This window comes from Streptomyces sp. NPDC002698, assembly GCF_042888945.1.
GTDB lineage: Bacteria > Actinomycetota > Actinomycetes > Streptomycetales > Streptomycetaceae > Streptomyces.
The window spans coordinates 1-57671 of record NZ_JBIAQM010000030.1; the positions used below are offsets into that span (position 1 = coordinate 1).

38 protein-coding genes, 6 tRNA genes and 1 riboswitch are annotated in these 57671 nt (G+C 71.5%); of the genes, 21 read left to right on the forward strand and 23 right to left on the reverse strand.

The genetic code is table 11. From position 1 onward, the window contains the following. Positions 1 to 383: 383 nt before the first annotated feature. Positions 384 to 932, reverse strand: a complete 549-nt coding sequence (locus ACFYW9_RS30895) for a MarR family transcriptional regulator (protein WP_326786919.1) — start codon at positions 930 to 932, stop codon at positions 384 to 386. Positions 933 to 1113: 181 nt separating this feature from the next. Between ACFYW9_RS30895 and ACFYW9_RS30900 the strand changes: the two genes are divergently transcribed. Beyond that, positions 1114 to 2388, forward strand: a complete 1275-nt coding sequence (locus ACFYW9_RS30900; protein ID WP_389157241.1) for an MFS transporter — start codon at positions 1114 to 1116, stop codon at positions 2386 to 2388. Between the two features lie 88 nt (positions 2389 to 2476). On the opposite strand, the gene ACFYW9_RS30905 is transcribed toward ACFYW9_RS30900, so the two are convergent. The 3 genes from ACFYW9_RS30905 to ACFYW9_RS30915 form a co-directional block, all read right to left on the reverse strand. Further along, complete coding sequence (locus ACFYW9_RS30905) at positions 2477 to 3292, reverse strand: methyltransferase domain-containing protein (RefSeq protein WP_351876022.1); 816 nt, start codon at positions 3290 to 3292, stop codon at positions 2477 to 2479. A gap of 153 nt (positions 3293 to 3445) precedes the next feature. Continuing rightward, positions 3446 to 5125, reverse strand: a complete 1680-nt coding sequence (locus ACFYW9_RS30910) for a SpoIIE family protein phosphatase (protein ID WP_351876018.1) — start codon at positions 5123 to 5125, stop codon at positions 3446 to 3448. Positions 5126 to 5255: 130 nt separating this feature from the next. Continuing rightward, positions 5256 to 6620, reverse strand: coding sequence for an NAD(P)/FAD-dependent oxidoreductase (locus ACFYW9_RS30915; protein WP_351876015.1), 1365 nt, complete (start codon positions 6618 to 6620; stop codon positions 5256 to 5258). A 374-nt stretch (positions 6621 to 6994) separates the two neighbouring features. On the opposite strand from ACFYW9_RS30915, the gene ACFYW9_RS30920 reads away from it, so the two are divergent. Together ACFYW9_RS30920 and ACFYW9_RS30925 are read left to right on the forward strand one after the other, a co-directional pair. Continuing rightward, positions 6995 to 7774: a helix-turn-helix domain-containing protein gene (locus ACFYW9_RS30920; RefSeq protein WP_328450820.1), complete on the forward strand. Its 780-nt coding sequence runs from the start codon at positions 6995 to 6997 to the stop codon at positions 7772 to 7774. Positions 7775 to 8191: 417 nt separating this feature from the next. Further along, the gene (locus tag ACFYW9_RS30925) at positions 8192 to 10306 is read left to right on the forward strand and encodes a sigma-70 family RNA polymerase sigma factor (protein WP_389157248.1); all 2115 of its coding nucleotides are present in this window, start codon (positions 8192 to 8194) and stop codon (positions 10304 to 10306) included. A 34-nt stretch (positions 10307 to 10340) separates the two neighbouring features. On the opposite strand, the gene ACFYW9_RS30930 is transcribed toward ACFYW9_RS30925, so the two are convergent. Next, positions 10341 to 13775 (reverse strand): BTAD domain-containing putative transcriptional regulator, encoded by a 3435-nt coding sequence (locus ACFYW9_RS30930; RefSeq protein ID WP_389157251.1) that lies wholly within the window; start codon positions 13773 to 13775, stop codon positions 10341 to 10343. A gap of 374 nt (positions 13776 to 14149) precedes the next feature. Then, positions 14150 to 16243 (reverse strand): asparagine synthase-related protein, encoded by a 2094-nt coding sequence (locus ACFYW9_RS30935; RefSeq protein WP_351872598.1) that lies wholly within the window; start codon positions 16241 to 16243, stop codon positions 14150 to 14152. Between the two features lie 852 nt (positions 16244 to 17095). On the opposite strand from ACFYW9_RS30935, the gene ACFYW9_RS30940 reads away from it, so the two are divergent. The 4 genes from ACFYW9_RS30940 to ACFYW9_RS30955 all read left to right on the forward strand — a co-directional run bounded on the left by ACFYW9_RS30940 (position 17096) and on the right by ACFYW9_RS30955 (position 22376). Further along, positions 17096 to 18517, forward strand: coding sequence for an MFS transporter (locus tag ACFYW9_RS30940; protein ID WP_329300501.1), 1422 nt, complete (start codon positions 17096 to 17098; stop codon positions 18515 to 18517). A gap of 145 nt (positions 18518 to 18662) precedes the next feature. Next, entirely contained in the window at positions 18663 to 19868 is a 1206-nt protein-coding gene (gene lhgO / locus ACFYW9_RS30945) for an L-2-hydroxyglutarate oxidase (protein WP_351872601.1), read from the forward strand. Between the two features lie 235 nt (positions 19869 to 20103). Further along, positions 20104 to 20940 carry a tRNA (guanosine(46)-N7)-methyltransferase TrmB gene (gene trmB, locus ACFYW9_RS30950; RefSeq protein WP_389157257.1) on the forward strand — a complete coding sequence of 279 codons (837 nt, stop codon included), beginning with the start codon at positions 20104 to 20106 and terminating at the stop codon, positions 20938 to 20940. A gap of 89 nt (positions 20941 to 21029) precedes the next feature. Further along, positions 21030 to 22376 (forward strand): PrsW family intramembrane metalloprotease, encoded by a 1347-nt coding sequence (locus ACFYW9_RS30955; protein WP_389157260.1) that lies wholly within the window; start codon positions 21030 to 21032, stop codon positions 22374 to 22376. A gap of 189 nt (positions 22377 to 22565) precedes the next feature. Here ACFYW9_RS30955 and ACFYW9_RS30960 read toward each other — a convergent pair whose 3' ends face one another. The 5 genes from ACFYW9_RS30960 to ACFYW9_RS30980 all read right to left on the reverse strand — a co-directional run bounded on the left by ACFYW9_RS30960 (position 22566) and on the right by ACFYW9_RS30980 (position 27927). After that, on the reverse strand, positions 22566 to 23510 hold the full coding sequence (locus ACFYW9_RS30960; protein WP_389157263.1) for an aldo/keto reductase: 945 nt from the start codon (positions 23508 to 23510) through the stop codon (positions 22566 to 22568). Positions 23511 to 23634: 124 nt separating this feature from the next. Continuing rightward, positions 23635 to 24672 carry a M23 family metallopeptidase gene (locus ACFYW9_RS30965; protein WP_389157266.1) on the reverse strand — a complete coding sequence of 346 codons (1038 nt, stop codon included), beginning with the start codon at positions 24670 to 24672 and terminating at the stop codon, positions 23635 to 23637. A gap of 11 nt (positions 24673 to 24683) precedes the next feature. Further along, a riboswitch (cyclic di-AMP (ydaO/yuaA leader) is annotated at positions 24684 to 24840 on the reverse strand. 303 nt (positions 24841 to 25143) lie between these two features. Then, positions 25144 to 26205, reverse strand: coding sequence for a PP2C family protein-serine/threonine phosphatase (locus ACFYW9_RS30970; RefSeq protein WP_389157269.1), 1062 nt, complete (start codon positions 26203 to 26205; stop codon positions 25144 to 25146). 410 nt (positions 26206 to 26615) lie between these two features. After that, a tRNA-Met gene (locus ACFYW9_RS30975) sits at positions 26616 to 26689 on the reverse strand. Between the two features lie 95 nt (positions 26690 to 26784). Beyond that, a complete protein-coding gene (locus ACFYW9_RS30980; protein WP_389157272.1) occupies positions 26785 to 27927 on the reverse strand; it encodes a dihydrofolate reductase family protein in 1143 nt (380 codons plus the stop codon). 82 nt (positions 27928 to 28009) lie between these two features. Between ACFYW9_RS30980 and ACFYW9_RS30985 the strand changes: the two genes are divergently transcribed. Together ACFYW9_RS30985 and ribA are read left to right on the forward strand one after the other, a co-directional pair. Beyond that, the gene (locus ACFYW9_RS30985) at positions 28010 to 28519 is read left to right on the forward strand and encodes a MarR family winged helix-turn-helix transcriptional regulator (RefSeq protein WP_389157276.1); all 510 of its coding nucleotides are present in this window, start codon (positions 28010 to 28012) and stop codon (positions 28517 to 28519) included. Positions 28520 to 28642: 123 nt separating this feature from the next. After that, entirely contained in the window at positions 28643 to 29296 is a 654-nt protein-coding gene (ribA, locus tag ACFYW9_RS30990; protein ID WP_389157279.1) for a GTP cyclohydrolase II, read from the forward strand. A 58-nt stretch (positions 29297 to 29354) separates the two neighbouring features. Here the strand turns inward: ribA and ACFYW9_RS30995 are convergent. The 6 genes from ACFYW9_RS30995 to ACFYW9_RS31020 all read right to left on the reverse strand — a co-directional run bounded on the left by ACFYW9_RS30995 (position 29355) and on the right by ACFYW9_RS31020 (position 39056). Beyond that, positions 29355 to 29427 (reverse strand) — tRNA-Lys (locus ACFYW9_RS30995). Positions 29428 to 29549: 122 nt separating this feature from the next. Then, positions 29550 to 31085, reverse strand: coding sequence for an amino acid permease (locus ACFYW9_RS31000; protein WP_351872671.1), 1536 nt, complete (start codon positions 31083 to 31085; stop codon positions 29550 to 29552). 58 nt (positions 31086 to 31143) lie between these two features. Continuing rightward, complete coding sequence (locus tag ACFYW9_RS31005) at positions 31144 to 34236, reverse strand: FG-GAP repeat domain-containing protein (protein WP_389157282.1); 3093 nt, start codon at positions 34234 to 34236, stop codon at positions 31144 to 31146. 236 nt (positions 34237 to 34472) lie between these two features. Beyond that, complete coding sequence (locus ACFYW9_RS31010; protein ID WP_389157285.1) at positions 34473 to 36698, reverse strand: DEAD/DEAH box helicase; 2226 nt, start codon at positions 36696 to 36698, stop codon at positions 34473 to 34475. Positions 36699 to 37085: 387 nt separating this feature from the next. Further along, complete coding sequence (locus ACFYW9_RS31015) at positions 37086 to 37604, reverse strand: hypothetical protein (RefSeq protein ID WP_389157288.1); 519 nt, start codon at positions 37602 to 37604, stop codon at positions 37086 to 37088. Positions 37605 to 37808: 204 nt separating this feature from the next. Then, positions 37809 to 39056 (reverse strand): serine hydrolase domain-containing protein, encoded by a 1248-nt coding sequence (locus ACFYW9_RS31020; protein ID WP_389157291.1) that lies wholly within the window; start codon positions 39054 to 39056, stop codon positions 37809 to 37811. Positions 39057 to 39218: 162 nt separating this feature from the next. Here ACFYW9_RS31020 and ACFYW9_RS31025 point away from each other — a divergent pair, with 162 nt between their 5' ends. The 10 genes from ACFYW9_RS31025 (at position 39219) to ACFYW9_RS31070 (ending at position 48709) form a co-directional block, all read left to right on the forward strand. Beyond that, positions 39219 to 39569 (forward strand): metallopeptidase family protein, encoded by a 351-nt coding sequence (locus tag ACFYW9_RS31025; RefSeq protein WP_326790896.1) that lies wholly within the window; start codon positions 39219 to 39221, stop codon positions 39567 to 39569. A 143-nt stretch (positions 39570 to 39712) separates the two neighbouring features. Next, positions 39713 to 41245 carry a metallophosphoesterase gene (locus ACFYW9_RS31030; protein WP_389157295.1) on the forward strand — a complete coding sequence of 511 codons (1533 nt, stop codon included), beginning with the start codon at positions 39713 to 39715 and terminating at the stop codon, positions 41243 to 41245. A gap of 200 nt (positions 41246 to 41445) precedes the next feature. Next, positions 41446 to 41518 (forward strand) — tRNA-Glu (locus ACFYW9_RS31035). Positions 41519 to 41566: 48 nt separating this feature from the next. Further along, a tRNA-Asp gene (locus ACFYW9_RS31040) sits at positions 41567 to 41641 on the forward strand. 24 nt (positions 41642 to 41665) lie between these two features. Next, positions 41666 to 41739 (forward strand) — tRNA-Phe (locus ACFYW9_RS31045). A 71-nt stretch (positions 41740 to 41810) separates the two neighbouring features. Continuing rightward, positions 41811 to 43439 carry a hypothetical protein gene (locus ACFYW9_RS31050; RefSeq protein WP_389157298.1) on the forward strand — a complete coding sequence of 543 codons (1629 nt, stop codon included), beginning with the start codon at positions 41811 to 41813 and terminating at the stop codon, positions 43437 to 43439. A 156-nt stretch (positions 43440 to 43595) separates the two neighbouring features. Next, positions 43596 to 43952 carry a hypothetical protein gene (locus tag ACFYW9_RS31055; protein ID WP_389157301.1) on the forward strand — a complete coding sequence of 119 codons (357 nt, stop codon included), beginning with the start codon at positions 43596 to 43598 and terminating at the stop codon, positions 43950 to 43952. Positions 43953 to 44023: 71 nt separating this feature from the next. After that, positions 44024 to 48001 (forward strand): ATP-dependent RNA helicase HrpA, encoded by a 3978-nt coding sequence (gene hrpA / locus ACFYW9_RS31060; RefSeq protein ID WP_389157304.1) that lies wholly within the window; start codon positions 44024 to 44026, stop codon positions 47999 to 48001. Between the two features lie 95 nt (positions 48002 to 48096). After that, positions 48097 to 48171 (forward strand) — tRNA-Asp (locus tag ACFYW9_RS31065). Positions 48172 to 48517: 346 nt separating this feature from the next. Then, positions 48518 to 48709: a DUF6274 family protein gene (locus ACFYW9_RS31070; protein WP_351872697.1), complete on the forward strand. Its 192-nt coding sequence runs from the start codon at positions 48518 to 48520 to the stop codon at positions 48707 to 48709. Between the two features lie 467 nt (positions 48710 to 49176). Here the strand turns inward: ACFYW9_RS31070 and bldC are convergent, their stop codons facing one another. Continuing rightward, entirely contained in the window at positions 49177 to 49383 is a 207-nt protein-coding gene (gene bldC, locus ACFYW9_RS31075; protein ID WP_003949541.1) for a developmental transcriptional regulator BldC, read from the reverse strand. 622 nt (positions 49384 to 50005) lie between these two features. Further along, positions 50006 to 50854 carry a hypothetical protein gene (locus tag ACFYW9_RS31080; RefSeq protein WP_351872699.1) on the reverse strand — a complete coding sequence of 283 codons (849 nt, stop codon included), beginning with the start codon at positions 50852 to 50854 and terminating at the stop codon, positions 50006 to 50008. 222 nt (positions 50855 to 51076) lie between these two features. Between ACFYW9_RS31080 and ACFYW9_RS31085 the strand changes: the two genes are divergently transcribed. Together ACFYW9_RS31085 and ACFYW9_RS31090 are read left to right on the forward strand one after the other, a co-directional pair. Next, a complete protein-coding gene (locus tag ACFYW9_RS31085; RefSeq protein WP_389157309.1) occupies positions 51077 to 52171 on the forward strand; it encodes a Leu/Phe/Val dehydrogenase in 1095 nt (364 codons plus the stop codon). Between the two features lie 301 nt (positions 52172 to 52472). Next, positions 52473 to 52727, forward strand: a complete 255-nt coding sequence (locus ACFYW9_RS31090; RefSeq protein WP_328450774.1) for a DUF3073 domain-containing protein — start codon at positions 52473 to 52475, stop codon at positions 52725 to 52727. A gap of 200 nt (positions 52728 to 52927) precedes the next feature. On the opposite strand, the gene purM is transcribed toward ACFYW9_RS31090, so the two are convergent. From purM to ACFYW9_RS31110, 4 genes are all read right to left on the reverse strand, one after another. Then, positions 52928 to 54028 carry a phosphoribosylformylglycinamidine cyclo-ligase gene (gene purM, locus ACFYW9_RS31095; protein ID WP_389157314.1) on the reverse strand — a complete coding sequence of 367 codons (1101 nt, stop codon included), beginning with the start codon at positions 54026 to 54028 and terminating at the stop codon, positions 52928 to 52930. A gap of 41 nt (positions 54029 to 54069) precedes the next feature. Next, entirely contained in the window at positions 54070 to 55596 is a 1527-nt protein-coding gene (gene purF, locus ACFYW9_RS31100; protein WP_389157317.1) for an amidophosphoribosyltransferase, read from the reverse strand. 61 nt (positions 55597 to 55657) lie between these two features. Next, positions 55658 to 56449 (reverse strand): META domain-containing protein, encoded by a 792-nt coding sequence (locus tag ACFYW9_RS31105; RefSeq protein WP_389157320.1) that lies wholly within the window; start codon positions 56447 to 56449, stop codon positions 55658 to 55660. A gap of 133 nt (positions 56450 to 56582) precedes the next feature. Beyond that, positions 56583 to 57377: a sterol carrier family protein gene (locus ACFYW9_RS31110; protein WP_389157323.1), complete on the reverse strand. Its 795-nt coding sequence runs from the start codon at positions 57375 to 57377 to the stop codon at positions 56583 to 56585. Positions 57378 to 57671 lie beyond the last annotated feature (294 nt).

Below are 57671 nucleotides of genomic sequence, written 5' to 3' on the forward strand. Positions count from 1 at the left end.
TGAGTTCTCAAGGAACGGACGCTTCCTTTGTACTCACCCTCTCGGGCTTTCCTCCGGGCGCTTCCCTTCGGTCTTGCGTTTCCGACTCTATCAGATTCTTTCGGGCCTGATTCCCAGTCAGCGGGGTTTGTCCTCCCGGCCGTTGGGCCGTTCCGACGTCTCAAACTTTAGCGGATCTTCCCGGCAGTTCCTAATCGGGCCGCCGGGCCCCAATCGAATTGAATTCGGACACGCCGAATTCACCCCGGCTGGGAGATCGTGCTGGTGGTTTGATTGCCGCATCAGCGGCGGAGGCGCCGTCGCGGAACCGTTCCGGCTCCGTGACAACTCGGAGAACTTTACGGATCCGCCGGGACGGTGTCAACCTCCCCTGTCAAGATCTTTTAATCGAGGTCGCTGAGCCGGCCGCCCGCGTCCGGCTGGGCGTCCTCCACCCGTCGCAGCAGGCGCGTCAGGACCTCGCCCAGGACGCCCCGGTCCTCGGTGGAGAGGTCCTGGAGCAGGTCCTCCTCGAAGACCGTGGCGAGGCGCATGGCCTCCAGCCACTTCTCGCGGCCCTCGTCGGTCAGCTCGACGATGACCCGCACACGGTTCGACTCGTCGCGCTCCCGGGTGACCAGCCCCTCCGCGACCATGCGGTCGATGCGGTGGGTCATGGCGGCCGGAGTGAGACCGAGACGCTTGGCGAGCTCGCTCGGGCCCAGGCGGTACGGGGCACCGGCGAGGACGAGCGCCTTCAGGACCTCCCACTCGGCGTTGCTGATGCCGAGCGCGGCGGTCTGGCGGCCGTAGGCGACGTTCATCCGCCGGTTGAGGCGGGACAGCGCCGAGACGATCTTCTCGACCTGGGGGTCGAGGTCCTGGAACTCGCGCTGGTAGGCGGCGATCTGTTCTTCGAGTGTCGGCTCGCTGACGCCGGGGGTGTCACCCATGGCCCGAGTATCGCACGAAGCCGCTTGGTGTCGAAGTCCTTCAACGTGTAGAGTTCAAGTTCAAACTTTAGCTTCGAAGTCTTCAGGCTTGCATCCATGCGTAGGGAACGTGTCACCGGCACGGTGCCCGGCGGGGGCCGGTACGGCTTCACTACCAAGGCAGGTGAAAGTGACCAGGGCGATGGGCGCAGCGATGCGCCGGATCCACGTGGGCAACGCGCTCAGCGCGTTCGGGCTCGGCTTTACCGTCCCCTTCCTCTACGTCTATGTGGCGCAGGTGCGGGGACTCGGCTCCATGACGGCGGGCGTCGTGCTCGCCGTCTTCGCCGTGGCCGCTCTCGTCGTGCTGCCGTTCGCCGGGCGGGCGATCGTCCGGCGCGGTCCCCTGCCGGTGCTCCTCGTCGCCCTGGTCACCGCCGCCCTGGGTGCGCTGAGCCTCGGACTGGCGAACAGCGCGACGACCGTGGTGCTGTCGGCCGCGGCGCTCGGTGCCGGGCAGGCCGTGATGCAGCCGTCGCTCGCGACGATGATCGTGGACTGCTCCACGGCGGACACCCGGTCGCGTGCCTTCGCGACGCAGTTCTTCCTGCAGAACCTGGGTCTCGGTGTCGGAGGTCTCATCGGCGGGCACATCGTCGATCCGGACCGCGCGAGCTCGTTCACGCTGCTGTTCGCGATCGAGGCGGCGATGTTCCTGGTGCTGGTCGTGCTGATGGCGACCGTGCGGATGCCGCACGCGCCGCACATCAAGGGGGACAGGCCGCAGGCCAGGGGCGGCAGCTGGAAGCAGCTGCTCGGCAACCGGGCCATGGTGCAGCTGTCCGTGCTGGGCTTCGTGCTGTTCTTCGCCTGCTACGGACAGTTCGAGTCGGGGCTTTCGGCGTACGGCGTGGAGGCGGCCGGGATCTCCACGTCCGCGCTCGGTACGGCGATGGCGGCGAACACGGCGATGATCGTGGTCGCGCAGTTCGCGGTGCTGAAGTTCGTCGAGCGCCGCAAGCGGTCCCGGGTGATCGCCGCGGTCGGGCTCATCTGGGCCGTCGCCTGGCTGGCGGCCGGATACGCGGGTCTCGGGCACGGCAGCCGGACCATGGCGACGGCGGCCTTCGTCTCGACGTACGCGCTCTTCGGGCTCGGTGAGGCGATGCTGTCGCCGACGATCGCTCCGCTGGTCGCCGATCTGGCGCCGGCGGGCATGGCGGGTCAGTACAACTCCGCCTTCGCCCTGGTGAAGCAGCTCGCGCTGGCGATCGGCCCCGCGGTGGGCGGCCCGATGGGGGCCTCGCTGCACGGCCCGTACGTCGTGACGTTCCTGCTCTTCTCGCTCGGGATCACCTTCCTGGCCGTACGGCTCGGGCGGCGGCTCACGCCCGTACAGGATCAGCCGTCGCTCGCGCGGAGCCGGGTGGTCGCGCAGGGCGGGGCTCCGGCCGAGCCGGTGCCCGTGAGCGCCTGACCGCCGGGGCTGCGGGACGGGCGCGGACCACGACGGCCGCCATCACGAAGGGACGTGATGGCGGCCGTTTCGTGTGTGCGGGGCCGGTCTAGCGGATGCCGGTCAGCAGGTTGGCGGTGAAGGGGAGGGTGGCGGTGCCGTCGGGGGCGGTGTGGCCGGCGAGCCGGGTGTGGACGGTCCGCCCCGCGCGCAGGAGTGCTTCCTCGCCCGCGGTGTCGACGATCGCCTGTCCCCAGGATGTGGACGAGAGCTGGCCGGGGGCGTACGCGTCGAGGGGCGGGAAGGGGATGCCGAAGGTGACCTGGCGGACGGCGACGTCGTGGAAGCCGGCGCCTCGCAGGGCGGCGGAGAGCCGTTCGGGGGTGCCGGAGAACGCGCCCTCGTAGTCCGCCGCGAGTTCCTTGCCCCCGTGTTCCTCGACCGCCTCGTACTGGGCGACGAAGTACGGGATGAGTTCTCTGGCGGCCCACGCGGTGGCGGCGAAGCGGCCGTCGGGGCGCGTCACGCGGGCCGTCTCCGCGAAGGCCGCGTCCAGGTCGGGGAAGAACTGGACGCCCTGCTGGCACACGACCGCGTCGAAGGCCGCGTCCTCGTAGGGGAGTCTTTCGGCGGGGGCGACGGTGAAGTCGATGTCCGGGTACATGCGGGGCGCGTGCTCCGCTGCCACGCCGATCATGCCCGTGTTGATGTCCGCCCCCGAGACCCGGCCGGCGGGGCCGACCCGGGCCGCCGCCGCGCGGGCCGCGAAGCCGGTGCCGCAGGCCAGGTCGAGCACCTTGGCTCCGGGGTAGAGGTCGACCGCGTCCAGGATCGCTTCCACGAAGGGCGCCATGAACGGCGCCGCGTACCGCTCGTAGCGCTCGGGGCCGCTTCCTTTGAGCTGAAAGCCCGATTCGTCTGCCATGGGGAGCTCTTAGCACCGCGCGTCCCTCGCGGCCAGGGGACGCGCGGAACGTGTCCGAGTGGCCGCCCCCGGGTGTCCGGGAGGACGCACGGGTCCGGCCCGAACGGGCGGTTTCAGCTCCCGGGCGCGTTCATCGGTCTCCGGCGCGCGGTTTCACTTCGCTGCGCGCGGGAGTGCGAACTCGCACCACACCGCCTTGCCGCCGCCCGGTGTGCGGCGGGACCCCCAGTTCGAGGCGATCGTGGCCACGATCGCGATGCCGCGGCCCGCTTCGTCGCCGGGTTCCGCGCGGCGGCGGCGCGGGAGGTGGTCGTCTCCGTCGGTGACCTCGATGATCAGGCGGCGGTCGGTACGGCGCAGCCGCAGCCGCATCGGCGGGGTGCCGTGCTGGAGCGAGTTGGCGACGAGTTCGCTGGCGGCCAAGACGCCGAGGTCGTGCAGATCTCCGGGGAAGCGCCAGCTGGCCAGCACGCCGGAGGCGAAGGCACGCGCGCGTGGGGCCGCTTCCATGCCCCCGAGGAGTTCCAGGGCGGCGTTGCGGAAGAGCTCGCCGTCGGAGCCCGTGCGGGAAGGGTGCTGGATGACCAGGACGGCGACGTCGTCGTCGTGGTCGGCGGTGACGCCGGCCGCGCGGACCAGGCGGTCGCAGACCACCTGGGGGCTGCCGGTGGCGCCGGCCAGGGCGCGTTCCAGGGAGGCGATGCCCTCGTCGAGGTCCTCGTCGCGGCGCTCGACCAGGCCGTCCGTGTACAGGACGGCGGTGGATCCGGGGCCCAGCGGCACCGAGCCTGAGGCGTGCAGCCAGCCGCCGGTGCCGAGCGGCGGTCCGGTCGGCTCGTCGGCGCGGTGGATGGTGCCGTTCTCGTCGCGGACCAGGATGGGCAGGTGGCCGGCGGAGGCGTACACCAGGCGGCCCTCGTTCGGGTCGTGGATGGCGTACACGCAGGTGGCGATCTGGTTGGCGTCGATCTCGGTGGCGAGGCCGTCGAGGAGCTGCAGGACCTCGTGCGGCGGCAGGTCGAGACGGGCGTACGCGCGCACGGCCGTGCGCAGCTGGCCCATGACGGCGGCCGCGCGGACGCCGCGGCCCATGACGTCGCCGATGACGAGCGCGGTGCGCCCGCCGCCGAGGGTGATGACGTCGTACCAGTCCCCGCCGACCGCGGCCTCCGTGCCACCGGGCAGGTAGGTGGCGGCGATGCGCAGGTCGTCGGGCTCCTCCAGTTCCTGCGGGAGCAGGGAGCGCTGGAGGGTGACGGCGGTCTCGCGCTGACGGCGTTCGCTGGCGCGCAGCCGCTCGGCCGCCTCGGCGTGATCGGTGACGTCGGTGGCGAAGACGAGGACGCCGCGGCCGTCGGCCTCCGGGGAGGTGTCGACGGGGGTGCAGGTGAACGTGTAGGAGCGGCCGGTCGGCACCTTGCGGGACTTGACCGTGCGGGGTTTGGCGCTGCGCAGGACCTGGTCCAGGAGGGGCAGCAGGCCGAGTTCGTCCAGTTCGGGCAGGGCCTCGCGCGCGGGTGCGCCGGCGGGGCGGGCGCCGAAGGCCGCCGTGTAGGCGTCGTTGACGTACGAGACGCGGTGTTCGGGACCGTGCACGAGGGCGACGAGGGCGGGGACGCGGTCGAGGACCGCGCGCACCGGGAGTTCGTCGACGGCGAGACCGGGAGGGGCGTCGTCGGTGAGCTGTTCGACGCGGGCCGCCGGCACGGAGCCTTCCCCGCGCCGGTCCGGGGCGGCCGTGTGCGCGGTCGTGTGCTCGGCCGTGTGCTCGGTCCGCGCTGCGGCGCGGCGCTGCGTTCCGGGGAGCCGGGCGCTCCAGCGCGTGAAGTTCACAGTGGGGAAAGCCTCGTGTTAGAAGGGCGAGCGGTTCACCCGCCCAAAGTCGTGGACCTGTCTGGCAGTCTGACCGACCGGGTCTGCTTCCGTCAGACGCCGTCCCTGCCGGTGGAGTTCCTCGGTCCGGTCAGGACGACCCCTTCGGGTCGGTCGGAGGCTTTCCCCCGGCCGCCAGTTCGAACTCCGCACGGGGGTGTTCGAGGGAACCGAGGGACACGATCTCCCGCTTGAAGAGACCCGCCAGGGTCCATTCGGCGAGTACACGGGCCTTGCGGTTGAAGGTGGGCACCCTGCTGAGGTGGTAGACGCGGTGCATGAACCAGGCAGGATAGCCCCTCAGCTTGCGCCCGTAGACGTACGCGACTCCCTTGTGCAGTCCGAGGGACGCGACCGAGCCGACGTACTTGTGGGAGTACGTCTCCAGGGGTTCGCCGCGCAGGGTGTGCGCGAGGTTGTCGCCGAGGACCTTCGCCTGGCGCACGGCGTGCTGGGCGTTGGGCGCGGTCTCCTTGCCGGGCTCGGCGGTCACGTCGGGGACGGCGGCGGCGTCTCCGGCGGCCCAGGCGTGGGAGGCGCCGTCGACGGTGAGCTGGGGGGTGCACTTGAGCCGGCCGCGCTCGTTCAGGGGGAGGTCGGTCGCGGCGAGGACGGGGTGCGGTTTCACGCCGGCCGTCCACACGACGGTGCGCGTCGGGAAGCGCGCGCCGTCACTGAGGACGGCGACCCGGTCCGCGCAGCTGTTGAGGCGGGTCTCCAGGCGTACCTCGATGTTGCGCCGCCGCAGCTGGCTGACCGTGTACCTGCCCATCTCCTCGCCGACCTCGGGCAGGATGCGGTCGGAGGCCTCTACGAGGATCCACTTCATGTCCTCGGGCTTGAGGTTGTGGTAGTACCGCGCGGTGTAGCGGGCCATGTCCTCCAGCTCGCCGAGCGCTTCGACGCCCGCGTAACCGCCCCCTACGAAGACGAAGGTCAGGGCCGCGTCACGGATCGCGGGGTCGCGGGTGGAGGAGGCGATGTCCATCTGCTCGATGACGTGGTTGCGCAGGCCGATGGCCTCTTCGACCGTCTTGAAGCCGATGGCGTAGTCGGCGAGTCCGGGGATCGGCAGGGTGCGCGAGACCGAGCCCGGGGCGAGCACGAGTTCGTCGTACGCGATCTGCTCGGCGCCCGCGCCCTCCTCCTCGGTGGCGAGCGTGGTGAGCGTGGCGGTGCGTTTGGCGTGGTCGATCGACCGGACCTCACCGATGACGATCCGGCACCGGTCGAGGACCCGGCGCAGCGGAACGACCACGTGACGCGGCGAGATGGAACCCGCGGCGGCTTCGGGAAGGAACGGCTGATAGGTCATGTACGGGTCGGGCGACACGACGGTGATCTCGACCTCGCCCCGCTTCAGTTCGGGCTTGAGCTGCCGCTGGAGGCGCAGGGCGGTGTACATCCCGACGTAGCCGCCGCCGACGATGAGAATGCGCGCACGTTCCTTCACCATCCCATGACGCACCCCTCTTCGGAGTTTGTCCACAGCCCCGACAATTTGTGTGACCGGTCGCCGACAACGTACGGAGTTGGCCGATTTGCCGGAGTCTAGGGAAAACCCGCAGCTCAAGGTGGGTGAGGGGGGTATTCGGACGGGGTGTAATCGGGACGTAGGGGGGCCGTACTCCGATCGGGGGGCGCTCCGTGCGGAACCTGCCCCTTCTGAATTGACCCCCTCTCAACTATGTTCGTGTGTCGACGGGGTGTAGGGGGATGCGCTCGGCGATTCCGCACGACGGACTCGCGCACCAGCTTGTTCCACACGCTCCGGTCTGTCGATGGCGGGGAGAGTCTCCGGGGGGAGACGTCATTACCGGGGGAACGCTTATGCATATTCAGGACTCTCATTGGTCTTCCGCGTCAGCCATCGCACCTGGTGGTGCGATGGGCGCGGCGACGAGCGGCAACGGCCGCGGTCCGACGGACGGACCGCGCACGACGCCGCTGCGTGTGGACGCACAGCGCAATCTGGAACATGTACTGCGGGCGGCGCGCGAGGTCTTCGGCGAGCTGGGGTACGGCGCGCCGATGGAGGACGTCGCCCGACGGGCGAGGGTCGGTGTCGGCACGGTGTACCGGCGCTTCCCGAGCAAGGACGTCCTGGTGCGCCGGATAGCCGAGGAGGAGACCTCCCGGCTGACGGACCAGGCCCGTTCCGCGCTCGGTCAGGAGGACGAGCCGTGGTCGGCGCTCTCGCGCTTCCTGCGGACGTCGGTGGCCTCGGGCGCCGGACGGCTGCTGCCGCCGCAGGTGCTGCGGGTCGGCGTGGCCGAGGACGGTCCCGAGCACGACGAGGCACGGGTGCCGCAGCAGCGGTCGCAGCCCGCGCCCGAGTTGCGGCTCGTCGAGCAGCGGACCGCCCCCGAGGACGAGCAGGTGATCGCCGCGGTGGACGACGCCGGGGCGGCGGCGCTCCTCGAGGTGGTCGGGCGGCTCGTCGACCGGGCGCGTGCGGCGGGCGAGTTGCGCGCCGACGTCACCGTGGCGGACGTCCTGCTGGTCATCGCGACGGCGGCGCCCTCGCTGCCGGACGCGGCCCAGCAGGCGGCGGCCTCGGCCCGGCTCCTGGACATCCTGCTGGAGGGCCTGCGCTCGCGTCCCGCGTGAGCCGGACCGAAGACACCCGCGGTGTGGGCGAGTTCCGGACGCGGAGGCGTACCGGAGCACGTGGACACGGCGGGGCACGAAGGCGTCCCGCGTGCGTGGGCGCCGTCGTACGCGGCCGCCGCCGAGCACACGGTCGCGCCTGAACACCCCGATGCTCCCGGGGCGAGTGACATCACTCGCCCCGGGAGCATCGCGCTTCCCGGCCGTGCCTCCCGGCCGCGCCTCCGGTACGGAACGACCGCTTCCGCGCGCACGGCGGCTGTTGAACATTCCCCGAACGGGTGACAGTTAGTACTCCAGAGCGACAAGTCCCCTCGGACGAGTGGTTGGGCCGTACGAGCACGTTCCGCTCGGGGAGCCTGTGGCACTCTGGCCCGGTATTCGGGTCCGAGAGTGTGCAGGCGGGGGCTTTCCGCGATGAGCGTTGACGGGCGGGACGAGTCACCCGGTGACGGTGGCGCCGACGGCGGCACGGAAACCGGCGGCTCACCGTCACGGCGGGTGCCGAGCCAGGGCGGCCCGCACGGCGGGTCCCCGCACGGCGAGAACCGGGACCGCGGAAGCCGGGACAGCGGCAGCCAGGACCGCGGAGGCCAGGACGGCGACGACTCGGACGGCCGAAGCCGGCACGGCGAGGACCGGCACCATGTCGGCACGGACGCCGGGACGGACGCCGGGACGGCCGACCTCGGCATGCCTTCGCAGCGCGACCGCTGGGACGCGCACGACGACGGCGTTCTGCCGCCCCCGCGCGAGCCGGGAACCCCGGTGGACGCGCCGCCCCCCGACGCCGGTCTGATCGAGCGGATGCGCGCGGGCGACGACACGGCGTACGAGGAGCTGTACCGCCGGCACGCCGAAGCCGTCCGTCGCTACGCCCGCACCTGCTGTCGCGACACGCACACCGCCGACGACCTCACGGCCGAGGTGTTCGCCCGCATGCTCCAGGCCGTACGCGGCGGCAGCGGCCCCGAGCACGCCGTGCGCGCGTATCTCCTCACCACCGTCCGCCGGGTCGCCGCGAACTGGACGAGGACGGCCAGGCGGGAACGGCTGGTCGACGATTTCGCCGTGTTCGCCGCACAGGCCGCCCGCGGATCCGAGGTCTCCGACGACGCCACGCTCGACCTCGGCGCGGACGTCCGCGCGATGCACGAGGCCGAACAGTCCATGGCCATGCGGGCCTTCCGCTCGCTGCCGGAGCGCTGGCAGGCGGTGCTGTGGCACACCGAGGTCGAGGACGAGTCCCCGAGCGAGGTCGCCACGCTCTTCGGTCTCGACGCGAACGGCACCCGTGTGCTCGCCAGTCGCGCCCGCGAGGGACTCCGGCAGGCCTACCTCCAGGCGCACGTGAGCACCACGCTCACCATGGACGAGGAGTGCGCGCGCCACGCCGACCGGCTCGGCGCCTACGCCCGCGGCGGCCTGCGCACCCGTGCCGAACGGGGCCTGCGCAAGCACCTGGAGGAGTGCGCCAGGTGCCGGCTGGCCGCGGGCCAGATCAAGGAAGTGGCCGGCGGGATCCCCGCGGTCGTGCCGGTCGCGGTCATCGGCTGGTTCGGTGCCGCCGGGTACGCGAAGGCCCTCGCGCTCATCGCCGGTGGCGCCGGTGCGGCCGGAGCCGCGGGCGCGGCAACCGTGGCGGGCGGCGGCTCGGGAGGCGCCGGCGCCGGGAGCGGCGCCGGCGCCGCGGTCTCCGAGGGACTGGGCGCGCCGGTCAAGGCCGGTATCGCGGCGGGTGTCGTCGCGGTGGCCGCGGCGGCGGTGGCACTGTCCCTGGTCGGCAACGACAGCCCCGCCCGGCGGCCGGAGGCGGGACCGGCCGCGTCGCCCGCGGTCGAAGCGCCGGTGGCGTCGCCCGCACCGCCCAGGAAGTCCCCCGCGCCGAAGCCGGCGCCGGTGGTACGCGGGCCGGCGCCCGCCCCGCCCCCCTCGGCCGAGCCGAAGCCCGCCCCGAGGCCGACGCCGAAAGCCGCCCCGGGCCCTGGCCCGAGTCCGCGCCCCACGCCGACCCCGGCCCCCACCCCGGCCCCGCTGCCGAAGCCACCCCCGCCGAAGCCCGACCCGGAGCCCACGCCGACGCCTCCCCCACCCGCCTCCGTCGTCTACCGGTGGAGCGACCTGGACTACGACGTCATCGGCGACCACACCGGGCCGGAGATGCGGATCGGGGAGAGCAGTTGGGTGTGGCAGCGCCACAGGATGAGCATCGGGGACACTCGGTACGCATACGGCGTGACCGTCCACGGCCGGTCCTCGGTCACCGTCGATCTCAACCGGGACTGCAGCGCGTACGACGCTCTGGCCGGTGTCGACGATCTGATGCTGGGACTGGGCAAGGTGCGCTTCTCCGTCTACGCGGACGGGTCGCGGTTGTGGCGGTCACCGCTGATCGAGGGCGGCGACCCGGCGATCCCCGTCCATGTGAACCTCACCGGCCACCGGACGGTCCGCTTCGTGGTCGAACCCCACAGCCCGTTCGACGCGACGACGCTGGGCGACTGGGCGGAGTCGGAGTTCGTGTGCCGGTGAGCGCCTGCCGCACGGGGTGCGTGCCGGTGAGCACCTAGGTGAACGCCTGTCCCCCGGGATGCTCCTCGACTGCCCGGGCCAGCTCACCGAGGGCCTCTTCCTGGCTGTAGCCGGAGCCCTGGGCGCGCTCGGACGCGTAGCGTTCCGGACCGAGGGCGGCGAGGGCCGCGGCCTCGGTGCTCCGCACGTCGGCGCTCTCACGGACGGGACGCAGATCCTCGCCGCGCCAGCCGGTGCCCGCGGCCACCAGCCGCACCGCCACCGCGTGGGCGCCCAGCTCGCCGAAGAGCCGCGCGGCGCCCTCGACGACAGCGGACGCCACCGCGTCCGCGCACCGCGTGTCGATCGCGTGCCGGAGTGTGGCGCTCAGCTTCCGCAGACCCGCGAGGGGGCCGGACTCGGCGGCCGTGACCATGGCGTCGATGCCGTTGATCCCGACGGTGAACTGCGGGGGCGGGGTGCCGCGGAGGCTCTCCGCCCGCGCCTTCTCGCACAGTTCGCGCGCGAGGGCGACCTCCCCGTCGTCGAGGACCACCTGGGCGCGCAGCAGATGGACGAACGCCCGGGAGTCCGTCACCCCGTACCGGTCGGCGGCGGCGCTCGCCTCGTCCAGCTTCGCCAGGGCCACGGATCGCTCGCCCGCGCGGTAGGCGATCTCGGCCAGCCGCGCCATGAGGAACGGCACCTCCGCGTACGCCCCCACCTCGTAGGCGAGCCGCAGCGCCTCCGCGTACTCGCCCTTCGCGTCGTCGTACAGGCCGCGCGCCATGGCCGCCTCGCCGGCCGCGCTGCACACCTGGGCGCGCATCCAGCGGTCCCCGACCCGTCGGCTGAGCACGCGCAGTTCCGCCAGGTCCTCGTCCACTCCCGGCATACCGCCCGGGGCGTCGACAGTCATGTGCGTACGAAACATGAGGGCGACGCCGATCTCCCATTCACCGCCGAACTCGCGGCAGTTGGCGACCGCCGCGTCCATCGCGGGTCCCACGTCGTCCGGGTCGCCCAGGAAGTGCGCGGCCATCGGCCAGATGATCCCCGGCATGCGCGCGGCGTCCGGACCGCCCCGCTCGAAGGCGCCCCGCACCCGCTCCACGTACTCCCGCAGCCTCTTCTCCCCCCACTCGTCCCGGGGGACGACGTCCACCTTCATGAACAGATGGAGCATGCGCACCCGCATCCGCATGGCGCGCAACGGGTGCCGCTCCTCCCGCTCGGGACGGTCGAGGAAGACGGCCACCGGATCGACGCCTTCGAGTTCGGCGAAGAGGGTGTCACCGCAGGCCGACACGGCACCGACGGCCCCCGCCGGACGGTCGCCCGACGGCGTGTCGAGCAACGTGCCCAGTTTCAGGACGAGTTCCGTCCACTCGATGGCTTCGTACCGGAAGTTGCGCAGCCACCAGAACCAGCCCATGTCGAGGACGAGAGCACCGGCCTCTTCCTCGTCCCGCGCGGCGAGCGCGCGCTGGAGGGCGGCCCGGATGTTGTCGTGTTCGTTCTCCAGGCGCCGGATCCAGGGGAGTTGGGCGCCCGAGCGCAACCGGGGCTCGGCCTCCTCGGTCAGGGCGCGCACCCAAGCCCGGTGGCGCCGCTCGGCCGCGGCGCGCAGCCCGGGAACCTCGGCGGCGCGTTCGGTGGCGTACTCGTGGATGGTCTCCAGCATGCGATAGCGCATGCCGCCGCCCGCGTCGCCGCCATCGCTCCAGTCGTCTCGAAGACCGTCGCCCTGTCCGTACGGAGGACTGTCGCCGCCCGTGCCGGCCGGGGTGGCGACGAGGAGGGACTTGTCCACGAGCGCCCCGATGAGGTCGGCGGCGGGGCCGGTGCAGACGGCCTCCGCGGCGGCCAGGTCCCAGCCGCCCGCGAACACGGAGGCCTCGCGCAGCACGGTCCGCTCCCGTTCGTCGAGCAGATCCCAGGACCAGTCGACGACGGCGCGCAGGGTCTGCTGGCGGGGCAGCACCGTACGGCTGCCGGAGGTGAGCAGCCGGAAGCGGTCGTCGAGCCGGTCGGCGATCTGCCGCGGGGTGAGCAGCCGCAGGCGGGCCGCGGCCAGCTCGATGGCCAGGGGCAGGCCGTCGAGCCGTCGGCAGATCTCGTCCACGGCGGCGGAGTCGTGGAGGGCGGTGGCGGCTTCGGGGCGCACCACGGAGGCCCGCTCCATGAAGAGGCGGCGCGCGGGATCGGGCGGGAGCGGCTCGACCGGGCGCACCAACTCGCCGGGGATTCCCAGGGGTTCGCGGCTGGTGGCGAGGATCGTGAGACCTGGGCAGCGGGTCAGCAGCGTCTCGGCGAGTTCGGCCGCCGCGTCGATCACGTGCTCGCAGTTGTCGAGGATCAGAAGCTGGCTGCGCGGGGCGCAGTACGCGACGAGCAGGGCGACCGGGTCGTCCTGCGGGACCGCCATCTCGTTCGTGATCAGGGCGGTTTCGCGCAGACCGAGGGCGCTGACCACCGCGCCCGGGACCGCTTCGGACCGGTCGAGCGGCGCCAGCTCGACCAGCCACGCCTGGGCGAGGCCGACGGCTGCTTCCTCGGCCAGGCGGGTCTTCCCCGAACCGCCCGGTCCGGTCAGCGTGACCAGCCGGGCCCTCTGCACATCCGAACGGATGGCCCCGACCTCGCGTTCCCGCCCGACGAACGAGTTCAGACGAGGACGGATGTTCCCGGTCCGCTGGGCACGGGAGGGGTCCCCGGAACGCGGTGCGGCACCACCCGTGGCGGCTCCGGGTTCCCTCGCTCCGCGGGCGTCCCGCGGGTCGAGCAGCGCGGCGTGCAGGTCCCGGAGCTCCGGCCCGGGGTCGGCCCCGAGACCGTCCGTCAGCGCCCGGCGCACGTCCTCGTAGGCGGCCAGCGCGTCGGCACCCCGGCCGGTCTCGCGCAGGGCGCGGATGAGCAGAACGTGCAGCGCCTCGTCATAGGGGTGGGCTGTCGTCAGCTCCTTCAGCTCCGGTACGACGTCGGCGGCGCGGCCGAGCCGCAGGTCCGCCTCGACGCGGCTGCGTGTCGCCTCCAGGCGCAGTGCCTCGGGGCGGGTCGCCGCGGTGCGGTCGGGGAGGTCCGCGAGGGCGGGGCCGCGCCACAGGGCGAGGGCTTCGCCCAGTCGGGCGGCGGCGGTACGGGCGTCGCCCGTGTCGAGCGCGGTCCTGCCCTCCGTGACGAGCCGCTCGAACACGAACAGGTCCACGTCGTCGCGGGCGGCGCGGAGGCGGTAGCCGCCGGTCTCGGAGGTGACCGCGTCCTTTCCGATGGCTCGGCGGAGGCGGCCCACCAGTGCCTGCAGGGCGGCGGGGGCGTCCTGGGGCGGGTCGTCCGCCCACACCTCGTCGATGAGGGTGTCCGGGGAGAGCGTTCGGGCGGGGTGGCAGGCCAGGGCTGTGAGCAGCGCGCGTACCCGGGGGCCGCCCACCGCGACGAGGGTCCCCCGGTCGTCCTCCGCCTGGGCAACCCCCAGAATCCCGTACCGCACGCCCCCATTCTCACCGCCCGCCCGCCCGGGGTCACCGTTTCACCCCGCCCGGGCCGCCAAGGCCCCCCCTACTTCCCCGCGTCCCCCACCCCACCAAAACCTTCTTTCGCCCCCTCCGCCCCTACCCGACCCGCACCCGGGGCTCCGCCCCGGACCCCGCTCCTCAAACGCCGGAGGGGCTGGATCTTCCCGGCCGGGGCTGAATACCGCACCCGCACCCAAACGGGCGCGTACCCGCAGCCGGGATCCGACGGAAGGGGACGTGCCGGTACATCAATGCCCGTCGCCACCGACGCCCACCCCTCACCCAACGGCGACGGGCTGATGCACCGGCACGGCCCCGACCCACCCACCGAACCCGCACCGACACCGGTTCAGCCGCGCCGCGCCCCCGCTCCCAGCGCCCTCCCCTGCGGGACTATCCCCGCGGGAACGGCGCGCTGGCGCGCCGGCGTCCCCGTCCAGCACGTTCCGCGCCGGGCCAGCAACCGCCGCAGCCACAGTTCGAGCGAGACGAGATCGGCCAGCCCGTCGAGGGGCAGCGGCGCCCCCTCCGCGGCGGAGCGCAGCGCCTTGCGGACGACGCGGGCCTCGACCAGCCCGGCCTGCGCGAGCAACGGCGTGTCGAACAGGGAGACCAGGGAATCCGCCGCCACCCGCACCCCCGTACGGGCCGCCGCCGTGGAGGACGCGTGAGACGGAGCCCCCCACCCGGGGGGCAGATCGGCCACCCCGGCCCCCTCCAGCACCGTACGCAGGATCGCCGCCCGCGCTCCCGGCTGCACCCGCAGCGCCTCCGGCAGTTCACGGCACGCCCGGACGACCTGGTTGTCCAGGAACGGCGTGTGCAGCCGCTGGAAGCGGATCTCGGCGGCCTGCTCCAGGACGCGGACGTCGGCCGCGTGGCGGGCCAGCGCGGCCCGGGCGCGGAAATCCCCCGGCCGCTGTCCGGGACCGACGTTCGGCCGCCCCCCGCCGCCCTGGAGGCGAACCGATACTTCAGCCAGTGCCTCCCCCGTCAGCCAGCGCGCCGCCGGCCCGGGTCTCGCCCAGCTGAGCGCGGCGAGCGACGCGCCCACCGCGCCTCCGGGTTCCTCGAACCGCCGGTGCAGCAACTGCTCGGCGAGGACGTCGACCCCGGTGCGGTACGGGGTGCGGGCGAGTTTGCGCGCCGCGCCGTACACGCGCGCGGGAACCATCACCGAACCGTCGGCCTTCGTCAACGCGGCGACGGGTCGCACCAGATGGCGTCGTTTGCGGTCCATGAGCAGGTCGGCGAGCCGGGCCGGATGCGCGTCGAGCACCTGCCGCGCGCCGTAGCCCGTGAAGTGGTCCGCGCTGCCGGAGGCGAGCCGCGCGCGGTGGCGAGCCGCGGTCACCAGGGAGGGGCCCGGCTCGTCGGTCAGCGGTCCCTCCAAGTCGGCGTAGGGCAGCGTCTCTTCGCCCCCGGCGACGACCACGTGGTGCAGCCGGGGGTTCGCGGCCAGCGTCCCCGCCCGCTCCAGCTCGGCCTCGCGCCCTCGCACGGCGAGGTCGTTGAAGGTGACGGCCAGGAGACGTTCCCCGGCACCGGTGCCGTGTCCGAGGACCGTGCCGGGCGCCCCGGGAAGGCCGGCGGCGAGCAGCGCGAGGGTTCCCGAGGCGGGCCCTCCGGAGAGGTCGGCCCCGATGCCCGGTACGGGTGTCCCGCGCGCGGCGCGCCGCTCGGCGGGCCCCATGCCGGGCACGGGCCCGGGGTCCACGTCGGCGCCGGGCACATGGCGGGGGGCGGAGAGGCGGGCGCGGACGGCTTCCACGAGGGCGTCCCGTACGGCGTCCACGGCGATCGCGGGATCGGCGATGGGCGCGGCGACGGCGAGGGAGGCGACGGGTTCGTACCCGGCGATCTCGCGTGCTCCGGCCCGCAGGATGAGCGTGTGTCCCGGCGGGATGCGGCGCACGCCTTCGTACGGGGTGGAGTCGTGCACCGCGGCCGGTACGTCGGGGGCCGCGAGCATCGCGGCCAGGTGTCCGAAGTCGAGGTTGGCCTCGATGAGGTCGGCGAGCGGGAGCGCGGCGGTGGCGTAGGCCGTGCCGCCGGCCCAGGGGGTGTAGAACACGGGCCGGGCTCCGGCGAGATCGCCGCAGACGGTCACGCGGCGGCCGACCTGGACGACCGCGGTGTAGCTGCCGGACCAGTTGGTGAGGTGGCGCAGTGCTCCGCCGCGCGCGGCGAACAGTCCGACCCGCAGCTCGTCGTCGGTCGCCCCGCAGGTGCCGAGGACGGCGATGCGGTTCGCCGCGTCGGCCTTGACGACGCGCACCTCGTCGGGGCGCCAGTCGCCGACGGCCCACAGCGGATCCGGGTCGCCCCAGAGGAGTTGGGAACCGACGGGGTGCACGGTCTCGCCGTCGTTGCCCGTGGCGCCCGCCGAGCCGATCGCGGACGCTCTGGCGACGGTGCTGCTCCACCCCACCAACCATCGCATCGCCGCCTCCACAGGCTGTGGACAACCAGTGCACCGTACGAACTCGGCACCATGCTGCCACGAAGGAGGCGTACGGGAGGGCCCCTGCGGCGGCTTGCACTCCCCGAAGTGCGCCCCCACCCGAACGTCCGCGCCGTCACGCAGGGGCGCGCTACCTGCAACTACCCTTCACGCAAGGCCTGTTGAAGTCATCGACGGTCGCCACCCCGCACCGGGGAAAACCCGCTCCGGATCGCCACGGGACCGCCACCGGACGGGCCGGGCCAACAGGCCGGGCCAACGACCCCGGCCGCGACCGGGCCAACGAGGGGCTCCCGTCCGGCAGTCGCCGCCCACCCCCGACAGGTCGACGTGAATGCGCCCCCGATACGCTCCCTCAGGACGCCCTTCGCGCCCTCAACTCACGTGGTGGGAGCCCTGATTGCCCTCAGGAGAGGTCATCGGTTTTCAGCCAAATCGTTGAGAGGCGGACGGACGCGGACACGCTCCGTACAGGCCTTGCGCACCGGTTCGGCAACGCACAGTCCGGGAGGCGGAGTTCGCCCCCCGGACCGGTCCGCCGCCCGCGGGGATGTAGGCGGCGGTGTCCCCCAGCCCACTGGATCCAGTACAGCGGGCCGACCCACGCACGTTCCATGGAAGCGCTCCCCACCGTGGCCGGAGAAGAGCGCACGGACGGGCGCACAGCCACACAACAGGAGCACGCCGCGACAGTCCGTACAGTCGTACGGACCACAATCCCGCCAACCGGACGTACGCCCCTTAACGCTGGGGATCGGGCGAACTACGCTGGGTTTACGAATGCCGCGTGGTTATGCCATTGCGGCAGCCGTCTGTGTCGAGGGGTGGCGCATGTCCAGGGAGCAACGCGGGCCGAACGAAAAACTCGGCGCCGTTCTCGCCCTCGCGGGAATCAGCAACGCAGGACTCGCGCGTCGCGTCAACGATCTTGGCGCTCAACGCGGGTTGACTCTTCGCTACGACAAGACGTCGGTGGCGCGCTGGGTGTCGAAGGGCATGGTGCCGCAGGGCGCCGCGCCGCACCTCATCGCGGCCGCCATCGGCCAGAAGCTCGGCCGTCCGGTGCCGCTCCACGAGATCGGCCTGGCGGACGCGGATCCCGCGCCGGAGGTGGGCCTCGCCTTCCCCCGTGACGTCGGGCAGGCGGTGCGGTCGGCCACGGAGCTGTACCGCCTCGACCTCGCCGGGCGCCGGGCCGGCGGCGGCATCTGGCAGTCACTGGCCGGCTCCTTCGCCGTGAGCGCCTACGCGACGCCCGCTTCTCGCTGGCTGATAACCCCGGCCGACAGTTCGGTGGCGCGCGAGGTGAATCCGGGCGACGGCTCCGGGGCGCCGCTGAAAGTCGGCCACAGCGATGTGCTGAAGCTCCGCGAGGCGGCCGAGGACGCCAGGCGCTGGGACTCCAAGTACGGGGGCGGTGACTGGCGTTCGTCCATGGTGCCGGAGTGCCTGCGGGTCGAGGCGGCACCCCTGCTGCTCGGCTCGTACTCCGACGAGGTCGGCAGAGCGCTGTTCGGCGCGTCGGCGGAGCTCACCCGTCTCGCGGGCTGGATGGCCTTCGACACGGGCCAGCAGGAGGCCGCGCAGCGCTACTACATCCAGGCGCTGCGGCTGGCCCGCGCGGCCGCCGACGTGCCCCTCGGGGGCTACGTCCTGGCGTCCATGTCCCTCCAGGCGACCTACCGCGGCTTCGGCGACGAGGGCGTCGACCTCGCCCAGGCCGCCCTGGAACGCAACCGCGGTCTCGCCACCGCCCGCACCATGAGCTTCTTCCGGCTGGTCGAGGCACGTGCCCACGCGCGCGCGAGTGACGCCCAGGCGGCCGGCGCGGCGCTGAAGGCGGCCGAGGGCTGGCTGGAGCGGGCCCGTGACGGCGACAACGACCCGTCCTGGCTCGGCTTCTACGGGTACGACCGCTTCGCGGCCGACGCCGCCGAGTGCTACCGCGACCTGAAGGCGCCGCGTCAGGTACGCCGGTTCACCGAGCAGGCGCTGTCGAAGCCGACGGAGGAGTTCGTGCGTTCGCACGGACTGCGCCTGGTGGTGTCCGCGGTCGCCGAACTGGAGTCCGGCAACCTGGACGCGGCGTGCGAGCAGGGCGTGCGAGCGGTGGAGGTCGCCGGGCGCATCTCCTCCGCGCGCACCACCGAGTACGTGAAGGACCTGCTGCACCGGCTGGAGCCCTACGGCGACGAACCGCGCGTGGTGGAGCTGCGGGAGCGGGCCCGTCCTCTGCTGATGGCTCCGGCGTAGGGCCGGTTCCGGAGGGGACGCCCGACGACTCGGGACGGACAGGGCGCCACGGCCCCGCGGCGCGAAGGAAACGCGGGGCGCGGTCCTCGGGTTTGAGGGCATTGTCAGTGGCGCAGTGCACTATCGAGGCCGGGAGGTGGTGCGGATGCGGAGCGCCTACGACTGCGATGTTCTGGTGATCGGCGGGGGGATCGTCGGTCTGTCGACGGCGTATGCCGTCACACGGGCGGCACCGGGCACCCGTGTGACGGTGCTGGAGAAGGAGCAGGGACCCGCCCGGCACCAGACCGGGCGCAACAGCGGGGTGATCCACAGCGGGATCTACTACCGCCCCGGCTCCCTGAAGGCGCGGTACGCGGTCCAGGGTGCCGCCGAGATGGTCAAGTTCTGCGCGGAGTACGACATCGCGCACGCCGTCACCGGCAAGCTGATCGTCGCGACGGAGAAGTCGGAGCTCCCCCGCCTGCACGGTCTGGTGCAGCGCGGCCGGGAGAACGGCATCCCGGTCAAGGAACTGGGCCCGACCCAGCTCACCGACTACGAACCCGAGGTCCGTGGCCTCGCCGCCATCCACGTCGGCACCACGGGCATCTGCGACTACGTGGCCGTGGCCCGCCGGCTCGCGGAGGCCTCCGGGGCGGAGATCCGGTACGGGGCGCAGGTCGTGCGCGCCGACCGCCGGCCCCACCTCGGCGTCGCCGTGCGCACGGCCGACGGGACGATCGTCCGCGGCCGCGTGCTGGTCAACTGCGCGGGCCTGCACTGCGACGAGACGGCCCGGCTCACGGGCGACGACCCCGGAATGCGGATCGTCCCCTTCCGTGGCGAGTACTACACGCTGGCGCGGCCGGAGCTGGTGCGCGGCCTGGTGTACCCGGTTCCGGACCCCGCGTTCCCGTTCCTCGGCGTCCATCTCACCCGGGGCATCGACGGCGGTGTCCACATCGGCCCCAACGCGGTACCCGCGCTCGCCCGTGAGGGATACGGATGGAAGGTGGTCCGGCCCCGTGAGCTGGGCGGAACTCTGTCCTGGCCGGGCTCCTGGCGGATAGCCCGGCGGCACTGGCGCTACGGAGCCGGGGAGCTGCGCCGCTCGGTGTCGAAATCGGCGTTCACGGAGGCCGTGCGGAGGCTGCTGCCCGCGGTGACCCCGGAGGATCTGGTCCCCGCCGCCGCCGGTGTCCGCGCCCAGGCGGTCCTGCGGGACGGCACCCTGGTGGACGACTTCCTGATCAAGGAGGGCCCGAGGACCGTGCACGTGCTGAACGCGCCGTCCCCGGCGGCCACCGCCTCCCTCCCGATCGGCCGCGAGGTCGCCCGCCGGGCACTGGCGGCGCTGGCGGCGGTCTGAGCTCTCCACCCACCACCGGCACGGACCGCCCCACAGCACTCCGCCCACCACCGGGACGGGCACCCCACGGCACGACGCCCGCCACCGGGACGGGCACCCCACGGCACGACGCCCGCCACCGGGGCGGACTACCCCATGGCACGCACCCGCCACCGGGACGGACCACCCCGCAGCACGGCGCCCGCCGCCTGGACGGACCACCCCACGGCACGGCGCCCGTAAAATCGACCCCACTGTGTCTGATTTCCTCGACTCCACCGAAGAGACCCGGCCCGCCTCCGCCGAGGACGGCTCGCCGCGTCACCACCGCGCCAAGGGCGGGCCCCGCTTCCCCGACGGTCCGCAGGCGGATCCCGCCGGCTCGCACTTCGAGCGGCGGATCCGGAGTTTCCAGCCGCGCCGGAGCCGGGTGACGACCGGACAGGCCGACGCGCTGCAGCGGCTGTGGCCCAAGTGGGGTCTGGACATCGACGGACGGCGGACGCTCGACCTCGCGGAGCTGTTCGGCGCGGACCTGCCCGTCGTGCTGGAGATCGGCTTCGGCATGGGCGAGGCCACCGCGCAGATGGCGGCCGAGGACCAGGGGACCGGGATCCTCGCCGTGGACGTGCACACACCGGGACAGGGCAACCTGCTCAACCTCGCCGAGCGGAACAGCCTCACCAACATCCGCGTCGCCAACGGGGACGCGATCATCCTGCTGCGCGAGATGCTGCCGCCCGCCTCCCTGAACGGCCTGCGCGTCTATTTCCCCGACCCCTGGCCCAAGAAGCGGCACCACAAGCGGCGGCTGATCCAGCCCGAGTTCCTGGATCTCGCCGCGACCCGCCTCGCGCCGGGCGCGCTCGTGCACTGCGCGACGGACTGGGAGCCGTACGCCGAGCAGATGCTCGAAGTGCTGAGCGCGCACCCCGCCTTCGAGAACACCCGGCCGGACGGCGGTTTCGCGCCGCGTCCCGAGTTCCGGCCGCTGACCCGTTTCGAGGGCCAGGGACTGGACAAGGGTCATGTGGTGAACGACCTCCTCTTCCGACGCGTACAGCATCGAGACCAGCACACCCCGGGCGACTGACCCGCACACACCCGCCAGCGTCCGCCGGGAGATCCCGGGGAGGCCGGTTACCGTCGCGGGCCACGCCCTCCCTCGTTAGGGTCAATGCCGTGGCCATCCATCCGCCGTACCCGAACCGGCCCGGCGCCCCCGCCGGACCTGCGCTGCGACATCCGCACTGGTGGCAGCGCGGTTGGGTGCGGTACGGAGCGCTGATCACACTGCTCGCGATGTCGGGTCTGGTGATCCTCGCCCTCGTCCGCGAACAGACCGGGACCGAGGGCTTCCTGGTCGGCCTCGGACTGGCCGTGTTCCCCGTGCCGCTGCTCATAGCCGCCTTCCGGTGGCTGGACCGGGTCGAACCGGGCCCCTGGCGCAACCTGTTCTTCTCCTTCGCCTGGGGCGCCTGCGCGGCCGCGCTCATCGCGATCGTCGCCAACAGCTTCGCGACCCGCTGGATAGCCATGACGACCGCGGATCCCTCCGGCGCCGACACGCTCGGCGCGACCGTCATAGCGCCCGTCGTCGAGGAGTCGGCGAAGGCGGCGGCCGTCCTGCTCGTCTTCCTCTTCCGCAGACGGGACTTCACGGGGATCGTCGACGGTGTCGTCATCGCCGGGGTCACCGCCACCGGCTTCGCCTTCACCGAGAACATCCTCTATCTCGGCACCGCGTTCGGCACCGACCAGCTCAGCGGGGAGAGCGGGCTCGCCTCGGTCACCGCGGCGACGTTCTTCGTCCGGGTGGTGATGTCGCCCTTCGCGCATCCGCTGTTCACCGTGCTGACCGGCATCGGCTTCGGCTTCGCGGCGCTGTCCGGCGAACGCCAGCACGCGCGCCGGGTGCTGCTGCCCATCGCCGGACTGCTGCTCGCGATGGGCATGCACGCGATCTGGAACGGCTCGGCGGGCTTCGGCCCGTTCGGGTTCTTCGGTGTGTACGCGGCGTTCATGGTGCCCGCGTTCGGACTGCTGACCTGGCTGGTCGTCTGGACCCGGCAGCGCGAGCTGCGGACCGTGCGCGCCGAACTGCCCGTGTACACCGCCGCCGGCTGGCTGGGCGCGGCCGAGCCGTGGGTCCTCGGCTCGATGCGGGCGCGGCAGCTCGCGCGCGAGTGGGCCGGCCACCACTTCGGGAAGAGCGCGGCACGCTCGGTGGCGGAGTACGAGGCGTACGCGACCTCGCTGGCGTTCCTGCGCCACCGGGGGCGACGGGGCCGTGCGGGCGCCGACTTCGTCGTACGGGAGCGCGAGTTGCTCGACGAGCTGTGGCGCCGCCGGGAGATCGCCCGTCCGGCCCTCACCTACGCGGCCCGCGCCACGGCACCGCTGCCCGCACCGCCGCCCTGGCCGGCCCCCGGGTACGGCTACATCGCCCCGCCGGCCCGGCCCTACGGCCCACCGGCACAGGCACCCGCGCCGGCCCCGTATCCCGCGTACAACCCGTACCGCTCCTAGGGCCCGACGTTCGGATCATGCGGCGGGACGCGGGGCAGCCGACAAGGCACCGCACCTCGGCGCCACCTGATCCGAACGACGGGCCCTGGGGCCCGACGCCCGGGACCGGCCGGTCCCGCACCACCGGTCCCGCGCCCGCGCCACGGACCGGCGGGGGTACCCCGGGTCCGCGTGCCCGCGCCACGGCCGTTACGCCGACGCCTGCGTCAAGCGCGTGAGTTCCTCGTCCGTCAGCACCAGGTCCGCGACCCCCAGCAGGGCCGGGAGCTGCTCCACGGTGCGGGCGGAGGCGATGGGCGCGGCGACCGTCGGCTGTGCGGCCAGCCAGGCGAGGGCGACCGTCGGTACGGCGACGCCGTGGGCCGCGGCGATCTCGTCGAGGGCGGCGAGGACCAGCGGCCCGCGTTCCGTGTCGAGGTGCTTGGCCGCGCCCGCGGCCCGGGCCGAGTCGACCGTCGTGCCGGGGCGGTACTTGCCGGTGAGGAAACCGGAGGCGAGCGCGAAGTACGGGACGGCGGCCAGACCGGCCCGGGAGGCGACCTCCAGCAGGGAGCCCTCGTAGGTGTCGCGCGAGACGAGGTTGTAGTGCGGCTGGAGCGCGACATACCGCGCGAGACCCTCGCGGTCGGAGAACTCCAGGGACTCCCGCAGCCGCTCCGGAGAGATGTTGGAGGCGGCTATGTACCGCACCTTGCCGGCCGTCACCAGCTCGTCGAGGGCACCGATGATCTCTTCGACCGGCACGTCCGGCTTGTCGAAGTGCGTGTAGTAGAGGTCGATGTGGCCGGTGCCCAGGCGGCGCAGCGACGCGTCGGCCGCGGCCTTGATGTTGGCACCGGACAGACCCGGGTACGCGGGGTGCTGGCTGACCTTGGTGGCGACCACGATGTCCTCGCGGTTGCCGCGGGTCCTCAGCCACTTGCCGATGATGGTCTCGGACTCGCCGCCCTCGTTGCCCTCGATCCAGGCGGAGTAGGAGTCGGCCGTGTCGAGGAAGTTGCCTCCGACGGCCGCGTAGGCGTCGAGCACGGCGAAGGACCGGGTCTCGTCGGCCGTCCAGCCGAAGACGTTGCCCCCGAGGGAGAGCGGGAAGACCTCGAGGTCGGACGAACCGAGCTTGCGAAGAGAAGTCATGTACGGGCTCAACACCCGGCCCGGATGGATGTATTCCGCAATCACCCGGGCCGTCGTCCGCACCGGGACGACCGACAGCCCTGACGTCGGGGGGGTTGACGTCAGGGCTGCCGGAGATCGGAGATCAGGGGTTGAGGCCCTTGCTCTGGAGCCACGCCATCGGGTCGATGCCGGTGGCGGCGCCGCCGGCGTGCACTTCGAGGTGCAGGTGCGCCCCGGTGACGTTGCCCGTCGCACCCACGCGCCCGATGACATCACCGGTGGCGACCTTCTGGCCCACGCTGACGCTGATCGACGACTGGTGGCAGAACCACAGCTCCGTACCGTCGTCGAGGGTGAGGATCGTGCGGTAGCCGTACGCTCCCGCCCAGCCGGCCTCGGTGATGGTGCCGCTGTGGATCGCCTTGAGAAGCGTGCCGGTGGGCGCCGCGAAGTCGAGTCCGGTGTGGTAACCGGAGGACCACAGGGCACCGGCCTCGCCGAAGGTCGAGGTCAGCGTGTACGAGGACGTCGGCAGCGAGTAGCTCTTGGCGAGCTCGGCGAGGCGCTCCTGCTCGGCCTTCGCCTTGGCCGCCTCCTCCGCCTTCTCCTTCGCGGCGTCGGCCTTGGCCTCGGCTTCGTTCTGCTGCTTGACGGCGAGGTCGACGGCCTTCTTCGCGGCGACCGTCTGGGCGGCCTTCTGCGTGGCGGTGTCGGCCTGGTTCTGCTGCGCCTGGGCCTGCTGCATGATGCGGTCGCGCAGCGCCTCACCGGCGTCGGTGGTGCCCTGGGCCTCGTCGGCGCTGGTCAGGCCGGCGGTGGTGAACGGGGCCGTGGAGCCCTTGGGAGCGCTGGATCCGCCGTCCGATATCAGGGCCCTGGCCGACTCGGTGACCGACGACAGGTCGGGCATCGAGATCGAGACGGGCGCCTTGTCCGGAGCGGCGCTGGCGATGCCGCCGCCTCCGACGGCGGCTATGACGCCGACGCCGAGAACCGTGGAGCTACGGGCGAGTCCGCCGCCGCCGCGCTGCTTGCCCGTGCGGTGCCGGCCGCGGACGGGAGCGACGGAATCCGCGGTGGGATTCCACTCCTCCCAGGGACCCTCGTCCTTGCCGTAGCCGAAGGTGTGCGTTTCGTTCGGCGCGAACGGGGTTGGCTGAGCGGGCCGGTTGGACGCCACGTGAGCGCACTCCTTTCCTTCCTTGCCGCCTACCGGGTTAGCTGACGGGTTCGGAGCAGGAAGGTCTCCTACGCGCGTACGGCCACCGTGCTTCCACGGCGGAATACGCCCGATTCACCCCACGAGTTGGTTCCCCGGTTCCCTTACGGGATTCGGCGCGTGCGCACGGAGCCGCCTCTTGTGACGGTTGTGACGACCGCGCTGCGTTATCGAACGTTAATAGACCCAGGCACCGAATTCCAAGCTGTTCCGACTGATCATTAACGGCTCTTGGCCAGGACTTTGGGGTCATGAGCGATGAAAAACGGGCGAGTTGACCTCACGGTGTCGACACGGGTTTCCCTGACGGTGAGTCAGGTGCTACGCGGAGGGACACCGTCCGGTCACCGCTCGTGACCGAGCCCGGAAAAGCCGTCGCCCAGGGGGTGGAAGACCTCCCGGACGACGGGTGCCCCCCTCGGCGAGCACCCGTCACGGGCGCCGGACGGCGAGCAGCGCCATGTCGTCCGTCAGCGCGCCGCCCGTGTGCAGGCGGGCCGCCTCGAAGAGGGCGGTCAGCAGTGTGTCGGGGCAGGGAAAGGCCCGTCCGGCCAGCCAGGCGGCCGGATCGAAGAACTCCCCCCGCGCGTCACGGGCTTCGGACAGTCCGTCGGTGTGCAGCAGCAGCGTCGCCCCGCGAGGAAATCCCTCCCGCACCGTCGGGGCGGGCAGGCTTCCCAGTTCACTCATCCCGAGGGGCAGCGCGAAGGACTCGGCGGTGAGGGTGAGGAGCGTGCCGTCGGGACGCAGCAACAGGGGCGGCGGGTGGCCGCGGTTGACGACGCGTACGACGTCCTCGCCGTGCGGGATCTCGGCGAGGACCGCGGTCGTGAACCCCTCGGCCGCGTCGACGCTGTCGCGCCGGGTGCCCGCGCGCTTCAGCGCCCGCTCCAGGCGCTCCGCGACGCCCTCCAGGGTCGCCTCCTGCTCGGCCGCCTCCCGGAACGCCCCGACCACCGTCGCGACGGTGGCCACCGCGGTCATCCCCTTCCCCCGCACGTCCCCGACGACCAGCCGTACACCGTGCGGGGAGTCCTGCACGGCGTACAGGTCCCCGCCGATGAACGCGTCCTCCTGCGCCGCCTCGTACCGGGCCGCGACCTCCAGTCCGGCGATCCGCGCCTCGGGCTCGGGCAGCACGGCGCGCTGCGCGAACTCGGCGATCTCCCGGACGGAGGCGAGCCGTTCGTCGCCGCGCCGGACGACCGTGTTGATGAGGACGGCGAGGACCGCGGCCATCGCCACGGTGACCACCTCGGTGACCGCGTCGACCTGAAGGACTATGCCGAGGGCGAGGTGGGTGACGAGCACGGCGCCGACGGCGAGGACGCCGGCGAGAACGGTTCCGCGCAGTGAATGGAGGGGTGCGGCGACCAGGGGCGCGGCCGCGAACAGGGGGGTCGCGGTGAATTCCGCCGGGGTGAGGTAGTCGTAGACGACCCCGGCGGCGACGAACAGCACGGGCAGGGCCCGGACGAAGGCGCGTGCGTACACGATCCCGCGCGGCTCCGCTCCCGCCGCCGGACCGGGTGGCGGGACGCTCCCGGACCCGCGGACACCGCGGGACGGCCGGTCGGCCCGGTCACGGGGCTGTCCGGTCCGCCGCTCACCCGCCCGCTGCCCCGCCACCCGTCCAGAAGAACCGGTACGGGGGCGGCGGGCGACCTGTGTGGCCCGACCGGGGGAGGACACCGCCCGCCGGAGCGAACCGGGACCGGCCCGAAGGACCGCGCGAAACGGGACCGGTTCCGGAGGACCACGGCCGGAAGAAGGCGAAGCGGCCGAAAGGCGGCGGGAGAAGGCGGAGGGAAGCCGGAAAAGAGCCTGGAGCGGCCGGCGGAACCGGTGGGGCAAACACCAAGGGCCGGAACTCGTGAATCCGAGTTCCGGCCCTTGGCCTTCAGTAGCGGGGACAGGATTTGAACCTGCGACCTCTGGGTTATGAGCCCAGCGAGCTACCGAGCTGCTCCACCCCGCGTCGTTGAAACCAGTGTACGCCATCCGCGGGACCCGGAGCACACCCGTTTAAACGCACCCCTCCAGCGGCGCCGGCACCCGGCTTCTCCCCGGCTTCTACCCGGCCACCAGGTGCCGGTTGGGGGCCTTGGCGCGGTCCGCGTACTCGGGCAGGACGGCGACCTGGACGCCCGCGGCGGCGAGGAGCCCGTTCCCGTCGGCGTCCCTGACGAACGTGTCGGGCTCGCGCCAGGCGGTGACGACCCGTCGCACACCGGCGTCCAGGATGAGCCGGGCGCACGGAGCGGGCCGGGAGGCGCGGTGGGCGCACGGTTCCAGGCTGCTGTAGACGGTGGCGGCGGCCAGCCGGGGATCGGCCGGGCCGATCTTGGCGAGGGCGGCCTCCTCGGCGTGCACGACGGGATCGCCGCCCTCGCGGGAGTGGCCCCGGGCCAGCTCGGTCCCGTCGGCCGCGACCACGACGGCGCCCACGCTGAACGCGGTCTTCGAGGGCGGGCACAGCTCCGCCAGCTCGCAGGCGAGCTCCAGCCACCGCCGGTCCGCGGCGGAGGCGAGCGAGCCGGTGCCGGGCGCGGTGGGGATGTAGCGGATGAGCACGACGTCGCCGACGGGCCGCGTCTCCACCAGCCGCATCCGGCCCAGGGGGTACTCCCCGGTCCCGAACAGCCGCGGCGCGTCCGGCTGCCCGACGAAGAGGGGGGCGACGGCGAGCTGGAGCTCGTCGGCGAGTTCCTCGCGCACGAGCTGGGTGTGGACCTTGCCACCCCCTTCGACCATGAGGCGGCGCACCCCCCGTACGTCGTGGAGGTGTTCCAGGAGCACACGCCAGTCGAGTCCGGGTCCGGTCGGGACGACGTCCACGCCGACGATCCCCTTCAGCAGGGCGGACGCCCGCAGCGCGCCCTCGTCCGTCGTGTAGACGATCTTCTCGCCGCCCGTGTGCCAGAACCGGGCCCCCGGGTCGAGCTCACCGGAACCGCTGACGGTGACCTTCAGGGGGTATTCGGGGCGGCCGCCGGCGACACGGGCCGCACGCCGTTCGGCGGAGTTGACCAGGAGCCGCGGATTGTCCGTGCGCAGGGTGCCGGCGCCCACCAGGATCGCGTCGCTGGAGGCCCGCACCTCGTCGACCCGGTCGAAGTCGGCCGGGCCCGAGAGCAGCAGCCGCTCGGGGCCGGTGTCGTCCAGGAAGCCGTCGAGGGAGACGGCGGCGGACAGCAGGACGTAGGGACGGGGCATCGGGACGCTTCCTCCGGTCGCACGCGCGCGGTGAGATTCGAGCGCAGTGGTTCAAGTTTTAAACAATACCTAGACTGGTCTCATGACGACCCGCTGGCTGACCGCCGACGAACAGCACGCCTGGCGCTCGTACCTCTCCGCGAGCTCCCTCCTGGAGGACGCCATCGACCGCCGGCTCCAGGCGGAGGCGGGGATGCCCCACCTTTACTACTCCATCCTGGCCAAGCTGTCCGAGGCACCGGAGCGGAAGCTGCGGATGACCGACCTCGCCGAGGCCCAGAAGATCACCCGCAGCCGTCTGACGTACGCCGTGACCCGGCTGGAGAAGGACGGCACCGTACGCCGGGAGGGCTGCCCCACCGACAGGCGCGGGCACATGGCCGTCCTCACCGACGAGGGCATGACCCTCCTGGAGCGGGTCGCGCCGGGGCACGTCGAGACGGTGCGGACGGCGATCTTCGACCATCTGACCCCCGAGCAGGTGCGGCAGCTGGACGAGATCTGCGGAACCATCACCCGGGCGATCCAGGGCGGGAATTCCGGGGCGCCCGGGGAAGACCTGCCCTGGCGGCGGCGTTCCTGCTCCTCGTGAGGCGCCGGAGGGGGACGTGAACCCCATTGCTTGAAGTTTGAAGCAGATGTAGTGTCTCGTTCCGTGGTTGTGCTTCAAATCTGAAGCACAACCCCGTACGAACCCGCCGGACGGAGAGACCCCATGCGCGACCACCCCACCGCCACCGTGCGCACCCGCGTCCGCGTACCCCTGCGCTTCGGCGACGGCTACTCCGTCGACGCCCAGCTCGTGACCTTCCACGGCCTCGACGACGGCAAGGAGCACCTGGCCGTCGTCCTCGGCGAGCCCGGCCCGAACCCGCTGGTGCGACTGCACTCCGAGTGCCTGACCGGCGACGTGTTCGGCTCGGCCCGCTGCGACTGCGGACCCCAGCTGCGCGAGGCGGTGGAACAGATCGCGGAGCGCGGCGGCGTCCTGCTGTACCTGCGCCAGGAGGGCCGCGGCATCGGCCTCTACAACAAGCTCGACGCGTACGCCCTCCAGGACCAGGGCCTGGACACCTACGCCGCCAACGCGGCCCTCGGCCTGCCCGAGGACGACCGCGACTACACGGCGGCCGCCCAGATGCTCCGGGCCCTCGGCATCGACTCCCTGGACCTGCTCTCCAACAACCCGGACAAGGCCGAACAGCTCCGCGAGCTCGGCATCACGGTCTCCCGCCGTGTCCCGACGGGCGTCTTCACCACCGCCCACAACGTCCGCTACCTGCGCGCCAAGGTCCTCCAGACCCAGCACACGCTGCCGCTGCAGGAACTCACCGAGCGCACGGAACTCACGGGACTCACGGCCGGCTGACGGCCCTCGGACGAAACGAGCCCCCGGCTCAGATCGCTCTGAGCCGGGGGCCCTTCCGTAGACCCTGTGGGACTCGAACCCACAACCAATGGATTAAAAGTCCACTGCTCTGCCAATTGAGCTAAGGGTCCCCGCACCGGGAAAACACCGACACGGCGCACCGGCTCGCGCCGACGCATCCCCGAGCATAGCGGGACGCGGCCGGGACTCCGATCGGGTATCGGTGCCCCGGCCACGCCGAAGGCCCACAAGGTCAGGGATCGACCGGTTCGGGTGCACCCTTGCGGGCGGCCTCCCGGGCGATCGTGCGCTGATGCGCGGGGTTGAGGAACCAGTGCCGGGCCGAGGCCAGCCACCAGGCCGCGGCGAAGCCGAGGACGGCCAGGACGGCGATCGGGGCGTAGTTGAACGTCTCCCAGGTGACCGGGGAGACCTGGGGCAGCATGAACAGGACCGTGATGACGGCCACCCAGCCGACCGCGATCACCCCCACGGGCCGGGACCAGCGGCCCAGGTGCCAGGGCCCGCGCTCGAAGGCGTCGCCCTTGCGCACCCGCAGCAGCGTCGGGATGACGTACGCGACATAGAGGCCGATCACCGCGATCGACGTCACGGCGGCGTAGGCCGCGTAGTTGATGAGGTACGGCAGGCCGAGCACCAGAGCGCCCAGCGCGGCCAGCCAGACCGCCGCCACGGGGGTCCGGGTGCGCGGATGCACCGTGTGCCACACCGAGGAGAACGGCAGGGCGCCGTCACGCGAAAAGGCGTAGATCATGCGGCTGTTGGCGGTCACCGACGCCATGCCGCAGAACAGCTGGGCGCCGATCACGACGAGCAGCAGGAGCTTCCCGGAGGTCGCGCCGAGCGCGTCCAGCAGGATCTGCGCCGGGGGCGCGCCCGTCGCCGAGCCCAGCTCCTTGTCGTAGGACTGGATGGCGAAGGTGAAGCCGAGGAGCAGGACGAACCCGGCGATCCACGAGGTCCAGATGGAGCGCACGATGCCCTTCGGACCGGCCGTGGAGGCGTCGTGGGTCTCCTCCGTCATGTGGGCGGAGGCGTCGTACCCGGTGAACGTGTACTGGGCCATGAGGAGTCCGACGAGGACGACGTAGACCCCGCTGCCCCAGCCCGTGTTGTTCACGAACTCCGTGAACACGAAGCCGGCCGACTGGTGGTGGTCCGGCACGAAGGTCAGCGCGCCGACGATGACGGCGACGCCGATGACGTGCCACCACACGCTGATGCTGTTGAGCAGGGCGACGATCCCCACACCGAAGGTGTTGAGGAGGCCGTGCAGGATCAGGATCCCGGCGAACAGCAGGACCGTGCGGCCCGGCGTCACCTCGAAGTCGAACTGGAGGTTCAGATAGGCGCCGAGGAAGGACGCGGCGCCGAAGTCGATGCCCGCGGTCACGGCGACCTGGCCGAGGACGTTGAACCAGCCGGTGAACCACGCCCAGGCTGCGGCGCTGCGCTCCGGGGCGAGCCGGTGCGCCCAGAAGTACAGCCCGGCGGAGGTCGGATAGGCCGAACAGATCTCGGCCATCGCGAGCCCGACGAACAGCGTCATCAGTCCGACCGCGACCCAGCCCCAGGTGATCACGGCGGGACCGCCGGTGTTCATGCCGAACAGATAGAGCGTCAGGCAGCCCGACAGGACCGAGATGATCGTGAAGGAGACCGCGTAGTTGGAGAACGCCGACATGCGGCGGGCGAGTACCTGTGTGTAGCCGAGCTGGGCAAGCCGCTCTTCGTCCGACAGCCCAGTCGCTCTGGCGTCATCTGTCATGCCCCCAGCGATTCCCTCGCCGGGGGCATGACATGCGCTGCGGGGGAGGGCAAGTTGGCTAGAAAAGGCCCTTGTAGCCCTGCCAGCCGCCGGCGATCTTCACCCGGGAGCCGAACGAGCCCGTTCCCGTGCCGGCGTTGCGGTAGACGTTCCCCGAGGTGTCGCGCTCGACCAGGTCGTTCTTGCCGTCGCCGGTGATGTCGCCGACCCCGACGATCGCGTTGTAGGACGCGCCCCAGGCGGAGAACACCTTGACCCGGTCCTTCAGCAGCCCCGCCCCGGTGCCGTCGTAGCGGTACAGCGTCCCCGCCCTGTCCCGCGCGAGGACGTCCCCGATCCCGTCGCCGTTCAGGTCCCCCGCGCCGACGATCTTCGTGTAGCCCGTCCACGCCGTACGGATCTTCTTGCCCGCGGCGAGCGTTCCGTCGCTCTTCGCGGCGAACAGGTAGACGTCGCCGGTCGAGGCCTTCCGGGCGAGCAGATCGGGGCGCCGGTCACCGGTCAGGTCGCCGGGCGAGGTCAGGACGTCGTACGCGTTCCAGCCGGTGCCGAGCGCCTTGTACGGGGTCGAGGGGGTCGGCGCCGTGCCGCACGCGGGCTTGTAGCCGCGCAGGGACCCGTCGCTCATCCGCACCAGGACGTCGTTGCAGCGGTCGCCGTTCAGATCGCCGAACGGCACCGCGACCGCCTTGGTGGACCAGCCGCTGCCGGTGGCCTTTCCGGCGAACGCGCCCTTCCCGTCGCCCTGCTGGAAGGTCAGCCCGCCCGAGGAGTTGAGGGTGAGCAGGTCCCCGGTGCCGTCCGGGTCCCCCTCGGGCCCCACGTGGTCGTGACGTACGGGGCTGCCGCCCTTCAGCCGGACCGTGCCGCGCACCTGGAGCGGCGCGCCGGCACCGTCCGCGGGCGTGACGGTCACGGTCCAGTCGTAGGAGCCGTCCGGCGCGAAGGTGTCGCCGGGGAGCGCCGGGTCGTCGCCGAACCAGCCGACGTTCAGCTCACCGCGCGCGGGGCCGCCGTCGCGGCCGTCGCTGTAGGTCTTGCCGGTGGCGCGGTTGCGCGCGGTCACCGTCCAGTTCGCGGCCGGCTTCGACAGCAGCAGGGTGGTCAGGGTGTCCGGGACGGTGTCGATCGCGTGGGGCCGGACGGACGGCGCGTTCTCGGCGGGCGCCAGCAGCCGCAGCGGCTGCTGGGCCACTCCGGACGGTACGAGGTGCACGCGCTCCTGGCCGTCCACGTAGGCGGCGTTCGCGCCGGACTCGTCGACCGTCCAGCGCACGTCCCGCTGCGAGGTCCCGGTGTCGGGCAGGTCGCCGATGACCCGGCTCTCGGCGCTGCCGCCCGCCACCGCCGTGAGCGTCAGCTTCCCGGCCGCCTTGTCGTGGGTGACGACGTATCCGTCGCCGAGCTTCGCCTCGCCGGCGGGCACGGCCACGGACTTCTTCGCCGTACGGTCGAAGACACCGGCCCCGCCGTCGCAGGTCCAGTAGATCCAGCGGCCCAGGACCTGGAGCTCGGTGGGCGTGCAGCCGGCGTCGGTGGTGAGGGTCTCGGTGGTCCTCTTCGCGGTGAGGTCGTACGCCGTGAGCGTGCCCGGCGTCGGTCCCGCCGTCCAGAGCACGTCACCGGAGAGGGCGGCCGCGCCGGGGGTACGGGTGAGGGCAGGGGCGCCGTCGTTGCCGATCGCGTACACGTACTGCTTGTCGGCGGTGGTGTGGAGGACGTACCGGCCCGAGACGTCGGTGATACGTCCTCCCGCGGGCACGCTCCGCTCCCAGAGGTCGTTGCTCTCCGGCCCGTTGACCCGGATCAGGTCGTTCGTCGCCGAGGAGTGCTCCAGCCAGGCGATCCGGCCGTCGGCCGTCCCGTGGAGCTGGGAGCAGGCCGCGTCGGTCGTCGCGCAGGGGGCGATGGACACCGTCTCGGCGTAGGGCGTGAATTCGGACCGCTCGCCGTAGGCGGGGGTGCCGGTCACGGCGACGGTCCGCACGAAGTCGTCGCGGTGCCCGCGCAGGCTGTCGTCCGTGACGACGAGACGGCCCTGGTCGAGGGAGATCCCCTGGACCGGGAAGGGCGGCCTGGGCAGCGGCTTGACCTGCGTGACGACGGGGGTACCGTCCGGACCGGGTGCGATGCGCCGGATGCCCCAGTCGTCGGGACCGGTGCGGCCGATCTTCACGGCGGAGCCACCGGGGCCGGCCGCGATCCCGTAGTTCGAGGACGGCATCAGCGTCATCGCCTGCCCGCCCGCGATCGGCTGCGCGGTCACCTGGTTCACGCCGTTGAGCAGCCAGTCGCCGACGACGGCCAGGTCGTGGGTGGCGTTCGGCCCGTCGCCGGTCCCCTGCAGAACGACCTCGGCCGGTGTCGCCGACAGGTCGGCGCGGGGCAGCACCAGGACCTTGGCCTTGTCGTAGGCGAAGACGACGACATGGTCCGGGGCGATCAGCACCCTGCTGTACGCGACGGGAAGCGGGCCGCTCCAGCTCTGCACCTGACCGCTCTCCCGGTCCACCGCGACCAGACGCGTCTCGCCGTCCAGCGACGCCCGCAGGAAGACGCTCCTGTCGTCGGCACCCGCGGGCTGGGCGAGCTGGAGTCCCGCCGGTCCACCGCCGACGGTCACGTCACGGGTGCTTCCGTCGGGTCCGGGCGTGAGCAGGTGGATGGTCCGGCTGCTCGTCCCGTCCGCGGCGGGCTCGTTGCGGAACCCGACGGCCAGGTTGTCGAAGGCCGTGAGATACCCGGTGCCCGTCGGGATCTGAATGCTGCGGGACGTACCGTCCGTGGCGTCCCAGAACTCGACCCGGCCGTCGGCGTCCTTGTACGCCAGGACATCGGCGCCGGTGCCCGTGGGGGACAACCCGGCCCGCTGCGGAACGGAAACGGACTCGCCGTCGGCGTACCGCGTCCACAGCAGCCCCGTGCGGCCCTCCTGCGTGTGGAAGACACCCTGCGCCCCGGCACTGTCGTGGCCGGAGCCCGTCGAGGTGTTGCGGATCGTGGCCGTCGTGTTGTAACTCCGCAACGCGGCGGGGACCACCGTCTCCTGAGCCGAACCCACCGCCGAGGCGGACGTCGGCAGCAGCGGGATCACGCCGCCCGCGAGCATCGCGGAAGCCGCCGCGGCGACGGCGACGCGTCTCGCTCGCACCGGGCCGACGAAGGAATGACGCAACAAGAAAACCCCTCCCGAAGCAATGCGGGGAGGGGCGCGCGCCAGGCGTCGACCTGGTCACAGCCGTCACATCCCCCACATAAGTCAGCTGATGTTACAGGTAGTTGGCAGATGAACAGGAAGGGGTTTTCCCGCGGCTCACCCCGGAAACGACGATGTGGCCCCCACCCGGTCCGGGTGGGGGCCACATCACTTCACCGAGCTAGTCGGCGTCAGCCGTTGCGCTTCCAGCGCGGCTTCTCGTCACGGCGGAACGAACCGGGAGCGGTGCCGGTGCCGGTCGTGCGGTGGTCGTCGCGACGGCCGGTCGGGCGGTCGTGGCCGGAGCGGAAGCCGCCGCCCGCGGGACGGTCGCCCTGGCGGTCACGGTTGAAGGGACGGTCGCTGCCCCGGTGGCCGCCGCGGTCGTCACGACGCTCGAAAGAACGGCCGCCACGGTCGTCACGGTTGAAGCCGCCACCGCGGTTGTCGTCACGGCGCTCGAAGGAACGGCCGCCACGGTCGTCGCGGTTGAAGCCGCCACCACTGCGGTTGTCATCGCGGCGGAAACCACCACCGCGGTTGTCGTCGCGACGCTCGAAGGAACGGCCGCCACGGTCGTCGCGGTTGAAGCCGCCACCACTGCGGTTGTCACGGTTGAAACCGCCACCGCCGCGGTTGTCGTCACGACGGAAACCACCACGGTCGCCGCCACGGTCGTCACGGTTGAAGCCGCCACCACTGCGGTTGTCACGGTTGAAACCGCCACCGCCGCGGTTGTCGTCACGACGGAAACCACCACGGTCGTCACGGTTGAAGCCGCCACCACTGCGGTTGTCGTCACGACGGAAACCACCGCGGTCGTTGTCACGACGTTCGTAGTTGCCCCGATCGTCACGGCGCTGACGCGGCTCGTACGCGGGACGCTCGGCCGGCTCGGCGGCGACGGCCACGGCGGCCGGAGCCTCGACGACGGCCTGCTCGGCAGCGGCCTCGGCAGCGGCGGCGACGGCCACCTCCGGGTCCTCGCCCCGCTCACGCGCGGCACGGGCGACCAGACGGTCGGCCTCGCCGCGCAGCTCGACGGCACGGCGCTGCGCCCGCTCCAGCTCCTTGGTGAGCTGCGTGACCTCACGCTCGGCCTGCTGGGCGGCGTCGCCCGCGGACTGGGCCTGGACCTCGGTCATCGAGCGGGCGCCGGTGATCTCGGCGACCTCGGGCTCGAAGGCCGTACCGGAGTTGATGATGTGACGCGCGGCGTCGACGCCCGCGTCCTCCATCAGCCGGAAGATCTGGCGGCGCTGGTGCGGCAGCGAGAGCGAGACGACGGTGCCGGAGCGGCCGGCGCGAGCGGTACGGCCGGAGCGGTGCAGGTAGTCCTTGTGGTCGCCGGCCGGGTCCACGTTCAGGACCAGGTCGATGCCGTCGACGTGGATACCGCGGGCGGCGACGTCGGTCGCGACGAGCGCGTTGACGTAACCGTCCTTGAAGTCGGCCAGCGTCCGCGTACGGGCGCCCTGCGTCATGCCGCCGTGCAGCGCGTCGGCCTTCACACCGGCGTCGCGGAGCTGCTCCGCGATGCGGTCGGCGCCGAGCTGGGTGCGGACGAAGATGATCGTGCGGCCCTTGCGGGAGGCGATCGCGGCGGTGACCGGCGCCTTGTCCTTGGGCTTCACGATGAGGATGTGGTGCGACATGGTCGTGACGTTGCCCTGGGCGCTGTCGACCTCGTGCGTCACCGGGTTGGTCAGGTAGCGCTTGACCAGCGTGGAGATCTCGTTCTCCATCGTGGCGGAGAACAGCATGCGCTGGCCGCCGGCCGGGATCTGGTCGAGCAGCTCGGTGACCTCGGGCAGGAAGCCCAGGTCCGACATCTGGTCGGCCTCGTCGAGGACGGCGATCTGGGTGTTCTCCAGCGAGCAGGCGCCGCGGTTGATGATGTCGCGCAGACGGCCCGGGGTGGCGACGAGGACGTCGACGCCGCGCTCCAGGGCGTAGATCTGGTTGCCCATCGACGTACCGCCGCAGACGACCTTCATCTTCAGGCCGAGGACGTCGCCGTAGGGCTGGAGCGCGTCGGCGACCTGCATGGCCAGCTCACGGGTCGGCGTGAGGATGACGGCGCGCGGCTTCTTCTTCTCGGTGTGGCCGCCGGCGAGCTGCGCCAGGGTCGGCAGACCGAAGGAGAGGGTCTTGCCGGAGCCGGTGCGGCCGCGGCCGAGGATGTCCTTGCCGGCCAGGGCGTCCGGGATGGTCGCGGCCTGGATCGGGAAGGGGCTGGTCACGCCGTTCTGCGCGAGCTTGCGGACGACGCCCTCGGGGAGGCCGAGGTCCTCGAACGTGAGCTCGGGGGTGGTCTCGACGGCTTCGACGGTCTCGACGGTCTCGATGACCTCGACCGCGTCGTTGTTCTCGTTGTTCTCGGGCACGACGACGTGATCAGTACTGGAAACAGACATGCGAAATGCGAACCTTCCGGAGTTTCTTCGGCACGCGCCCAAACTCCGTGAAGTCGCAAACGACCGCCTCTATGCGGTCCGGCCACGGCAAGGGAGAGTACGCGCCACGCGGCGCTCTCTGCGGCGGCGCCGGGCAAATGGGATCAAACGATCTACTACCATACGCACCCTTCCCCCATGAAGGCAAACTGAGCCTCATACGAGCAGGCCAGGGTGCGTTCCTAGCCACCTGCTCGCTTCATCAAAGCTACCCCGCCCGCGCCGCCCGCGCTGTTGCACCGGCCACATCCACGGCTCCGACGTCCGTGAACCCCGCCACACCCGGCCCGCCCCGGACACGGACGCCCGGCTCCACGCACACGGGCATCGGCGGTCCCCGGGGCCGGGCTACACGGGCGAGCCCGCCTCCGGGGCCGGTTCCCGCTGGATCAGTTGCGTCACCGGCTGCTCGTGCGCCGACGACGACGGCTCCGGCGTTCCGGGGTCGGGCGTCGCCGGCGGCGGGGGCTCGGGCGACGGCTCCGACGTCGTACGCGTGGGGGTCGGCTCGCCGCCCGGCGACGCGGTGTCCTTGGAGGGGGTCCCGCCCTTGTCCGGCGCCTTCTCGGACGGCTTCGCCCCCGGGGACGCCGAGGCCGACGCGTCGGCGGACGCGGACTCCCCCGGCTTCGCCGGGGCCTTGCCGCCCTTGCCGCCCTTTCCGCTCCTCCCGCTCTTCCCGCTGTACGACCCCGCCCCGCCGCCGCCCACGGCGGACCCGGCGTCGGGCACCCCGTCGGCCCGCCGGCCCTCCGAGTGCGAGGGCCCCGGCCGCCCCGCGTCGTCGCCGACGCTCATGCAGCCCGCGGTGGCGGCCGCGGCCAGGACCACGGCGGCCAGACGGACGGGTACGTACACGGCACGCACGAGCGGCCACCTCCGAACGGGGTGTCCCCCGCCCGCAAGGAGCCGGGAGCGTGGGGAGAGACGGGAGTTCCCCCTTCCAACTCCCGCCGCCCGCACGAGGACACGCGCCCTCCGGGCCCAACCGGGCCCGGAGGGCGCGGGGAAGACCGCTCCCGCCGCGCGGTACGGCGCGATCCGGGAGGTCGATCCGGGAGGTGCCGGGCGTCAGCCGATCGCCAGCGGGGTCTCCGGCGCCAGCGCGGCCGCGATGCGCCGGGCGACCACCTCGGCCATGTTGCCGTCGGGCGTGTCCTTGGTCTTGGTGGCGTTGACCGCGATGGCGAGACGGTCGGACGGGAGATACGCCTGGATCGCCGCGTAACCCGAGAACGAGGGGTTCTGCAGGACCCATCCGTTGATCACGATGACACCGAGTCCGAAGTGCTTGGCCTCGGTCTGCTCCAGGCAGACCGAGGCGGGGCACTCGGCGGTCGGGTGGCCGAGACCGACCGTCCCCGGGTCGAGCAGGGTGCGGTAGGAGCGCCGCGAGAGGAGCTCGCCGCTGCCGATGGCCTGCGCCGAACGAGCCAGGTCACAGACGTGCGTGGTGATCACGGCACCGGGCGCGGTGGTCCACGACGGGTTCCAGAAGGTGGACTCCTCGTACAGGCCGCGCTCGGACGTGAAGGCGTGCAGGGCCGGACGCGGGATGTCGGGGGTGAAGTCGTTCCGGGTGTTGTCGAGACCCAGCGGACCCGTGACCCGCTCCCTCAGGAACCTGTCGATCCGGGTACCGGTGATCTTCTCCAGCGCCTGGATCAGCAGCAGGTAATTGGCGTGCGAGTAGCTCCAGTTGGTACCCGGCTCGTACCAGAACGAGTGGCTGTAGGGGTACGCGAGCAGCTGCCGCGGGGTCCAGCCGCGGAACGGGTGGGCCTCCAGCTCGGCCAGGAAGGCCGGGTCGGTGACGTAGTCGTGCAGCCCGGTGGTGTTGGTGGCCAGCATCCGCAGGGTGATCCGGTTCGCCTCGGGCAGACCGGGCAGCCAGCGCTCCACGGTGTCGTCCAGACGGACCCTGCCCTCCTGGACGAGCTGGAGCAGGGCCGTGCCGACGTACGAGAACGCCACGGAACCGGCGCGGAAGTGCATGTCGGGCCGGGCCGGGACACCGGTCATGGACTCACCGAGCGCGTCGGTCAGGACCTCGCGCCCGTCGCTGGTGACCTTCAGCTCCACCGACTTCAGACGCAGGTCGGCCTTGGCCTTCCGGGCGATGGCGAGAACCTCGCGGGCCTCCGGGCCGAGAGGTCCCCCGGTCCTCACGCAGTCGCCGCCGCCGTGGCGGGCGTCCGCCCGGGCGGACGCCGGCGCGGCGGCGGTCTGGACCGTGACGGCGAGCAGCGCGGCGCACAGGAGGACCTTGCGGGCACGGGAGCGCGCGCCACGACGGGCCGGGGAAGGGGTGCGTGTCATGCCCGCACTATCATCGGACGGCCGAGGGCAATTCGACAGAACACTCCGAAAATGCTACGAGACACCCCATGTGGGGCAGGCTCCCGGCTTCCCCGCCGATTCCGGCCCTTCCGGGTCTCCGTCGTCCGCCGCCACCGGCGCGCCATCCCCGACAATGGCCAGGTGCTGGAGATGACGCGCGAAACCTTCGAAGAGCTCGTGAGCCAGGCGCTGGACCGGATCCCGCCCGAGCTGACCCGGGTCATGGACAACGTCGCCGTGTTCGTCGAGGACGAGCCTCCGGCGGACGATCCCGAACTGCTGGGGCTCTACGAGGGCACCCCGCTCACCGACCGCGGCGAGTGGTACGCCGGGGTGCTCCCCGACCGCATCTCGATCTACATGGGCCCCACCCTGCGTACGTGCGAGACCACGGACGAGGTGGTCCACGAGGTCGCCGTGACCGTGATCCACGAGATCGCCCACCACTTCGGCATCGACGACGACCGGCTGCACGAACTGGGCTGGGGCTGACCCGGCGGGCGGCGGGCCCGTGCCGTGCCGGGCCCGCCCTCCCCCGCGGACCCGGCACGGCACGGGCCGGCCGCCCGCACTCCCGCGACGCGAGGGTGACGGAACTCCGCATACCGGCCCCACCCCCTGGGCAGACGGGACAAATGGCCCGCGCCCCCGTTGCCGCAACCGCCACCGTCCGCCGCACGGCCGCCCGCGCCGGACGGGCGCTGCACGCGCTCGCCCGCCGCCGTCCCGGCCGCCGCGGGAGCCCGGTGCCCGAACTCGCCGCCCGGCAGAACCCGTACACCCGCGCCCTCGGACTGCTGTGCGTGGTGCTGCTCGGCGCCTGGCTGGGACTGCTGGTCGTGGGCGACGTCCGCGTCCCGGTCGGCCCCATGAACACCACCATGACCCTGCGCCCCTCCCTCACCGGCGGCACGAAGATCAACATCTCCCCTCTCGGGGCGCTGGAGCTGCGCAGCCACGAGGCCCCGCTGCGCCTGGACGTGGATGTGGACCAACTCGACCCGGAGCGCTCCCAGGCCCTCGTCGCCCACCCGGAACGCCTCTCCGGCCTCCAGGACGAGGTCGCGCGGGACGTCGAACACGGCACCCTCGACCTGGCCGTCCGCTCCTGCATAGCCGTGGTCGCCGGCGCCACCGCCCTCGGCCTCGCCGTCTACCGCCGCCCGCGCCGGGCCCTCGCCGCCGGCGGCCTCGCCCTCGCCCTGCTGGCCGCCTCGGGAACGACCGCCTTTGCCACCTGGAACCCCGAATCGGTCCTGGAGCCGAAGTACTCGGGGCTCCTCGCCTCCGCACCGTCCCTGGTCGGCGACGCCCGCAGCATCGTCAGCGAATTCGACGTCTACCAGAAGGAGTTGGCACGCCTGGTGACGAACGTGACGAAGCTGTACGACGTCACGTCCACCCTCCCGGTCTACCGGCCCGACCCGACCACGATCCGGGTGCTGCACGTCTCCGACATCCACCTGAACCCGGCGAGCTGGAAGATCATCGCCTCGCTCGTGGAGCAGTACGCCATCGATGTGATCGTCGACTCCGGCGACACCATGGACCACGGCTCGGCGGCCGAGAACGGCTTCCTGGACCCGATCCCGGACCTGGGCGCCCCGTACGTCTGGGTCCGCGGCAACCACGACTCGCGTGAGACGCAGCGCTACCTCGAACGCCTGAAGAACGTGCACGTCCTCGACGACGGCCGGGCGGTCACGGTCGCGGGTCTGCGCTTCGCCGGCATCGGCGACCCCCAGTTCACCCCGGACCGCGCGGTCGCGCCGGGCGGCGACGCGGCGGAGGGCCTGGCGGGCGCCCGCCTGGCCTCGGCCCTGCGCGACCAGCGCGCCGCGGGCACCCCGGTCGACATCGCCGTCGCCCACGAACCGCTCGCCGCCCGCGGGACGGACGGCGAGGTGCCCCTGGTGCTCGCCGGCCATCTGCACCACGAGGAGATGGAGGTCATGAAGTACGGCACCCGGCTCCGCGTCGAGGGCTCCACGGGCGGCAGCGGGCTGCGCGCCGTCGAGGGGCGGTACCCGGACCCGATCGAGGCATCGGTCCTCTACTTCGACCGGGACACCCGCCACCTCCAGGCCTGGGACGAGATCGAGCTCGGCGGTCTCGGCCTCACGACGGCCGAGATCAGCCGCCATCTCCCCGAAGGGAACCGGCCCTGAGCCCCGCCTCCCTATCTGGTTTGGTCCGCGTCCAGGCCACGTAGTACAGTCTGTTCGTGCCCAAGGGCGCCGGTCAGGGCTTGACCGTCCCGAGCTTTTGTCGAAGCGAAGGAGAAGCCGAACCCCTCGGGGGGAGGCGGAGTCACATGCTTCTCACGTCCCTTCGGGAACGCGAAGACGAAGCAGAGCGGTACTGGCTCGCCCTCATCGTCTAGCGGCCTAGGACGCCGCCCTTTCAAGGCGGTAGCACGGGTTCGAATCCCGTTGGGGGTACGCAACACCGTGTGAGACACTGGTTACACGTCGCACGCAAAACAGCTTGGTCCTGTGGAGCAGTTTGGAGTGCTCGCCACCCTGTCAAGGTGGAGGCCGCGGGTTCAAATCCCGTCAGGACCGCTGAGGTTTCCTCGGAAGCCTCGTGGCTGGGTAGCTCAGTTGGTACGAGCGATCGCCTGAAAAGCGATAGGTCGCCGGTTCGACCCCGGCCCCAGCCACAAGAACGAGAACCCCCTCCGGGTCAACCGGAGGGGGTTTTCGTCGCTCACGGGGACCTTAGGGGGGTTTCTTGAGACATATCGCCAGAGGACTGGTGACGGCCGGTGCCGTCCTGGTCGGCACCTTCGCGATACCCGGCACGGCCCACGCCGCGGGGCCGAACGTCAAGGACGCGTACAGCGACCAGGCCGACTGGTCGGTACTCGACGTCCGCCTGAACCACAGCGGCTCGGTCGACAGGATCACGGCCAGGCTCCGTCCGGCGGGCAGCGCCGAATCGGACACACCCGTCGCCACGATCACCGACTTCACGCAGACGTACGAGTCCAGCTCGTGGGACGGGACCTGGTCCTCCAAGCCCATCCATCTGGACACCCTGGGCGACTACACGGTCGACATCGAGGCCACGGACTCCTCGGGCGAGACCACCGTGCGGCAGAACGCGGGCACGCTCCGCTACCGGAAGCAGCCCGTCATCACCGGTTTCTCCGTCACGCCCACCGAACCGGACATCGAGCACAGGACGGTCACGTCCACCGGTGACATGGTCGTCCGCGACCCCAGCACCCGCGAGACCGTGCCGCTGCCCGGTGCCACCGTGGACCTCACGTTCGACGGGAACGACGAGACGACCGCCGTCACGGACGAAGCCGGCCACTTCTCCGCCTCCCACGAGGTGGTGGAAGGCGGCTGGACCTTCGCCCGGTACAACGGCGACCTGGGATTCGCCGCCGGCCCCTGGGTCGATGTCAGTCCCAAGACCGCGCCGACCCGGATCGTCCTCGACAAGAGCGGCTTCCACGTCACCGCGAACGACAAGTTCAACGTCACCGGCACGCTCCAGTACCAGAGCGGCACGCAATGGAAGCCGCTGTCCGGGATCGCTCTGGAGATGGACTACAAGGACTGCACCACCTGCAGTCCCGTCCAGTCGACCACCGATGCGGACGGCCGGTTCTCCTTCACCAGGTACGCGTACGGCAGCAAGACGGTCTACGAGGTCGGCTTCCCGCCCTACCCGTACACCCCCTTCGTCCAGCGCACCGCGAAGGCCGACGTCACCGTCGCGGCCACCGCCACGCCGAAGTTCAGAGAGTTCACGGCGCGCCTCGACGAGTACGCGCGGCTGGACGTCACCGGCATCGTCGACCTGGTCGGGCGCGACACCAACGACCGGATCGCCGTCGACATCCAGTACTCGGCCAACGGCAGGACCGGCTGGAGCACCAGGAAGACGGTGCAGACCACCAACGGCTCGCAGTTCATCGTCGAGAGGCTGTCCGGCTACACGGACGGCTACTGGCGCCTGCACTACGCCGGCTCCACCACCAAGGACATCAAGGGCGGCGACAGCACCGCCCTGCGCAGGAACCGCGCCCTCACCCGGATCAAGGACGCCAACGCGTCCCCCGAGCCCGTCACCAAGGGCCGGACGATCACCGTGAAGGGCGTCCTCCAGGAACGCGCGGCCGGCAGCACCACCTGGAAGGCGTACGGCGCCAGGAAGGTCCAGATCCTCTTCCGGCCCAAGGGCAGGACGACCTGGTACCTGATGTCCACCGTCGCCACGAAGTCGAACGGATCCTTCAGCAAGGGGTTCAAGGCCCAGCAGGACGGCACCTGGGTGCCCGTCTTCTCGTACCCCGACAGCAAGCACTTCGTGGGCGAGGGCGCGGAGGACTACGTCGACGTGCGATGACACCCGCGCGGACGGCGGAGAAGGGGCGGGCCCGTTCGGGTCCGCCCCTTCTCCGCGCACCGGAACGGTGTGGCCGACAAGGGACGGTCCGCTTGGCACCGCACCCGGTCGACGCTAGCTTCTTCGGCTGATCGATCAGTTCTTCGGGGGGACGACATGAGCCGGGACGAGACCGCGGCGGCGCGGGACACCGAGCTGGAGAAGGACCGGGCCCGGTACGGGCTGATCGCGGTCGTCATGAGCAATCTCGCCATCGCCGGCGTCGCGATCTTCGGGGTCTGGCGGCTCGACGGCGACAAGGCCGTGATCGTCGGTGTGCTCACCGCCGCGTTCACCGCGGTGAGCAGCATGACCACCGCCTACCTGGGCATCAAGGCCATCTCCAACACCGCCCGGTCCATCGCCCTGGGATCGGCGTCCCGGCGGGAGCCCGCGCACACCCCGGCCAAGACCCCCGTGCCCGACGCGCCCGCCGCCGACGCGCCCGCGCCGCCGGCACAGCGCGCGCCCTGACACCCCCGTCCCCGCAGCCGCGGCAAAAGGGTTCGCCACGGATTTCCCCGGGATGAGATCCTGGACCGCGTATGTCTACGCACCCCGCCCCCGCCCTCGGCGATCTCGCCGCCCGCCTGCCCCAGCTGTCCCTGCGCGACGCGCACCGGCTCGGGCGCAGGCTCGAAGGCGCGCGCAAGATCCGCAAGCCCGAGGCCCGCTCCGCCGTGTTCGCCGAGATCGAGGCGGAGGTCGCCAGGGGCGAGGCCCACATGGCCGAGCGCCGCTCCCGCGTCCCCGCCGTCACGTATCCCGAGCAGCTGCCGGTCAGCCAGAAGAAGGACGTGATCGCGGACGCCATCCGTGATCACCAGGTCGTGATCGTCGCCGGTGAGACCGGGTCCGGCAAGACCACGCAGATCCCGAAGATCTGCATGGAGCTGGGCCGGGGCGTCCGCGGCATGATCGGGCACACCCAGCCCCGTCGTATCGCCGCCCGTACGGTCGCCGAGCGGGTGGCCGACGAGCTGGACACGCCGCTCGGCGAGGCCGTCGGCTGGAAGGTCCGCTTCACCGACCAGGTGAATCCGGACGCCACCTTCGTCAAGCTGATGACGGACGGCATCCTGCTCGCCGAGATCCAGACGGACCGCGAGCTGCGCGCGTACGACACGATCATCATCGACGAGGCCCACGAGCGGTCCCTCAACATCGACTTCCTGCTCGGCTACCTCGCCCAGCTGCTGCCCAAGCGGCCCGACCTCAAGATCGTGATCACCTCCGCGACCATCGACCCGGAGCGTTTCTCCCGGCACTTCGGGGACGCCCCGATCGTCGAGGTCAGCGGGCGGACGTATCCCGTGGAGGTGCGCTACCGCCCGCTCCTGGAGGAGGACTCCGAAGACTCCGACCGCGACCAGATCACCGCGATCTGCGACGCCGTCGAGGAACTCCAGGCCGAGGGCAAGGGCGACATCCTCGTCTTCCTGTCGGGGGAGCGCGAGATCCGCGACACCGCCGACGCCATCACCAAGAAGAACTACCGCTTCACCGAAGTCCTGCCGCTCTACGCACGGCTCTCGCACGCCGAGCAGCACCGCGTCTTCCAGGCGCACACCGGGCGCAGGATCGTTCTGGCGACCAACGTCGCCGAGACCTCCCTGACCGTCCCGGGCATCAAGTACGTCATCGACCCGGGCACGGCGCGCATCTCCCGGTACAGCCACCGCACGAAGGTGCAGCGGCTGCCCATCGAGCCGGTCTCGCAGGCCAGCGCCAACCAGCGCAAGGGCCGCTGCGGCCGTACGTCCGACGGCATCTGCATCCGGCTGTACTCCGAGGACGACTTCCTGGCCCGCCCGGAGTTCACCGACGCCGAGATCCTCCGTACGAACCTCGCCTCCGTCATCCTCCAGATGACCGCGGCCGGCCTCGGCGACATCGAGAAGTTCCCGTTCATCGACCCGCCGGACCACCGCAACATCCGCGACGGCGTCCAGCTCCTCCAGGAGCTGAACGCGCTCGACCCGACCGAGAAGGACGCCCGCAAGCGGCTCACGCCGACCGGCCGCAAGCTCGCCCAGCTCCCCGTCGACCCCCGGCTCGCCCGGATGGTCCTGGAGGCCGACAAGAACGGCTGCGCGCGCGAGGTCATGGTGATCGCGGCCGCGCTCTCCATCCAGGACCCGCGCGAGCGGCCGTCCGAGAAGCAGGCGCAGGCCGACCAGCAGCACGCCCGCTTCAAGGACGAGACCTCCGACTTCCTGGCCTTCCTCAACCTGTGGCGCTACATCCGCGAGCAGCAGAAGGAGCGGGGCTCGTCCGCGTTCCGCCGGATGTGCAAGCAGGAGTACCTGAACTTCCTGCGCATCCGCGAATGGCAGGACATCTACAGCCAGCTGCGGACCGTCGCCAAGCAGATGGGCATCCATCTGAACGAGGAGGACGCTCCCGAGCAGAGCGTCCACGTGTCGCTGCTCGCCGGTCTGCTCTCGCACATCGGCATGAAGGACGTGAAGGAGACCGGCGGCGAGAGCGGGCGGAGCACGGGGAAGAACGAGTACCTGGGCGCGCGCAACGCCAAGTTCGCGATCTTCCCGGGTTCGGCGCTCTTCAAGAAGCCCCCGCGTTTCGTGATGTCCGCCGAGCTCGTCGAGACCTCGCGGCTGTGGGCGCGCGTCAACGCCCGCGTCGAGCCGGAGTGGGTCGAACCGCTGGCCGGCCATCTCCTCAAGCGGACGTACAGCGAACCGCACTGGGAGAAGGACCAGGCCGCCGTGATGGCGTACGAGAAGGTCACGCTGTACGGCGTACCGATCGTCGCGCAGCGGAAGGTGAACTACGGGCGGATCGATCCCGAGGCCAGCCGCGAGCTGTTCATCCGCAACGCGCTCGTCGAGGGCGACTGGCGGACCCACCACAAGTTCTTCGCCGACAACCGCAAGCTGCTCACCGAGGTCGAGGAGCTGGAGCACCGGGCCCGCCGCCGGGACATCCTGGTCGACGACGAAACCCTGTACGACTTCTACGACCAGCGGGTGCCCGAACACGTCGTGTCGGGGGCGCACTTCGACTCCTGGTGGAAGCACAAGCGGCCCGAGGAGCCCGAACTCCTCGACTTCGAGCGCTCGATGCTCATCAACGACCGGGCCGGCGCGGTCTCCAAGGACGACTACCCCGACTCCTGGCTCCAGGGGCGGCTGAAGTTCCGGGTGACCTACCAGTTCGAACCGGGCGCGGACGCGGACGGCGTGACCGTCCACGTCCCGCTCCAGGTCCTGAACCAGGTCACGGACGAGGGCTTCGACTGGCAGATCCCGGGGCTGCGGGAGGAAGTGGTGACGGAGCTGATCCGTTCGCTCCCGAAGCCGATCCGGCGGAACTACGTCCCCGCGCCCAACTTCGCCCAGAAGTTCCTGGAGCGGGCGGTACCGCTCCAGGAGCCGTTGACACTGACGATGGCCCGTGAGCTCAAGCGCATGGTCGGAGTGCCGCTGACGGCCGACGACTTCGACTGGTCACGGCTCCCCGACCATCTGAAGATCACGTTCCGGATCGTCGACGAGCGGCGCCGCAAGCTCGCCGAGGACAAGGACCTGGAGGCGCTCAAGCTCCGACTGAAGCCGAAGGCGCGCCAGGCGATCTCGCAGGCCGCCGCGGCGACGGCGGAACGCGAGGGCGGCGAGTCCCTGGAACGCTCGGGGCTGACGGACTGGACGATCGGCTCGCTCCGGCGGGTCTTCGAGACGCGCCGGGCCGGCCAGCCGGTGAAGGCGTACCCGGCGCTGGTCGACGACGGCCCCGCGGCGAACACCGTCTCCGTGCGGCTCTTCGACACGGAGGCCGAGCAGGCCGAGGCCATGTGGAAGGGCACCCGCCGGCTGATTCTGCGGAACATCCCGGTGAACCCGGGCAAGTTCGCCTCGGACAAGCTCACCAACGCCCAGAAGCTCGCCCTGTCCGCGAACCCGCACGGCTCGGTCCAGGCGCTCTTCGACGACTGCGCGATGGCGGCGGCGGACAAGCTGATCGCGGACTTCGGCGGCCCGGCGTGGGACGAGGAGTCCTACCGGAAGCTGTACGACAAGGTGCGCGCCGAGATCGTCGACACGACCGTGCGCACGGTCGGGCAGGTACAGCAGGTGCTCGCCGCCTGGCAGGCCTGTGAGCGCCGTCTGAAGGGCGTCAGGAGCCCGACCCTGCTCGCGAACCTGGCGGACGTACGCGGGCAGCTGGACGCCCTCGTGAAGCCCGGTTTCGTCACGGCGACGGGACTGCGGCGGCTGCCGGACCTGATGCGCTATCTGGTCGCCGCGGACCGCCGTCTCCAGCAGATGCCGACCGGTGCCCAGCGGGACACCAGCCGCATGGAGAAGGTCCACGAGATGCAGGACGAGTACGCCTGGCTCCTGGAACAGCTCCCGCAGGGACGTCCCGTGCCTTCGTCGGTCCTGGACATCCGCTGGATGATCGAGGAGCTCCGGGTCAGCTACTTCGCCCACGCGCTGGGCACGGCGTACCCGGTCTCCGACAAGCGGATCGTGAAGGCGATCGACGCCGCGGCCCCGTAACGGCGTCCGCACGGGCGGTGAGTTCGACCCTGGGGTCCGACCTCATGTACAGTCTGTTTCGCAGCACGGCGCAAGAACAAGTCGCTGCGAGACAAGGTCCTGTGGAGCAGTTTGGAGTGCTCGCCACCCTGTCAAGGTGGAGGCCGCGGGTTCAAATCCCGTCAGGACCGCATGAAGGAAGGCCCGGAGCTTCGGCTCCGGGCCTTTTCGCGTGCCCGCTCCCGGTCCGCTCCCGGTCCGCCCGCGTCTCGGCGCTCGACCGGCCCGCACGAAGCCCGATCCGGCCCCACGCCGGCGCGCACTGCCCGTACGCCGGGCCGATCCGCACGTACGCCGGGCCGATCCGCACGTACGCCGGTGTCCGCACCGCCGTTCGCGTGCGCGCACCGGTCCCCGTCCGGCCGCAGGTGCCTTGGGGTGCTCCCCCGCGACGCGCTCCCGTCCCTTGACGGCGTCACATTCCGCCGGTACCCCGGAATCCAGGGCCCTCGCCCTGCCTGCCCCCTGGAGGTGCGTATGGCGGTGTCCGCTCGGCACGAGACCCGGGCTCTGCTCCGAGCCCACCTGGCGGCCGCCTCCGGGTACCGCCATCTGACACGGCACTGCCCGATCTGCCATCAGCTCGCGCGCCTGGCCATGGAAGCCGTCTCGAACGACGAGCAGGACCCCGAGAGCACTCCGGAGGACGAAAGCCCCTCGACGGCGTGACCGGGGCACGCTCCCGCGACCGCCACCCGACGCGGGCGTCCGCCCGGCACACCCCCTCACGACCCCAACTCCCCTAGCGCAGAGGGCTCTCGGGGGACAAGGACTGTGGCATGTGACGGGAGTCACCGCATATGTTTTCAGAAGTGTGGAACTTACCCCCCTCCTACAACCAGTCAATTTAATATGTGCAATTGCACCCCTCACCGGAGGCATCCACAGCCGATCCGACACCCGCCCCCAGACTTCGACAAGGCCGCTCACAGACCGGCCGTCCAGGCGCGTGGAACGCACAAAAAAAATCGCGCTGGACCCGGCGGAGTCCAGCGCGATCTACGACGCACCCTGTTCATCTGGCAAAAACGCTTGGGCGTGAGCTCTGTTGGGGCAGAACCCGCGTCGCTTGGAGCTGTGGTGTGGACGCCTCGACGGGTTGGGGGATCCGTTGACTTGTCCGGTTATGCGATGACTCAGGCTTCACTGCGCTGCTGCGGGATACCCGCGAGCAGTGCGCGGACCTCAGCCTCGCGGTAACGACGGTGTCCTCCGAGCGTGCGGATGGACGTGAGCTTGCCGGCCTTCGCCCACCGCGTGACCGTCTTGGGGTCGACGCGGAACATCGTGGCGACCTCAGCGGGGGTCAGCAGCGGCTCGGCATCAGGGGTGCGAGCGGTCATGAGCGGCCTCCTCGGGAGAACCGAACCTTCTCGGTTCTTTCCTCTAAATTCTGCACCTTGACCCGCGTTGCCCGAAATGGCGGACGCGAGTCGAGTCGGTTATAGGACGAACGGCTTGTCCTCGGCACTACAACTACACCATCCGTCCAGCCGCGTCGGCCAAACCGATGGAATTGCCCTCCCAGGTGTTCATCAGCGACGGAAGCCGATGGACCATGCCATAGCGGACAGTCACGCCACTGTGACGATCAGTCACAGGGCGATCAGGAGTCACCAGACGTCCCAAAAGGGTGCAATGCCGAGGTTCCCCCCCAAAAGCGGGCGGAGGGAGCCCTCCCCCGGGCTCCTTGTCCTATTTTGACACGAGGAGGGGGAAGCGATGCAAGAGCCGGGTAAGTGCCGTCCGTCACGCTTGGCACCCGTTGACGTATACGCCCGGATCGGGGCCTACGTCCTGGACATGAGGGTTCTTCAGCGTGTGAGGACCATACGCGAGTTCGACCCCAAACCTGTGAGAGGCAGGTCACACCGGAGCGGGCGTCTTGAGAGCGCTCCCGCCCCGTCCGGCTCCCGCGCACGGACCACACCGGTACCGCCCGTCCGGGACCGCCCGCGCCGCGCCTCAGTTCGACGAGCGCCGCTCCCTGACGGACCGCCAGCGCTCCACCAGCCGGCCGTACGCCTCGCCCGCGGTCGACCCGTCCCCGGTGCGCAGTGCCTCGATCCCCTCGGCCACGTCCGCGGCGGAGTGGTCGTCCTCCAGCTGACCGGCCGGCAGCGTGTGCACGAGCCCGCCGTAGTCCAGCTCGACCAGCGAGCGCGGATGGAACTCCTCCAGCCAGCGGCCGACGTCCACCAGGCCCTCGATGAGCGGCCCTTCGTCCAGCGCGTCCCTGAGCGTCCGCAGGGCCCGCGCCGTGCGCCGCCGCGCCTGCACCATCGGCGTCCGGTAGCGCAGCAGCGGCGCGGCTCCGGCCGGGCCCGTCCCCTTCTCGTACTCCCGCTCCTCGTCGGTGACGAGCACGAACCAGTTCAGCGGCACCTGCCAGGTCGAGGTGCGGATCCACGGGCGGGCGTCGGGGTTGCGCGCCAGCCAGCGCTCGTAGTCGAGGGCGGCCTGACGGCGCACCAGCGGCGGCAGCACCGCGTCCAGGACGGACGCGGGAAGCTCCTCGCCCAGTTCGTCCAGGGCCTGCCAGCCGCGCAGCCGGGTGCGCCAGGGGCAGACGCACACCACCCCGTCGACCTCGGCGACGAACGCGTCACCGCTCTCGTGCACCGGGACGGGGACCGGCGGGGTGGGCAGCAGGTCGGCCAGCGAGCGGCGCAGTTCGTCCTGGTACGAGGGGCGCTCGGCGCGCTGGGCGTAGCGCGTCCAGTGGGCGCGCTCGGACTCGGGGAACGCGGCCAGTGGCTCGTACACCCGCAAGTACGACGTGTACGGGACGATCACCGCGGACACCTTGGGCACGCCTGCTCCCTCCCCCGTCGAGCACCGGGAAAACCAGCGAGAACCGATCGGAACCTGAAGAGAAATCTATGCAAATCGAACCATGGCCGTGCCCCGCCCACAGGTGATCCTGACCACTGCGCCGAGGGCGGGTCGGCACAGGCTCTAGTCTCATTCCCACGGAGCCCGCCATCCGCACGGGCACCGCACCCAACCGCCGCTTTTTACCTGGGAGTCACCACAGTGACCGACGTAACCGGCGCGCCTGCTGATGTACTGCACACCCTGTTCCACTCGGATCAGGGCGGTCATGAGCAAGTCGTGCTCTGCCAGGACCGCGCCAGCGGCCTCAAGGCCGTCATCGCCATCCACTCCACCGCCCTGGGCCCCGCCCTCGGCGGCACGCGCTTCTACCCGTACGCGAGCGAGCAGGAGGCCGTCGCCGACGCCCTCAACCTCGCGCGCGGGATGTCGTACAAGAACGCCCTGGCCGGGCTCGACCACGGCGGTGGCAAGGCCGTCATCATCGGCGACCCCGAGCAGATCAAGTCCGAGGAGCTGATCCTCGCCTACGGCCGGTTCGTCGCCTCGCTCGGCGGCCGGTACGTCACCGCGTGCGACGTCGGCACGTATGTCGCCGACATGGACGTCGTGGCGCGTGAGTGCCGGTGGACGACCGGACGCTCCCCGGAGAACGGCGGCGCGGGCGACTCGTCGGTCCTGACCGCCTTCGGTGTCTTCCAGGGCATGCGGGCCTCCGCGCAGCACATGTGGGGCGACCCGACGCTGCGCGGCCGCAAGGTCGGCGTCTCCGGCGTCGGCAAGGTGGGCCACCACCTGGTCGACCACCTGCGTGAGGACGGCGCCGAGGTCGTGATCACGGACGTGCGGGCCGAGTCCGTGCGCCGGATCCTGGACCGGCACCCCTCGGGTGTCACGGCCGTCGCGGACACCGAGACGCTCATCCGCACCGAGGGCCTGGACATCTACGCGCCCTGCGCGCTGGGCGGCGCGCTCAACGACGAGACCGTGCCGGTGCTCACGGCCCGGATCGTGTGCGGAGCGGCCAACAACCAGCTCGCGCACCCGGGCGTGGAGAAGGACCTCGCGGACCGCGGGATCCTGTACGCGCCCGACTACGTCGTGAACGCGGGCGGTGTCATCCAGGTCGCCGACGAGCTCCACGGCTTCGACTTCGACCGGTGCAAGGCGAAGGCCACGAAGATCTTCGACACCACGCTGGCCATATTCGCACGTGCGAAGCAGGACGGGATTCCGCCGGCCGCGGCGGCCGACCGGATCGCCGAGCAGCGGATGGCGGAGGCACGGCGTCACTGACGCCTGCCGAGGCCATAGGCGCTTGTCAGGGACCCGTCGGCGGCCGGTTGGGAGAGAACTCTCACGTCCGTCGGCGGGTCGGGCGCCAAGAAGAGGTTAAAATCGCGGTTGACCAGCGAGGACAGGGCACCTCGCGGGTTCTGGGTGAAGGCGCGTGCTGCGGGCGACGTACCGTATGGGCGCGGGCTCAGGTACCGTGGAAGCCCTACGGACCGGTCTCTCCACGGAGAGTCCGTTCCAGATCATGAACGCGTGTCAAGACTCTGGGGCCGTCGAGCCCCGTATCCGAGGGGGTCGAGCCATGGGGCGCGGCCGGGCAAAGGCCAAGCAGACGAAGGTCGCCCGCCAGCTGAAGTACAGCAGCGGCGGGACTGACCTCTCGCGTCTGGCCAATGAGCTGGGCGCTTCGACTTCGAACCAGCCGCCTAACGGCGAGCCGTTCGAGGACGACGACGAGGAAGACGACCCGTACGCACAGTACGCGGATCTCTACAACGACGACGACGAGGACGAGGACGACCAGTCCGGGCCTCAGTCGCAACGTCGCGGCGCTTGACGCAACAGCGTCCCTCGCAGTTTCCGCGATCTCTTCTCGTAGCGGATCTCCTGGCGTGGGTTTCTGGCAGATCCCGCCTGGCGGCTTTCTCGTAGCGACTGCACCTCACCCGGTCCGGGGCCTCAGCGCCGGACCGGGTTTCGTGCTGCTTCGGGAGCTTCGGCCCGCGTGACCGCCGGCCCCGGCTCCCGTCGCCCGTTTCAGCTCGCGTAGTCGCCGATGAGCGCGGCGCCCGTCGTGTGGTCCCCGCGCTCGGTGATCTCACCGGCGACCCAGGCGTCCACTCCGCGGTCCGCGAGGACGGCGAGGGCGACCTCGGCCGACTCCTCGGGCACGATCGCCATCATGCCGACGCCCATGTTCAGCGTCTTCTCCAGCTCCAGGCGCTCGACGTCGCCGGTCCTGCCGACCAGGTCGAAGACCGGTGCCGGGGTCCAGGTCCCGCGGTCGACCACGGCGTGCAGGCCGTCCGGGATCACACGGGCCAGGTTGGCCGCGAGACCGCCGCCGGTGATGTGGCTGAAGGCGTGCACCTGGGCGCTCTTCGTCAGCGTCAGACAGTCCAGCGAGTAGATCTTGGTGGGCTCCAGGAGCTCCTCGCCGAGCGTGCGGCCGAACTCCTCGATGTGCTGGTCCAGGCGCAGATTCGCCCGGTCGAAGAGGACGTGACGGACGAGCGAGTACCCGTTCGAGTGAAGACCGGAGGCCGCCATGGCGATGACCGCGTCACCCGTACGGATGCGATCCGGGCCGAGCAGCCGATCGGCCTCGACCACGCCGGTGCCGGCGCCCGCGACGTCGAAGTCGTCCGGGCCGAGCAGACCGGGGTGTTCGGCCGTCTCGCCGCCCACCAGGGCGCAGCCCGCGAGGACACAGCCCTCGGCGATGCCCTTCACGATGGCCGCGACCCGCTCCGGGTGGACCTTGCCCACACAGATGTAGTCGGTCATGAAGAGCGGCTCGGCGCCGCACACCACGATGTCGTCCATGACCATCGCGACGAGGTCGTGGCCGATGGTGTCGTACACGCCGAGCTGCCGGGCGATGTCGACCTTGGTGCCCACGCCGTCGGTGGCGGAGGCGAGCAGCGGGCGCTCGAAACGCTTGAGGGCCGAGGCGTCGAAGAGACCGGCGAAGCCGCCGAGGCCGCCCAGGACCTCCGGGCGCTGCGTCTTCTTCACCCACTCCTTCATCAGCTCTACGGCGCGGTCGCCCGCCTCGATGTCGACTCCGGCAGCCGCGTAGGACGCGCCGGAGGCGCTGCCCGTCGCCGCAGGGGACTGATCAGACACAGAAGACATTGCCTGGGATCTTTCGGTTGGTGAAACGGGGCTCTGCGGCGCTACGGGCGACGGATGGCGTCAGCCGCGGCCGTGGCTGCGGGACCCGCGGCCAGCTCGGTCTCCAGGAGCTGCTTGCCGAGCAGTTCGGGGTCGGGAAGCTCCATCGGGTACTCGCCGTCGAAGCAGGCGCGGCACAGATTCGGCTTGTCGATCGTCGTGGCCTCGATCATCCCGTCGAGCGAGATGTACGAGAGCGAGTCGGCGCCGAGCGAGGTGCCGATCTCCTCGACGGTCATGCCGTTCGCGATCAGCTCGGCGCGGGTCGCGAAGTCGATGCCGAAGAAGCAGGGCCATTTCACGGGCGGGGAGGAGATCCGGATGTGGACCTCGGCCGCACCCGCCTCGCGGAGCATCCGGACCAGGGCGCGCTGGGTGTTGCCGCGCACGATCGAGTCGTCCACGACGACCAGACGCTTGCCCTTGATGACTTCCTTGAGCGGATTCAGCTTCAGGCGGATTCCGAGCTGGCGGATCGTCTGCGAGGGCTGGATGAAGGTCCGGCCGACATAGGCGTTCTTGACCAGGCCGGCGCCGAACGGGATGCCGGAGGCCTCCGCGTAACCGATCGCGGCGGGCGTCCCGGACTCCGGGGTCGCTATCACCAGGTCGGCCTCCACAGGGGCTTCCTCGGCGAGTTTGCGGCCCATCTCGACGCGCGAGAGGTACACGTTCCGGCCTGCGATGTCCGTGTCGGGACGGGCCAGGTAGACGTACTCGAAGATGCAGCCCTTGGGCTTCGCTTCCGCGAATCGCGAGGTCCGCAGACCGTTCTCGTCGATGGCGACGAACTCGCCCGGCTCGATCTCGCGCACATAGCTGGCGCCGCAGATGTCGAGGGCCGCGGACTCGGAGGCCACCACCCAGCCGCGCTCCAGGCGGCCGAGGACCAGCGGGCGGATGCCCTGCGGGTCACGGGCGGCGTACAGGGTGTGCTCGTTCATGAAGACGAGCGAGAAGGCGCCCTTGACCTGGGGAAGGATCTTGACGGAAGCCTCTTCCACGGTCAGCGGCTTGCCGTCGTCGTCGACCTGGGCCGCGAGGAGCGCGGTGAGCAGGTCGGTGTCGTTGGTGGCCGCCACACGAGTGGTGCGGCCTTCCTGCTTGGGCAGGTCGGCGACCATCTCGGCGAGCTGCGCCGTGTTGACGAGGTTGCCGTTGTGGCCGAGCGCGATGGAACCGTGCGCGGTGGCACGGAACGTCGGCTGGGCGTTCTCCCACACGGAGGCACCGGTGGTCGAGTAGCGGGCGTGACCGACCGCGATATGACCCTGGAGCGAACCGAGCGAGGTCTCGTCGAAGACCTGGGACACGAGGCCCATGTCCTTGAAGACGAGGATCTGGGAGCCGTTGCTGACCGCGATTCCCGCGGATTCCTGACCCCGATGCTGGAGGGCGTAGAGCCCGAAGTAAGTGAGCTTGGCGACCTCTTCGCCCGGAGCCCAGACACCGAAGACGCCGCAAGCGTCCTGGGGGCCTTTCTCACCGGGGAGCAGATCATGATTGAGTCGACCGTCACCACGTGGCACGGCACCGAGTGTAGGCGAGATCGACCACTGGTCCGAATTGGGGATACGGGCCCCGAGTGGATCACTCGTCGGCCACCGCGCTGACGACCGTGCCGTTCTTGCTGGTCAGCGCGATGCCGCGATGATCCAATACGTAGGCGACCTTGCCGTCGAAGAGCCCCAGCAGCGTCTTCTCGGTCCTCATGAGTGAGTCTTGGCACATCATGCGGGTCGTCCGGGCCGGGCCGAGGGTGATATGTCCGTCGCCGACGGTGGCGCGACCGGTGGCGTGGTTGCAGCCGAGCCGGGCCTCGAAGGTGCCGTCCTCACGGAGGACGAAGTACGCGTTCGCCCCCTTCGGGAGCGGCTGGGAGACGTTGCCGTCACCCAGTGCCGTGACCGTCCACCTCGTCCCCCGCAGGGGTGCGTCCTTCTCCTCGGCGAGGCCGATCCGGTCGCCGTTGTCGGCGGTGAGCGTCAGCCGGCGGCCTTCGGCCTTCGCCGTGAACGGGCCCTTGTCCGCGAAGGCCCGGCCCAGGCTCCGCTCGAAGTCCATCGGGCCCTTCGCGCAGGCCATGTCCGTCGTCCGGAGCTCGCCGAAGTCGACGCGGTCACCGGTGAGGACGGCCTTCGAGCCGAACCCGTTGCAGCCGAGGTTGCCGCTGACGCGACCGTCGTCCCCGATCCGCAGATACGCCCCCGAGGGCGCCCGCGTGGTCTTCCCTCCCACGGTGAGGCTGTCGACCGTCCAGTGCACGCCGGTCAGCGGCGCCGTCTCCGTCCGGGTGGAACCGTTCCCCGCCGTCTGGGCACCGCACGCGGCGGCGAGGGGCAGCAGGGTCAGGACACCGAGGGTCATTCGCTGCTTGTCCATGCCGATGTGACGGGAGGGTCGGGTGACCGGTTCCCCCGGGCGTGGGGCGGGAAGCCCGCGCGGGTGGCGCCTGCGGGCTGTCCCTTCAGCGCACGGGCCCACCAGCGCGCGGGCTGTCCCACCAGCGGGCGGGCTATCCCATCAGCGGGAGCAGGCCGCCGAGGTCGGCGCGTTCGCCGCTCGCGCTGACCTTCGCCTCGTCCAGCGCGGCCTTCCATTCCGTGCGGCCCGTCGCGAGCCGGATCCAGGTCAGCGGATCGGTCTCGACGACGTTCGGCGGGGTGCCACGGGTGTGCCGGGGCCCTTCCACGCACTGCACGACGGCGTACGGCGGGATCCGGACCTCGGTCGACGCGCCGGGCGCCTTCACGGCGAGGGTGTCGGCGAGCAGCCGGGTGCAGGCGGCGAGGGCCTGCCGGTCGAGGGGGATGTCGGTACCGGCGGCGCGGTTCAGGTCGTCGGTGTGGACGACGAGTTCGACGGTGCGGGTGACGAGGCAGTCGGCGAGGGTCATCGCCCCGGCGGGCACGCCGAGCAGCCGGTCGTCGGGGGCCGTGGCCAGGTGCTCGGTGATCCGCGCGCCGACGCCGGCGTAGAGCGCGTCGAGGTCGGGGTGGGCGGCGGCGAGTGCGCGCGTGCCGTCGGCGATCGTCCCGGAGCGGGAGGCCGTTCCGAACGGCCATTCCAGCAACCCGAGCTCCTTCGCGGCGGGCGCGGCCAGGTCGAGGTGCCGGCTCACGACGTCGAGCGACATCGTGATGTGCGCGGCCAACTCCCGTACGCTCCAGTCCCCGAGCCGGGCGGGCCGCGCCAACTGCTCCTCGCTCAGGGCGCGTACGCCCTCCCGCACGTTCCCGAACTGCGCGAGCACCGCCGCGCGGATCTTGGCCGAGTCATAGGTGCGGGCGCGCTTGCGGGCTGGGGTCATACGGCGAGCCTAGGGCCTTTCGTCCGGATCAGGTGGCCCCCGGGTCTCGGCGCCTCGCCGGCAAGCCGAGCGGGGCGGGACCCTCCGGGGACCGGCGCGCGCACCGGCGCCCGTGGGGGATCGTCAGGGGCGGCGGGCATGGTCCGTGAGCCCGTGTTCCACCGGCGCGAAGGCCCGTTCGGCGAGCCGGGCCGTGTTCCGGGGAGGAGCGGCGCCGATGCCCTGGCCGCGCCGCTCGCACCGCGGCGGCCCGGATCCGGCGCGGCGAGCGACGCCTTCGCCCGCCCCGGGAGA

Excerpts from the sequence above, each read along its gene's own strand:
- ACFYW9_RS30895 (WP_326786919.1), bottom strand. The coding sequence starts at position 932 with ATGGGTGACACCCCCGGCGTCAGCGAGCCGACACTCGAAGAACAGATC.
- ACFYW9_RS30900 (WP_389157241.1), top strand. The coding sequence starts at position 1,114 with ATGGGCGCAGCGATGCGCCGGATCCACGTGGGCAACGCGCTCAGCGCG.
- ACFYW9_RS30905 (WP_351876022.1), bottom strand. The coding sequence starts at position 3,292 with ATGGCAGACGAATCGGGCTTTCAGCTCAAAGGAAGCGGCCCCGAGCGC.
- ACFYW9_RS30915 (WP_351876015.1), bottom strand. The coding sequence starts at position 6,620 with ATGGTGAAGGAACGTGCGCGCATTCTCATCGTCGGCGGCGGCTACGTC.
- ACFYW9_RS30920 (WP_328450820.1), top strand. The coding sequence starts at position 6,995 with ATGCATATTCAGGACTCTCATTGGTCTTCCGCGTCAGCCATCGCACCT.
- ACFYW9_RS30925 (WP_389157248.1), top strand. The coding sequence starts at position 8,192 with ATGAGCGTTGACGGGCGGGACGAGTCACCCGGTGACGGTGGCGCCGAC.
- ACFYW9_RS30935 (WP_351872598.1), bottom strand. The coding sequence starts at position 16,243 with ATGCGATGGTTGGTGGGGTGGAGCAGCACCGTCGCCAGAGCGTCCGCG.
- ACFYW9_RS30940 (WP_329300501.1), top strand. The coding sequence starts at position 17,096 with ATGTCCAGGGAGCAACGCGGGCCGAACGAAAAACTCGGCGCCGTTCTC.
- lhgO (WP_351872601.1), top strand. The coding sequence starts at position 18,663 with ATGCGGAGCGCCTACGACTGCGATGTTCTGGTGATCGGCGGGGGGATC.
- ACFYW9_RS30960 (WP_389157263.1), bottom strand. The coding sequence starts at position 23,510 with ATGACTTCTCTTCGCAAGCTCGGTTCGTCCGACCTCGAGGTCTTCCCG.
- ACFYW9_RS30980 (WP_389157272.1), bottom strand. The coding sequence starts at position 27,927 with ATGCCCCGTCCCTACGTCCTGCTGTCCGCCGCCGTCTCCCTCGACGGC.
- ACFYW9_RS30985 (WP_389157276.1), top strand. The coding sequence starts at position 28,010 with ATGACGACCCGCTGGCTGACCGCCGACGAACAGCACGCCTGGCGCTCG.
- ribA (WP_389157279.1), top strand. The coding sequence starts at position 28,643 with ATGCGCGACCACCCCACCGCCACCGTGCGCACCCGCGTCCGCGTACCC.
- ACFYW9_RS31000 (WP_351872671.1), bottom strand. The coding sequence starts at position 31,085 with ATGACAGATGACGCCAGAGCGACTGGGCTGTCGGACGAAGAGCGGCTT.
- ACFYW9_RS31010 (WP_389157285.1), bottom strand. The coding sequence starts at position 36,698 with ATGTCTGTTTCCAGTACTGATCACGTCGTCGTGCCCGAGAACAACGAG.
- ACFYW9_RS31020 (WP_389157291.1), bottom strand. The coding sequence starts at position 39,056 with ATGACACGCACCCCTTCCCCGGCCCGTCGTGGCGCGCGCTCCCGTGCC.
- ACFYW9_RS31030 (WP_389157295.1), top strand. The coding sequence starts at position 39,713 with ATGGCCCGCGCCCCCGTTGCCGCAACCGCCACCGTCCGCCGCACGGCC.
- ACFYW9_RS31055 (WP_389157301.1), top strand. The coding sequence starts at position 43,596 with ATGAGCCGGGACGAGACCGCGGCGGCGCGGGACACCGAGCTGGAGAAG.
- hrpA (WP_389157304.1), top strand. The coding sequence starts at position 44,024 with ATGTCTACGCACCCCGCCCCCGCCCTCGGCGATCTCGCCGCCCGCCTG.
- ACFYW9_RS31070 (WP_351872697.1), top strand. The coding sequence starts at position 48,518 with ATGGCGGTGTCCGCTCGGCACGAGACCCGGGCTCTGCTCCGAGCCCAC.
- bldC (WP_003949541.1), bottom strand. The coding sequence starts at position 49,383 with ATGACCGCTCGCACCCCTGATGCCGAGCCGCTGCTGACCCCCGCTGAG.
- ACFYW9_RS31090 (WP_328450774.1), top strand. The coding sequence starts at position 52,473 with ATGGGGCGCGGCCGGGCAAAGGCCAAGCAGACGAAGGTCGCCCGCCAG.
- purM (WP_389157314.1), bottom strand. The coding sequence starts at position 54,028 with ATGTCTTCTGTGTCTGATCAGTCCCCTGCGGCGACGGGCAGCGCCTCC.
- ACFYW9_RS31105 (WP_389157320.1), bottom strand. The coding sequence starts at position 56,449 with ATGGACAAGCAGCGAATGACCCTCGGTGTCCTGACCCTGCTGCCCCTC.
- ACFYW9_RS31110 (WP_389157323.1), bottom strand. The coding sequence starts at position 57,377 with ATGACCCCAGCCCGCAAGCGCGCCCGCACCTATGACTCGGCCAAGATC.